This is a genomic window from Agromyces hippuratus (genome assembly GCF_013410355.1).
Lineage (GTDB): Bacteria > Actinomycetota > Actinomycetes > Actinomycetales > Microbacteriaceae > Agromyces > Agromyces hippuratus.
In genome coordinates this window covers 508526-565484 of sequence record NZ_JACCFI010000001.1, presented here as the reverse complement: position 1 = coordinate 565484, position 56959 = coordinate 508526, and the positions used below count along the sequence as shown (strand labels likewise).

54 protein-coding genes (2 of these 54 cut by a window edge) are annotated in these 56959 nt (G+C 70.2%); 17 read left to right on the top strand and 37 right to left on the bottom strand.

Translation table 11 applies throughout. The features are described 5' to 3' along the window. Positions 1-1209, top strand: partial view of an SWIM zinc finger family protein gene (locus BJY17_RS02680; protein WP_179550015.1) — the 3' portion only. The gene continues 132 nt to the left of window position 1, outside the view; 1209 of the gene's 1341 nt are visible here — the last part of the coding sequence; its start codon lies off the left edge, out of view; it ends in the stop codon at positions 1207-1209. Beyond that, complete coding sequence (locus BJY17_RS02675) at positions 1206-4481, top strand: DUF7824 domain-containing protein (RefSeq protein WP_179550014.1); 3276 nt, start codon at positions 1206-1208, stop codon at positions 4479-4481. Before BJY17_RS02680 ends, BJY17_RS02675 begins: the two co-directional genes overlap by 4 nt. Positions 4482-4499: 18 nt before the next feature. On the opposite strand, the gene BJY17_RS02670 is transcribed toward BJY17_RS02675, so the two are convergent. Both BJY17_RS02670 and recO read right to left on the bottom strand, forming a co-directional pair. Further along, complete coding sequence (locus tag BJY17_RS02670) at positions 4500-5309, bottom strand: isoprenyl transferase (protein ID WP_179550013.1); 810 nt, start codon at positions 5307-5309, stop codon at positions 4500-4502. Continuing rightward, positions 5306-6043 (bottom strand): DNA repair protein RecO, encoded by a 738-nt coding sequence (gene recO, locus BJY17_RS02665; protein WP_179550012.1) that lies wholly within the window; start codon positions 6041-6043, stop codon positions 5306-5308. The genes BJY17_RS02670 and recO overlap by 4 nt, the downstream gene beginning before the upstream one ends. Before the next feature lie 122 nt (positions 6044-6165). Here recO and BJY17_RS02660 point away from each other — a divergent pair, with 122 nt between their 5' ends. Together BJY17_RS02660 and BJY17_RS02655 are read left to right on the top strand one after the other, a co-directional pair. Then, positions 6166-6912, top strand: a complete 747-nt coding sequence (locus BJY17_RS02660; RefSeq protein ID WP_179550011.1) for an SDR family oxidoreductase — start codon at positions 6166-6168, stop codon at positions 6910-6912. After that, positions 6909-7568 (top strand): trimeric intracellular cation channel family protein, encoded by a 660-nt coding sequence (locus BJY17_RS02655; RefSeq protein ID WP_179550010.1) that lies wholly within the window; start codon positions 6909-6911, stop codon positions 7566-7568. The genes BJY17_RS02660 and BJY17_RS02655 overlap by 4 nt, the downstream gene beginning before the upstream one ends. A gap of 77 nt (positions 7569-7645) precedes the next feature. Here BJY17_RS02655 and leuA read toward each other — a convergent pair whose 3' ends face one another. The 13 genes from leuA to hrcA all read right to left on the bottom strand — a co-directional run bounded on the left by leuA (position 7646) and on the right by hrcA (position 20995). Continuing rightward, positions 7646-9421, bottom strand: coding sequence for a 2-isopropylmalate synthase (leuA, locus tag BJY17_RS02650; RefSeq protein ID WP_179550009.1), 1776 nt, complete (start codon positions 9419-9421; stop codon positions 7646-7648). A gap of 226 nt (positions 9422-9647) precedes the next feature. Next, positions 9648-11045, bottom strand: coding sequence for an ABC transporter permease (locus BJY17_RS02645; RefSeq protein ID WP_179550008.1), 1398 nt, complete (start codon positions 11043-11045; stop codon positions 9648-9650). Then, positions 11045-11806: an ABC transporter ATP-binding protein gene (locus BJY17_RS02640; protein WP_179550007.1), complete on the bottom strand. Its 762-nt coding sequence runs from the start codon at positions 11804-11806 to the stop codon at positions 11045-11047. Before BJY17_RS02640 ends, BJY17_RS02645 begins: the two co-directional genes overlap by 1 nt. Positions 11807-11911: 105 nt before the next feature. Beyond that, positions 11912-12583 (bottom strand): response regulator, encoded by a 672-nt coding sequence (locus BJY17_RS02635; RefSeq protein ID WP_179550006.1) that lies wholly within the window; start codon positions 12581-12583, stop codon positions 11912-11914. Further along, positions 12580-13767 carry a sensor histidine kinase gene (locus tag BJY17_RS02630; RefSeq protein ID WP_179550005.1) on the bottom strand — a complete coding sequence of 396 codons (1188 nt, stop codon included), beginning with the start codon at positions 13765-13767 and terminating at the stop codon, positions 12580-12582. The genes BJY17_RS02635 and BJY17_RS02630 overlap by 4 nt, the downstream gene beginning before the upstream one ends. A 130-nt stretch (positions 13768-13897) precedes the next feature. Beyond that, positions 13898-14791, bottom strand: coding sequence for a GTPase Era (gene era / locus BJY17_RS02625; RefSeq protein ID WP_179550004.1), 894 nt, complete (start codon positions 14789-14791; stop codon positions 13898-13900). After that, on the bottom strand, positions 14784-16100 hold the full coding sequence (locus BJY17_RS02620; protein WP_179550003.1) for a hemolysin family protein: 1317 nt from the start codon (positions 16098-16100) through the stop codon (positions 14784-14786). The genes era and BJY17_RS02620 overlap by 8 nt, the downstream gene beginning before the upstream one ends. Position 16101: 1 nt before the next feature. Next, a complete protein-coding gene (ybeY, locus tag BJY17_RS02615; protein WP_179550002.1) occupies positions 16102-16563 on the bottom strand; it encodes an rRNA maturation RNase YbeY in 462 nt (153 codons plus the stop codon). After that, positions 16560-17576 (bottom strand): PhoH family protein, encoded by a 1017-nt coding sequence (locus BJY17_RS02610; protein ID WP_179552677.1) that lies wholly within the window; start codon positions 17574-17576, stop codon positions 16560-16562. The genes ybeY and BJY17_RS02610 overlap by 4 nt, the downstream gene beginning before the upstream one ends. A gap of 91 nt (positions 17577-17667) precedes the next feature. Next, a complete protein-coding gene (locus tag BJY17_RS02605) occupies positions 17668-18045 on the bottom strand; it encodes an HIT domain-containing protein (protein WP_179550001.1) in 378 nt (125 codons plus the stop codon). 24 nt (positions 18046-18069) lie between these two features. Next, a complete protein-coding gene (locus BJY17_RS02600; RefSeq protein ID WP_179550000.1) occupies positions 18070-18804 on the bottom strand; it encodes a 16S rRNA (uracil(1498)-N(3))-methyltransferase in 735 nt (244 codons plus the stop codon). Positions 18805-18816: 12 nt separating this feature from the next. After that, the gene (gene dnaJ, locus BJY17_RS02595; protein ID WP_179549999.1) at positions 18817-19917 is read right to left on the bottom strand and encodes a molecular chaperone DnaJ; all 1101 of its coding nucleotides are present in this window, start codon (positions 19915-19917) and stop codon (positions 18817-18819) included. Between the two features lie 55 nt (positions 19918-19972). Beyond that, the gene (gene hrcA / locus BJY17_RS02590; protein WP_179549998.1) at positions 19973-20995 is read right to left on the bottom strand and encodes a heat-inducible transcriptional repressor HrcA; all 1023 of its coding nucleotides are present in this window, start codon (positions 20993-20995) and stop codon (positions 19973-19975) included. Positions 20996-21191: 196 nt separating this feature from the next. On the opposite strand from hrcA, the gene BJY17_RS02585 reads away from it, so the two are divergent. Together BJY17_RS02585 and BJY17_RS02580 are read left to right on the top strand one after the other, a co-directional pair. Further along, on the top strand, positions 21192-21635 hold the full coding sequence (locus BJY17_RS02585; protein ID WP_179549997.1) for a DUF4870 domain-containing protein: 444 nt from the start codon (positions 21192-21194) through the stop codon (positions 21633-21635). A 136-nt stretch (positions 21636-21771) separates the two neighbouring features. Continuing rightward, positions 21772-22158, top strand: coding sequence for a DUF4870 domain-containing protein (locus BJY17_RS02580; protein WP_179549996.1), 387 nt, complete (start codon positions 21772-21774; stop codon positions 22156-22158). Here the strand turns inward: BJY17_RS02580 and hemW are convergent. From hemW to BJY17_RS02565, 3 genes are all read right to left on the bottom strand, one after another. After that, positions 22142-23392 carry a radical SAM family heme chaperone HemW gene (hemW, locus tag BJY17_RS02575; RefSeq protein WP_179549995.1) on the bottom strand — a complete coding sequence of 417 codons (1251 nt, stop codon included), beginning with the start codon at positions 23390-23392 and terminating at the stop codon, positions 22142-22144. The two genes, BJY17_RS02580 and hemW, sit on opposite strands and share 17 nt — an antisense overlap. A 2-nt stretch (positions 23393-23394) precedes the next feature. Beyond that, the gene (locus BJY17_RS02570; RefSeq protein WP_179549994.1) at positions 23395-24033 is read right to left on the bottom strand and encodes a DUF1990 family protein; all 639 of its coding nucleotides are present in this window, start codon (positions 24031-24033) and stop codon (positions 23395-23397) included. A gap of 132 nt (positions 24034-24165) precedes the next feature. Then, a complete protein-coding gene (locus BJY17_RS02565) occupies positions 24166-25131 on the bottom strand; it encodes a S66 peptidase family protein (RefSeq protein WP_218889839.1) in 966 nt (321 codons plus the stop codon). Between the two features lie 141 nt (positions 25132-25272). On the opposite strand from BJY17_RS02565, the gene fosX reads away from it, so the two are divergent. Then, positions 25273-25725 carry a FosX/FosE/FosI family fosfomycin resistance hydrolase gene (fosX, locus tag BJY17_RS02560; protein ID WP_179549992.1) on the top strand — a complete coding sequence of 151 codons (453 nt, stop codon included), beginning with the start codon at positions 25273-25275 and terminating at the stop codon, positions 25723-25725. A gap of 10 nt (positions 25726-25735) precedes the next feature. Here the strand turns inward: fosX and BJY17_RS02555 are convergent, their stop codons facing one another. Together BJY17_RS02555 and lepA are read right to left on the bottom strand one after the other, a co-directional pair. Beyond that, positions 25736-26122: a DUF2750 domain-containing protein gene (locus tag BJY17_RS02555; RefSeq protein WP_179549991.1), complete on the bottom strand. Its 387-nt coding sequence runs from the start codon at positions 26120-26122 to the stop codon at positions 25736-25738. Between the two features lie 4 nt (positions 26123-26126). Next, positions 26127-27980 (bottom strand): translation elongation factor 4, encoded by a 1854-nt coding sequence (gene lepA / locus BJY17_RS02550; RefSeq protein ID WP_179549990.1) that lies wholly within the window; start codon positions 27978-27980, stop codon positions 26127-26129. 80 nt (positions 27981-28060) lie between these two features. Here lepA and BJY17_RS02545 point away from each other — a divergent pair, with 80 nt between their 5' ends. The 4 genes from BJY17_RS02545 to rpsT all read left to right on the top strand — a co-directional run bounded on the left by BJY17_RS02545 (position 28061) and on the right by rpsT (position 31147). Beyond that, positions 28061-29299 carry a sensor histidine kinase gene (locus BJY17_RS02545; RefSeq protein ID WP_179549989.1) on the top strand — a complete coding sequence of 413 codons (1239 nt, stop codon included), beginning with the start codon at positions 28061-28063 and terminating at the stop codon, positions 29297-29299. Then, the gene (locus BJY17_RS02540; protein WP_179549988.1) at positions 29296-29919 is read left to right on the top strand and encodes a response regulator; all 624 of its coding nucleotides are present in this window, start codon (positions 29296-29298) and stop codon (positions 29917-29919) included. Before BJY17_RS02545 ends, BJY17_RS02540 begins: the two co-directional genes overlap by 4 nt. A 3-nt stretch (positions 29920-29922) precedes the next feature. After that, positions 29923-30768 (top strand): alpha/beta fold hydrolase, encoded by an 846-nt coding sequence (locus tag BJY17_RS02535; protein WP_179549987.1) that lies wholly within the window; start codon positions 29923-29925, stop codon positions 30766-30768. A 118-nt stretch (positions 30769-30886) separates the two neighbouring features. Further along, a complete protein-coding gene (gene rpsT / locus BJY17_RS02530; protein WP_074259221.1) occupies positions 30887-31147 on the top strand; it encodes a 30S ribosomal protein S20 in 261 nt (86 codons plus the stop codon). Between the two features lie 153 nt (positions 31148-31300). Here the strand turns inward: rpsT and holA are convergent, their stop codons facing one another. The 4 genes from holA to BJY17_RS02510 all read right to left on the bottom strand — a co-directional run bounded on the left by holA (position 31301) and on the right by BJY17_RS02510 (position 36831). Continuing rightward, the gene (gene holA / locus BJY17_RS02525; protein WP_179549986.1) at positions 31301-32338 is read right to left on the bottom strand and encodes a DNA polymerase III subunit delta; all 1038 of its coding nucleotides are present in this window, start codon (positions 32336-32338) and stop codon (positions 31301-31303) included. A gap of 26 nt (positions 32339-32364) precedes the next feature. Beyond that, positions 32365-34737, bottom strand: coding sequence for a ComEC/Rec2 family competence protein (locus tag BJY17_RS02520; protein WP_179549985.1), 2373 nt, complete (start codon positions 34735-34737; stop codon positions 32365-32367). Continuing rightward, positions 34738-35403, bottom strand: a complete 666-nt coding sequence (locus BJY17_RS02515) for a ComEA family DNA-binding protein (RefSeq protein WP_179549984.1) — start codon at positions 35401-35403, stop codon at positions 34738-34740. Between the two features lie 135 nt (positions 35404-35538). Beyond that, positions 35539-36831 carry a Fic family protein gene (locus tag BJY17_RS02510; RefSeq protein WP_179549983.1) on the bottom strand — a complete coding sequence of 431 codons (1293 nt, stop codon included), beginning with the start codon at positions 36829-36831 and terminating at the stop codon, positions 35539-35541. Positions 36832-37034: 203 nt separating this feature from the next. On the opposite strand from BJY17_RS02510, the gene BJY17_RS02505 reads away from it, so the two are divergent. Both BJY17_RS02505 and BJY17_RS02500 read left to right on the top strand, forming a co-directional pair. Continuing rightward, positions 37035-37415 (top strand): VOC family protein, encoded by a 381-nt coding sequence (locus BJY17_RS02505; protein WP_179549982.1) that lies wholly within the window; start codon positions 37035-37037, stop codon positions 37413-37415. Between the two features lie 103 nt (positions 37416-37518). Next, on the top strand, positions 37519-38142 hold the full coding sequence (locus tag BJY17_RS02500; protein ID WP_179549981.1) for an HAD family hydrolase: 624 nt from the start codon (positions 37519-37521) through the stop codon (positions 38140-38142). A 79-nt stretch (positions 38143-38221) separates the two neighbouring features. On the opposite strand, the gene leuS is transcribed toward BJY17_RS02500, so the two are convergent. The 6 genes from leuS to BJY17_RS02470 all read right to left on the bottom strand — a co-directional run bounded on the left by leuS (position 38222) and on the right by BJY17_RS02470 (position 48161). After that, entirely contained in the window at positions 38222-40798 is a 2577-nt protein-coding gene (leuS, locus tag BJY17_RS02495; protein WP_179549980.1) for a leucine--tRNA ligase, read from the bottom strand. A 76-nt stretch (positions 40799-40874) separates the two neighbouring features. Continuing rightward, positions 40875-42350: an aminodeoxychorismate synthase component I gene (gene pabB / locus BJY17_RS02490; protein ID WP_179549979.1), complete on the bottom strand. Its 1476-nt coding sequence runs from the start codon at positions 42348-42350 to the stop codon at positions 40875-40877. A 9-nt stretch (positions 42351-42359) separates the two neighbouring features. Then, on the bottom strand, positions 42360-44081 hold the full coding sequence (gene cydC / locus BJY17_RS02485; protein ID WP_179549978.1) for a thiol reductant ABC exporter subunit CydC: 1722 nt from the start codon (positions 44079-44081) through the stop codon (positions 42360-42362). Further along, positions 44074-45732, bottom strand: a complete 1659-nt coding sequence (gene cydD, locus BJY17_RS02480) for a thiol reductant ABC exporter subunit CydD (protein ID WP_179549977.1) — start codon at positions 45730-45732, stop codon at positions 44074-44076. Before cydD ends, cydC begins: the two co-directional genes overlap by 8 nt. Next, on the bottom strand, positions 45733-46737 hold the full coding sequence (gene cydB, locus BJY17_RS02475) for a cytochrome d ubiquinol oxidase subunit II (protein WP_179549976.1): 1005 nt from the start codon (positions 46735-46737) through the stop codon (positions 45733-45735). Positions 46738-46748: 11 nt separating this feature from the next. After that, positions 46749-48161 (bottom strand): cytochrome ubiquinol oxidase subunit I, encoded by a 1413-nt coding sequence (locus BJY17_RS02470; RefSeq protein WP_179549975.1) that lies wholly within the window; start codon positions 48159-48161, stop codon positions 46749-46751. Positions 48162-48272: 111 nt separating this feature from the next. Between BJY17_RS02470 and BJY17_RS02465 the strand changes: the two genes are divergently transcribed. The 3 genes from BJY17_RS02465 (at position 48273) to BJY17_RS02455 (ending at position 50416) form a co-directional block, all read left to right on the top strand. Next, positions 48273-48647, top strand: a complete 375-nt coding sequence (locus tag BJY17_RS02465; RefSeq protein ID WP_179549974.1) for a BlaI/MecI/CopY family transcriptional regulator — start codon at positions 48273-48275, stop codon at positions 48645-48647. 2 nt (positions 48648-48649) lie between these two features. Then, positions 48650-49585, top strand: a complete 936-nt coding sequence (locus BJY17_RS02460; protein WP_179549973.1) for a M56 family metallopeptidase — start codon at positions 48650-48652, stop codon at positions 49583-49585. Between the two features lie 84 nt (positions 49586-49669). Next, the gene (locus BJY17_RS02455) at positions 49670-50416 is read left to right on the top strand and encodes a DedA family protein (RefSeq protein ID WP_179549972.1); all 747 of its coding nucleotides are present in this window, start codon (positions 49670-49672) and stop codon (positions 50414-50416) included. On the opposite strand, the gene BJY17_RS02450 is transcribed toward BJY17_RS02455, so the two are convergent. The 5 genes from BJY17_RS02450 to BJY17_RS02430 all read right to left on the bottom strand — a co-directional run bounded on the left by BJY17_RS02450 (position 50413) and on the right by BJY17_RS02430 (position 54343). Continuing rightward, entirely contained in the window at positions 50413-51339 is a 927-nt protein-coding gene (locus BJY17_RS02450; RefSeq protein ID WP_179549971.1) for an ABC transporter substrate-binding protein, read from the bottom strand. The genes BJY17_RS02455 and BJY17_RS02450 overlap by 4 nt on opposite strands. Beyond that, positions 51336-52079: an ABC transporter permease gene (locus tag BJY17_RS02445; RefSeq protein ID WP_179549970.1), complete on the bottom strand. Its 744-nt coding sequence runs from the start codon at positions 52077-52079 to the stop codon at positions 51336-51338. The genes BJY17_RS02450 and BJY17_RS02445 overlap by 4 nt, the downstream gene beginning before the upstream one ends. Beyond that, positions 52076-52762: an ABC transporter permease gene (locus BJY17_RS02440; protein ID WP_179549969.1), complete on the bottom strand. Its 687-nt coding sequence runs from the start codon at positions 52760-52762 to the stop codon at positions 52076-52078. The genes BJY17_RS02445 and BJY17_RS02440 overlap by 4 nt, the downstream gene beginning before the upstream one ends. Continuing rightward, the gene (locus BJY17_RS02435) at positions 52759-53571 is read right to left on the bottom strand and encodes an ABC transporter ATP-binding protein (RefSeq protein ID WP_179549968.1); all 813 of its coding nucleotides are present in this window, start codon (positions 53569-53571) and stop codon (positions 52759-52761) included. Before BJY17_RS02435 ends, BJY17_RS02440 begins: the two co-directional genes overlap by 4 nt. Positions 53572-53677: 106 nt before the next feature. After that, positions 53678-54343, bottom strand: a complete 666-nt coding sequence (locus BJY17_RS02430; RefSeq protein WP_179549967.1) for a TetR family transcriptional regulator — start codon at positions 54341-54343, stop codon at positions 53678-53680. A 105-nt stretch (positions 54344-54448) separates the two neighbouring features. On the opposite strand from BJY17_RS02430, the gene BJY17_RS02425 reads away from it, so the two are divergent. After that, the gene (locus tag BJY17_RS02425) at positions 54449-55507 is read left to right on the top strand and encodes an App1 family protein (RefSeq protein WP_179549966.1); all 1059 of its coding nucleotides are present in this window, start codon (positions 54449-54451) and stop codon (positions 55505-55507) included. A 15-nt stretch (positions 55508-55522) separates the two neighbouring features. Here the strand turns inward: BJY17_RS02425 and BJY17_RS02420 are convergent, their stop codons facing one another. Together BJY17_RS02420 and nrdR are read right to left on the bottom strand one after the other, a co-directional pair. Further along, the gene (locus tag BJY17_RS02420; RefSeq protein WP_179549965.1) at positions 55523-56575 is read right to left on the bottom strand and encodes a quinone-dependent dihydroorotate dehydrogenase; all 1053 of its coding nucleotides are present in this window, start codon (positions 56573-56575) and stop codon (positions 55523-55525) included. A 40-nt stretch (positions 56576-56615) separates the two neighbouring features. After that, positions 56616-56959, bottom strand: partial view of a transcriptional regulator NrdR gene (gene nrdR, locus BJY17_RS02415; protein ID WP_056008298.1) — the 3' portion only. It continues 130 nt past the right edge of the window; only the last 344 of its 474 coding nucleotides appear in the window; the start codon falls outside the window, past its right edge — the gene reads right to left on this strand; it ends in the stop codon at positions 56616-56618.

Genomic DNA, 56959 nt, shown 5'->3' with positions numbered 1-56959 from the left:
CAAGTGCTGGCGCGAGGACTGCTGTCGCTCGCCGACATCACCGCCACCAGGTACTTCAAGTACACCCCCACCACGCAGCGCGACCCGGTGCTGACCGCTCACGGCGATCGACTGCGCGCGGAGGTGTTCTCGGCCTGCAACAGCGTGTACGCGCGTCTCGACCTGCTCGGCTCCGGCCTGGACGGCGGTGAGGTGGCCCGCGGAACCACCAACGTCGACATCGGGATGGCCACGCGACGGGCACTCGCCTCGATCGGCCGGAACGAGCTGTTCCACCTCGACGTCGGCCGACATGGGTTGACCGTGGCCACACCATCCGCTGCGGCGACCGAGCGACCGGTCGAGATGCCGGATCGCTGGGTCCCTGCGCTCGGCAACGTCGCGGAGATGCACCGTCGACTCGAGCGGGCCTTCACGCTCGACCGGGCCGCCGCCCGCACGCTGCTGACCTCGATCCCCGCAGCGACCGCCGCGGGATCGGCCGGTTGGCTCGCCCCGACCGCCTCGGAGTTCCGCATCGCACCGCGGCGCATCCCTGGCGCTGTCCACGTGCACGGTCTGCATCGCCTGAGCGCCCTGAAGCGGCTGCTCCCCCACGTGACCGGACTCACCGTGTACGGCCCCGCCGACGGAGAGCCGGGGACCACGGCGTTCGAGGTGGAGCTCCGACACGCTCGCCTGCTGCTCGGCATCACCAAGGAGGCATGGCGCGGATTCTCCGGCGAGGGTTCGCTGGTGAGTGCACTGGCCGAACCCGACGCCACCGGACACGCGGCACTCGTCTCGGCGTTGCTGGCCTTCGAACCGGCGATCGACGTCGAACGGCTGCGCCTCGAGTCCGGACTCACGATGGCAGAAGTCGAGTCGGGCCTCGCTGTGCTCGCCGCCTCCGGCCGTGTCGGCTGGGACGTGCACGCTCGCGCCCACTTCCACCGCGAGCTTCCCGACGACCCTGAGCGCGTCACCCGCGGCAACCCTCGCGTGGACGCCGCGCGTCGGCTCGTCGCGCAGCACCTGGTCGTGCCCGGCGTGCAGCCCGGCGAATGGCTCGTGCACGCCGGCAACCGCGACGATCCCGCCGTCTACAGCGTCCGTGGCGCCGATGGCGCCGCACGCTGCACATGCACGTGGCAGCTCACCGGGGGCAGCGACCGAGGACCGTGCAAGCACGTGCTCGCCGTGCAGATCATGATGAAGGAGATCCGATGACCGACGCCCTCGCACGCTCGCTCGAGCTGTTCCGCGACCTCGGCTGGGCCGACGCCCGGCAAGCGGTCGCGCTCGAGCTCCCGGTCGGGACCGAGGCGCAACGGCGTGAGGCTCGCGCCGGCCTGCAGCGCGGCGACTGGGACATGTGGGTCACCGAGGGGAACACCATCACCCGCGAGTCGGTGGTCGGCGATGCCGACCACGGGATGCTCGCGCTGTTCGCGATCCGCGTGGGTGCGGATGCCCGACGTGCGGAGGCGGTCCTGGGCGGGCCGGGCTCCGTGCCCGATCAGCTCGCCACTGAGGTGCTCGCGACGCGCGGTCCGGACTTCGCGATCGCCTTCACGTCCCGCGCGTGCCGCTCCAACCGACGCCCCTGGGAGCATGCGACCTCGGTGCACGCCGGTCGTGCAGTGCGCCTGGTGCATCATCACGGGCTGCCCGTGCCCGAGAGCGTGGAGTATCTGAAGGACTGGGCCGTCTACGCGGCTGTCGCGCTCGGCCTGGAGGCGGAGCTGTATCCGGCCGGTCGCGGCCCGATCGACGCCGCTGTCATCCGATCGCGTTTCATCGATCATCTGCGCATCGGGGTCGCCGTGGGAGCGCCAGCAACCGGACCGTTCGGCGCAGTGGTCGCCGCCGGGTTCGAGCAGGGCTGGGTCGACCGCGACGAAGCGGTGCCGCTCGTGCTGTCCGCGCTCGACGCCGCCCAGCGCCCCGGCGATCGCAAGGTCTGGGCCGGCGTCCTCACCGAATCCCTGGCGCTGACCGACGCAGAGCTCGTCGCACATGCCGACGCGCTCCTTGGAGCCATCAGCCACGCGGATGCCCCGGTGATCACTGCCCTCGCGCCCACGATCATCGAGTTCGGCGACGAATACCAGGCCGCCGACGTGCTCTCGCTCTCGCTCGCGGCGAAGTCCAAGGCCGCACGGCGGATCGTGCTCGACGCAGCGCTGCGCCGCTCGATGCCACTCACCGGCGAAGCGGCGGAGACTGCCGTGATCGCCCTGTCGCCGATCGAGTCCGGACGAGACGGGACGCTCGCGAAAGCGGCGAGAGCGCTCCGGGAGCGATGGGGCGTCGCCACCGAGACCGTGCCGGAGACCGAGACCGCTTCGACCGCGTGGCAACCCGCACCCGAGGTGTGGACGGTACCGCGATTCCAGCTGCCGGAGGTCTCGTCTTCCGCACTCGCCGAGGCCGCAGGTGTGCTGTACTCGCGCCCGGACGGCGCCGAGGATCTCGAGGTCGACCGCTTCCTGGAGCTCGCGAACGCGGTCGCGCGTGCGGATGCGGAGGCAGCGCGCGCCGCGCTCCGCGGACTGAGGCCGAACTGGCGGGCGGGAGCGAGCGCCGCTGCGGACTGGGTCGCCCGTACCCGCATCCGATTGCTCGACCGGCTCGTGCAACCCGGCGGCGACGATTGGCGGAGCGATGTGGTCTTCGGTCCGATGCCGGCGCGCGAAGCCGCGGTCGTCCAACGGCTCGGCGAGGTTCCGACGCTGTTGTCCACGCCGTCGTGGGACGACCTTCGGATCGCGCCGGACGACCTCGTCGAGCGCCTGCAGGAATACCGCGATACGGGCGCCACCGCGAGTGAGGCGGATCTGTTCCTCGCGATGATCCGACTCGACCTCACGCTCGTCGAGCAGCGGCACCTCGACGCACTCGCCGTGCTGGAGGTGCCCATCGTGCTCCAGTCCGGCGAACGGATGACGGTCGCGGCCGGACCAGCGGCGCGCGCATTCGCCCTCGATCCATTGCTCGAGCCGTCGCTCGTGCAGGACGAGGACGGCGACTGGCGCCGTGACGTCATTGCGCTGCCGGCATCACTCGCCCAGTTCCCACGGCGCATCGACACGACGAGGTACGGCTGGGGCACTCCGCTCGAGTTGCCGACATGGGGCGATGGCACCTGCTCGCGCGATGGACTCGAGGCCGGCAGCGGGTTCGAGTGGCGACAGCTCGCGCGCCGCAGCGCGCCGCTCACGCCGCGCCTCGCCGCACGAATGCTCTGCGGCCTGTGCTCACCCCACCCGAAGGCCGCCACCGACATGTTCGAGGCGGTGCTGGAGGCGTGGGACCGCGGGCTGCTGCGGCCGGGAGTGGCCGATCCCTGCCTACTCGGCCGGAGTGGCCCGGGTGGCGCGCAGCTCGCGCGCGTTGCGCTGGAACTGAGCGAGGCCGGACTCGGCTCGGTCGCCTGGCCGCTCCTCGACGGCTTCTTGGGCGCGTCTCTGGGAGCGGTTCGAATGACGGCGGGCACCGCGGAGGCCACCGAGGCGATCGGTGCCCTGCTGCCCGGCGCCATCGATGCCGTCGCAACCGGCATCGCGGATCCGTCGACGCTCGACCTCCCGCACACCCGCACCCTCGCTGCCCGACCGGGCTCATCGCGCGCCGTGGCCTCTGCGAAGGCGATCGCCGCACAGCTCCCCGAATCGACCGCGACCCCCGCCTCCGGAGTCGCTTCGCTGGAGTCCGCCGTCGATCTCGATGCGTTCTGGCCCGCCGGCGACGGGACGGGAGCGGCCATCGACGATGGCGTGCACCTCGCCTCGTCATCGCACCTGCGCGGGTCGAAGCGCTTCGTGCCGATCGAGTTCAGCCTGCCTGAAGCACCCGAGGTGCGGTACCGGGCGCTCATGGCCTGGTCCTACGCACTCGACCGCGAGGGTCAGCTCGATGCCGATACCATCGCGGGTGACGAACGACGATGGTTGCAGTGGGACGACGCGCTCGGCCGGATCATCCCCTCGGAGTTCCGCGACCGGGGCGCCGCCGAGAACGGCCCGTCGAGCAGCGACTCGGTTCCTCCCTTGACGGTGCTCATGGTCGCGGTCGTACTGGCGTCCCTGTGCTCTGACGTCGAGTCGCGCTACAGCGTCGACGCGATGGTCGCAGGCCGTCGGTTCTCAGCCGATTCGGTGCGCCTGGCCATGTCGCGTCTGCTGCCGCTGCCCGACATTACGCCTGCGCGCATGATGGGCTCGATCGAACGCGAGACGCGCGCGCTGCCGGTGCTGTGGCCGATGCTCACCGAATCCGTCCGCTACGCAGCATCCCAGTCGAAGCCGCCGTCGTGGCTGAACCGCGTGCTCGACGCGGCGCTGCTTCGAGCGCCGTTGCTGCGCGCCGCTGCAGCGGCGGGCCGGATCCCGGCCGAGCACGCCGCATGGCCGGGGCTGGCGGAACTCGCAGCCCGGCCTGGCTCGAGCGCAGCGCTCGCCAAGGCGCGGTCGCTCGCGATCGAGCTCGGCCTCGGCTGATGCCGCCGGCCGCCGGTGTCAGCTGCCGGCGGTCGGCGCGTCGATCGCACCGCCGAAGCGGCGATTGCGTCCGGCGTAGAGCTCGATGGCCTGCCACAGGTCGACGCGCGAGAAGTCGGGCCACAGCGTGTCGAGGAACACCATCTCGGCGTACGCCGACTGCCACAGCATGAAGTTCGAGGTGCGCTGCTCCCCCGAGCTGCGCACGAAGAGGTCGACGTCGGGCAGATCGGGCACGTAGAGCCGCTTCGCGATGAGCTTCTCCGACACGGCCGACGGGCGAAGGCGACCGGATGCCACGTCGTCGGCGATCGATCGCACGGCGTCGGCGATCTCGGTGCGCCCGCCGTAGTTGACGCACATCGTGAGGGTCAGGGTGTCGTTGCCAGCCGTCAGCTGCTCGGCGACCTGCAGCTCCTTGATGACCGAGGCCCAGAGACGCGGGCGCCGCCCTGCCCAGCGGATGCGCACGCCCCACTCGTTGAGCTGGTCGCGGCGCCGGTGCAGCACGTCGCGGTTGTACCCCATGAGGAAGCGAACCTCTTCGGGCGAGCGCTTCCAGTTCTCGGTCGAGAACGCATAGACCGAGAGGTGCTTCACCCCGGCCTGAATCGCGCCGGCGACGACGTCGAGCAGCGCGATCTCGCCGGCCTTGTGGCCTTCGATTCGAGTGAGTCCGCGACGGTTCGCCCAACGCCCGTTGCCGTCCATGACGATGGCGACGTGCTCGGGCACGGCCCCCTTCGGCAGCTCGGGCGGATAGAGGCCCGTCCAGTCGAGCGGCCGGTAGGGCACGGCGTCGCGGTGGGTGTAGGGCTTCGGGCTCACTGGGCGGTCGTCTCTCTGGATACGTGCGGCAGCGAGCGGAGACCCCGCTCGAGGTGCCACTGGGTGTAGGCGGCGATGATGCCGCTGGCCTGACTGCGGTCGCGCTCGCTCGACGCCTTCGCGAACACCCAGTCGCCGGCGAGCAGCGCGCCGAGCAGGGCCACGGTCGAGCCGGCGATGCGCGGCGTGCCGGGCGGGGCGCATTCGTCGCAGACCACGCCGCCGAGCTGCACCACGACCGCCGTGTGTTCGCCGACCCGGCCGCACCGGGCGCAGTCCTGGAAGCTCGGCGCCCAGCCCGCGAGGGCGAGGGCGCGCAGCAGGTAGGAGTCGAGGGTGAGGCTCGCACCGTGCTCGTGTCGAGAGAGGGAGCGCAGGGCACCGACGAGCAGCAGGTACTGCTGCAGAGACCCCTCGGCCTCGGTGAGCTTGTCGGCGGCCTCGACCATGGCATTCGCGGCCGTGTAGGCCGAGTAATCCTGGGTGATGAGGGCACCGTAGGAGCCGAGCGACTCGGCCTGCGTCACGACGTCGAGGCTCCGGCCCTCGTAGAGCTGCAGGTCGGCGACCATGAACGGCTCGAGCCGTGACCCGAACTTCGAGCCCGTGCGCCGCACGCCCTTGGCGACGGCGCGGATCTTGCCGTGCTGCCGCGTCAGCAGGGTGACGATGCGATCGGCTTCGCCCAGCTTGTGGGTGCGGAGCACGACGGCTTCATCTCGGTACACGGGCACCCTTCATTCTCCCACCATGCAGGCGCGAACCGGCCGAAGCGGATGCCGCGGCGACCCGAGTCCCCGTGCTTGACTGGCCTCGGCCGCCCGCAACGGCCGACCCGGAGAGGGAGAGGCAGCGCATGGCAGAGATCCTCGTCACCGGAGCGACCGGAACCGTCGGGCGCCGGCTCGTCGAGCGCCTCCGCGCTCGGGGCGACACGGTGCGAGCGCTGAGCCGCCGCAGCGGACCGGGCGTCGTGACGGGCGACCTCGCCACCGGCGACGGCATCGAGCAGGCCGTCGACGGGGTCGACACGATCGTGCACCTGGCGACGACGAACCACGACGACTCTGGGATCGCCCGCACGCTCGTCGAAGCGATCGGCCCCGATCGGCGCCCGCACCTCGTGCTGCTCTCGATCGCGGGCATCGATCGCAACCCGCTCCCGTACTACCGCGGCAAGCTCGCGACCGAGGCGGTCGTGACCGGCGCGGGCATGCCGCACACGATCCTCCGGGCGACCCAGTTCCACACCTTCGTGACCTCGCTCCTCGACGCGCAGCGATACTCCCCCGTGCTCGTCGCACCGTCGATCAGCCTGCAGCCGATCGACGTGGGCGAACTCGTCGACCGGCTCGTCGAACTCCTCGACTCGGCGCCGGCGGGGCGCGTGCCCGACCTCGGCGGCCCCGAGGTGCGCACGGTCCGCTCGCTCGCGGAGGCCTACCGCACGGCGCGAGGCTCGCATCGCCCGGTGATGCCCCTGCGCCTGCCCGGCGCGACCTTCCGCGCCTTCCGCTCGGGCAGCGCGCTCGTGCCCGACGGGCAGACCGCGAACGTCACCTTCGAGCAGTTCCTCGCGGCGCGTGATTCACTGGTGCCGTGAGCTCCGCACTCTTCGTCATCCCGCTCTGGCTCGACCTCACCGCAGTGGCGATCGGAGCCATCCAGGGTGCGATGTTCGCCGCCCGCCTCACCGAGCGCCGCATCGACCTGCTCGGCGTCGCGCTGATCGGCGTGCTCGTGGGGCTCGGCGGCGGTCTCCTCCGCGACGTGCTGCTGAATCAGCCCCCGGCCGCGATCTTCGACAACTGGTACATCCCCGTCGCGACCGCGGCGGCGCTGCTCGGCATGCTGCTGCTCCGGGTGTTCACCCGGCTCAACGGGCTCATCATCGCCCTCGACGCGGTCACGATCGGTCTCTTCGGCGCGATCGGCACGACGAAGGCGCTCGCCTTCGGAGCACCCGTCGTGCCGGCCGTGTTCGTCGGCGTGCTCTCCGCCGTCGGCGGCTCGATCCTGCGCGATGTCGCGCTGAACCTGCCGATCGCGCTCATGCACGTCGGCTCGCTCTACGCGATCGCCGCGACCGTCGGTGCGTCGCTGCTCGTGGTGCTCGTCTCACTCGGCGTCAACGTCATCGTGGCCGGCAGCGCGTGCGTGGTCGTGACCACCCTGATCAGGCTCGGTTCCGTGCGCTTCGGCTGGAGCCTTCCCGAGCAACGGGCGCTCGGCTCCTGGAAGGTCTGGCGCCGCGCCTGACGCACACGCCCTGAAACGAGCGGATGCCGCGTGCACACCTCGTGCACGCGGCATCCGACGTCGATGAGTTTCGGAGGTCAGACCCCGACGACCTCGCGCTCGGCCTCGGCGGAGACGGTGGTGCGGAGCGCACGGTTGACCGCGGAGACGACCGCCTTCAGCGATGCCGTCGAGATGTCGGCGTCGATGCCGACGCCCCAGAGCACCCGGCCCTCGACCTCGAGCTCGACGTAGGCAGCGGCCAGCGAGTTGCCGCTCGCGGCGAGCGTGTGCTCGACGTAGTCGCGAAGCTGCACCGACACGCCCTCGGCGCCCATGACGGCGAGGAACGCCGAGATCGGGCCGTTGCCGGACGCGTCGGCCTCGACGCGCTCGTCGCCGTCGCGGAGGCCCACTCGCACGTTCACGACGCCGTCGAGCGCGCTCTCGGTGCGCAGCGACAGCAGTTCGAACCGGCCCCACTTCTCATCGGGGCGCTCCTGCGGCGCGGGCAGGTACTCGTCGTTGAAGACGCGCCAGATCTCGTCGCTCGAGACCTCGCCGCCCTCGGCGTCGGTCTTGGCCTGCACGACGCCCGAGAACTCGATCTGGAGGCGGCGCGGCAGGTCGAGCGCGTGATCGGTCTTCAGCAGGTAGGCGACGCCGCCCTTGCCCGACTGCGAGTTCACGCGGATGACGGCCTCGTAGCTGCGGCCGAGGTCGCGCGGGTCGACGGGCAGGTACGGCACGGCCCACTCGAGCTCGCCGAGGGTGACGCCGCGGCGCTCCGCCTCGGCGTCCATGGCCTCGAAGCCCTTCTTGATCGCGTCCTGATGCGATCCGGAGAACGCCGTGTAGACGAGGTCGCCGGCCCACGGGTGACGCTCGGGCACGGGCAGCTGGTTGCAGTACTCGACGGTGCGCTTGACCTCGTCGACGTCGGAGAAGTCGATCTGCGGGTCGATGCCCTGCGTGAACAGGTTGATGCCGAGGGCGACGAGGTCGACGTTGCCCGTGCGCTCGCCGTTGCCGAAGAGGCAGCCCTCGATGCGGTCGGCGCCGGCCAGGTAGCCGAGCTCGGCCGCCGCGACGGCGGTGCCACGATCGTTGTGGGGGTGCAGCGAGAGGATGACGTTCTCGCGGTGCGCGAGGTGTCGCGACATCCATTCGATCGAGTCGGCGTAGACGTTGGGCGTGGCCATCTCGACGGTCGCCGGCAGGTTGATGATGACCTTGCGCTCGGGCGTCGGTTCGAAGATCTCGATGACCTGGTTGCAGACGTCGACCGCGAACTCGAGCTCGGTGCCCGTGTAGCTCTCGGGCGAGTACTCGTAGTAGACCGTGGTGCCCGGAATCGTCGATTCCATCTCGCGGCACTTGCGCGCACCGTGCAGGGCGATGTCGATGATGCCCTGCTGGTCGGTGCGGAAGACGACCTCGCGCTGCAGGATGCTGGTCGAGTTGTAGAGGTGCACGATGGCCTGCTTCGCGCCGGCGATCGACTCGTAGGTGCGCTCGATGAGGTGATCGCGCGCCTGCGTCAGCACCTGGATGGTGACGTCGTCGGGAATCGCGTCGCCTTCGATGAGGCTGCGCACGAAGTCGAAGTCGGTCTGGCTCGCCGAGGGGAAGCCGACCTCGATCTCCTTGTAGCCCATCTTGACCAGGAGGTCGAACATGATGCGCTTGCGCTCGGGGCTCATCGGGTCGATGAGTGCCTGGTTGCCGTCGCGCAGGTCGACGGCGCACCAGCGCGGTGCGACCTCGATGCGCTTCGACGGCCACGTGCGATCGGGCAGGTCGACGCGGATCTGCTCGTGGAACGGTCGGTAGCGATGCACGGGCATCGACGACGGCTGCTGGGTGTTCTGCATGGGGTGCTCTTCTCGCTTACGGATGGGTTTCAGCCGACGACGAACTCCGCAGCGAGGGAGGCCTGAGACTAGGACTCGCTGCGGCAGCTAAGGAGAAGCAGGCCGTGAAGCACACGCCAAGGCTAACACCACCGCTGTTCGGGTGCGCAACATGACGGAACGAGCGGATGCCTCCCCGACGCATCCGCTCGTTCCGTTCCCCGCAGCACCCCGCGGCGGCCGCTCCCTAGTCGACCGCGAGGGCGACCACCGGCGAGACGCGCATCGCGCGCCGCGCCGGGGCGATGGAGGCGACGAGCGTCAGGACGCCCGCCGCCACGAGCAGGCCGCCGAACAGCGCCCACGGAATGCCCGGGAGCACGAACGTCGGCTCCCCCTGCGCACCGCCGAGCAGCGCCTGCGCACCCGCCCAGCCATAGCCGAACCCGAGCACGATGCCGGTCGCGGTGGCCGCGAGCGTGAGGGCGGCGCTCTCGACGACGATCATGTGGCGCAGCTGCCGGCGGTCGAACCCGAGCGCGCGCAGCAGGCCGAGTTCCCGGGTGCGCTGCATGACGCTGAGCGACAGCGTGTTCACCATGCCGATCGCCGCGATCAGGGCGCTGAACCCGATGAGCACCGTGAAGACCGCGACGGTGACGTTCAGCATCTCGTCGATGCCGGCGTACATCTCGGGTTGTGCTCGTTGCGCGGCGACGAGCATCGCCCGGTACGACTCCATCGTCACCGAGAACGTGGTCACGAGCGTGACGCCGATCACGAGGCCGATCGTCATGCGGGAACTGCGCTCAGGGTGGCGCACGGCGTTCTCGGCGGCGAGACGGGCCGCCGGCGAGGCGCCGAAGAGCCGGCCGACGATACGCAGCACCGGGGGCATCACGACGTGGGCGCCGAGCACGATGCCCGTGAACGAGACGAGACCGCCGACCATGCCGAGGAGCACGCCGTACGGCTCGGTCAGACCCCAGACCACGCCGGCGACCAGCAGGCCGATGCCCACCACGAACAGCACGAGGGCGGTGATGTTGCGACCGCGACGACGGCCGAGCTCCTCGCGGTCCTGCTCGTTGGCGTTGCCGATGGCCTGGATCGGCCGCACCCGCAGCACCCGGCGCGAGCCGACCCACGAGGCCAGCCACGTGGTGATCACGACGGCGATCGCCGGCAGCACGATCATCGCGTTCAGGTAGTCGTAGTCGGTGGCGGGCATGAGGTCGTTCGCAACGGTCACCTGCTCGATGCCGAAGGCGATCGCGGTGCCGGCGACGACGCCGATCACCGCTCCGATGAGGCCGATCAACAGTCCTTCACGCGCGATCTGCGCGCGCTGCGACCGGGCGCTCGAGCCGATCAGGCGCAGCAGGGCGATGAGCCGTGTGCGACCGGCCACGACGGTCGAGACGGTGTTGGCCGTCACGATCGCGCTCACGTAGACCGCGATCACGATGAACACGACGGCGACGATGCCGAGCATCAGGGCGACGGTGGCGCTCTCGCCGGTCACGTCATCGGCGGCGATCGCGGCGGCGAGCAGCCCCGTGATGTGCAGCAGCGCGACCCCGAAGGTGCCCGCGAGGGCGGCGACGAGGAGCGTCGGCCATTGGTCCTTCAGCCGCGTGTGCATCAGGCTGCGACCTCCATCGAGAGCATGAACGAGGAGATCTCCTCGGCGCTCGAACGGCCCGAGTCGCGCACGATGCGGCCGTCGGCGAGGTAGAGGATGCGATCGGCGTGGCTCGCGGCGACGGGGTCGTGCGTGACCATGGCGATCGACTGGCCGTAGCGTGCGCTCGCCGCGGCGAGGAGGCCGAGCACCTCGCGTCCGGTACGTGAATCGAGGTTGCCCGTCGGCTCGTCGGCGAAGACGAGGTCGGGCCGGGTCGCGAGGGCACGGGCGATGGCCACGCGCTGCTGCTGACCGCCCGAGAGCTCGTGCGGTCGGTGCCCGATGCGCGGGCGCAGGCCGAGGGTGTCGAACAGCTCGTCGATCCAGGCCTGCTCGTCGCGCGTCGGGCGGCGCCCGTCGAGGTCGAACGGCAGCATGACGTTGCCGCGCACGTCGAGTGTCGGCACGAGGTTGAACGACTGGAAGATGAAGCCGATGCGCCGACGACGGAGCACCGTGAGCGCGGAGTCGGACAGCTCGGTGATGTCGGTGTCGCCGAGCCACACCTGGCCGGCTGTGGGCGAGTCGAGCCCCGCCATGATGTGCATGAGCGTCGACTTGCCCGAACCCGACGGACCCATGATGGCGGTGAACTGGCCGCGGCGGAGGCCGAGCGAGATGTCGTCGAGTGCGGTGACGGCGCTCGCGCCGGTTCCGTAGCGCTTGCCGAGTTCGGTGACGCGGGCGATCAGGCCGAGGTCTGAGGGTTGGATCTGCATGTCTTCGACGCTACGGATGGCGCGAGGGCGAGGCATCCGGCGCTTGGATGGTTCGCCGTCATCCTGCAGGATGACCCGGCGTCACCCGCGAGGGTCGCCTCGGCGTCACGGCGCCGACGGCAGCTCGTGCTCGTAGGCGAACACCACGAGCTGCACACGGTCGCGGAGCCCGAGCTTGGCGAGGATGCGACTCACGTGCGTCTTGACCGTCGCCTCGGACAGGAACTCGGATGTCGCGATCTCGCCGTTGCTGAGACCGCGCGCGGCGAGGGCGAAGATCTCGCGTTCGCGGGGCGTCAGCTCCGACCAGGCTGCGGGCGCCGGGCGCCGGCCGCTCCCCCGGCCAACGTGCGCGAAGAGGGCACGCGTGGCTGCCGCCGCGATCACCTGGTTGCCCTGGTGCACCGTGCGGATCGCCGCGAGCAGGAACTCGGGGTCCGCGTCCTTCAGCACGAAGCCGCTCGCCCCCGCGCGAATGGCCCGCGCCGCGTTCTCATCGAGGTCGAAGGTCGTGAGCACGACGATGCGCGGCGGCGCCACCCCGTCGTGGTCGGCGGCGGCGAGGATCTGCTCGGTTGCGGCGATGCCGTCCTGCACCGGCATCCGCACGTCCATGAGCACGACGTCGGGGCGCTCACGGCGCGCGAGGTCGACAGCCGCCCCGCCATCGCTCGCCTCGCCCACGACCTCGAGGTCGGGCTGCGACTCGACGAGCATGCGCACGCCGGCGCGGAACAGCGCCTGGTCGTCGACGAGGGCGACACGGATGCCGCTCATGCTGGACGACCCGTCTGCGCCGGGATGCGCGCGGTCACGCGGAACATGGCGTCGGCGCCGGCCTCCACGAGCAGCGTGCCGCCGGCGAGCTGCGCCCGCTCACGCATGCCAGGGATGCCGTGCCGGAAGGTGTGCGACTCGGGCGCCGGGGCATCCGCTCGCCTGGCGTTCACGAGCGAGACCGTGACGCCGTCGGCGTCCCAGGCCAGCCCGAGGTGCACGGGTGCGGTGACGTCGCCGTGGCGGAGTGCATTCGTCAGGCCTTCCTGTGCGATGCGGTAGACCGCGATCTGGTGACCGGTGCCGAGCGGCAGCCGCTGCCCGGTCTCGGTGAAACGGAGGTCGAGCCCGGCCGCACGCACCTGGTCGAGCAGGCCATCGAGGTCGTCGAGCACGGGCTGCGGCGCCCCGGCCTCGTCGTGCCGGAGTTCGGCCAGCAGGAGGCGCACATCGCCGAGCGCGCCGCGAGCGACGCCGGCGATCGTGCCGAGCGCGTCGACGGCTGCTTCGGGCCGGGTGGCTGCGGCGAATCGGGCGCCGTCGGCCTGTGCGATGACGACGGCGAGCGAATGCGCCACGACGTCGTGCATGTCGCGTGCGATGCGATTGCGCTCCTGCTCGACGATGTAGCGGTACTCGACGAGTTCGCGCTCGCGGTTCGCGGCCTCCTCACGGCGACGCACCTCACGGGTGTCGCGCACGGAGCGCACGAGGAGTCCTGCCGTCCACGAGAGCACGAGCACCGCGATCGAGGCGACGAACAGCACGAGCGTCAGGATGACCATGCTGACGGTGTCCTGCGGACCGACGAACCCGGCGTTGTCGATGAGCGGCTTGGCGACGGCGAGGTAGCCGGTCGCGAACAGCGCACCGACGCCGGCCGAGACGAGGCCCAGCCACTTGACGACTCGGCCGCCGTGCGCCGCGGTCGAGTACAGCACCCCGATCACCGCGACGTCGTACAGCTGCAGGTCCCGCAGCCACAGCATCTGCACGAGCGCGCCGCCCCAGGCGAGACCGAGCGACCAGGCGGGCGATGCGCGGCGCACCGCGAGAGCGGCGGAGAACGCGAGCAGCGCGACGATGTCGGCCCACTCGCCGAGCACGGCGAACGGCATGCACACGAACCCGAACACGACGGCGAGCACGATGTCGGTCGTGAACTTCGCGCGGCTGATGGTCATGGGCACCGATCCACCGTACGCGCTCGAGTGGCCGCCGACCTCAGCGGGCGCGCGGAATCATCCTCGAGTCGTACACGACGACGACCGGCGCGTCGCACGCCGCACGACCGCTTCGAATGCCTCGAACGCCTCAGAACCCGAGGCGACCGAGCTGCTTCGGGTCGCGCTGCCATTCCTTCGCGACCTTCACGTGCAGCGCCAGGTGCACCTTGCGCCCGAGCAGGCCCTCGATCTGCGCGCGGGCCGTCGTGCCGACCTCGCGCAGTCGCGAACCGCCCTTGCCGATGATGATGCCCTTCTGGCTGTCGCGCTCGACGTAGAGGTTCGCGTAGATCTCGAGCAGGTCCTTGTCTTCGCGCTCGACCATGTCGTCGACCGTCACCGCGATCGAGTGCGGCAGCTCGTCGGAGACGCCCTCGAGGGCGGCTTCGCGGATGAACTCGGCGATGCGCTCGCTCGTGTTCTCATCGGTCAGCGTCTCGGCCGGGTAGAGCGGCTGGTCGGACTCGGGCAGCAGCGACAGCAGTTCGTCGACGAGCACGTCGAGCTGGTCGTGCTGCGGCGCGGAGACCGGGATGATCGCCGCCCATTCGCGGAGCTCCGACACGGCGAGCAGGTGCTCGGCGATCTTCGATTTCGACGCGGCGTCGGTCTTCGTGACGATCGCGACCTTCTTGGCGCGCGGGTACTGGTCGAGCTGCTCGTTGATGTAGCGGTCGCCCGGGCCGATCGGCTCGTTCGCCGGCACGCAGAACGCGATGACGTCGACGTCGCCGAGGGTCGACTGCACGAGCGCGTTGAGACGCTCGCCCAGCAACGTGCGCGGCCGGTGCAGACCCGGAGTGTCGACGAGGATGATCTGGCCGTGCTCGCGGTGCACGATGCCCCGGATGGCGCGGCGCGTCGTCTGCGGCTTCGAGCTCGTGATCGCGACCTTCTCGCCGACGAGGGCGTTGGTGAGCGTCGACTTGCCGACGTTCGGGCGCCCCACGAACGAGACGAATCCGGCATGATACTCAGCCACGGGAGTTCCTTCCTTCGGTGTCGCTCGACTCGAACGCGCGCTGCACGTCGATGAGCGCCTGGTCGCGTTCGACGAGGATCGTCGAGATGCGCTTGCGTCTGCCTTCGGTGCGCTCGGCCTCGAGCACGAGCCCCGAGACCGTGACCCGCTCGCCGGGCTGGGCGAGCCGCCCGAGCTCCTTCGCGAGCAGGCCGCCCGCCGAGTCGACGTCGTCGTCTTCGATGTCGAGTCCGAAGAGCTCGCCGAGCTCGTCGATCGGCAGGCGCGCGTTCACGCGGAACCGCCCGCCGCCGAGGTCTTCGACCTGCGCGGCCTCTCGGTCGTACTCGTCGGCGATGTCGCCCACGAGCTCCTCGATGACGTCTTCGAGGGTGACGAGGCCGGCGATGCCGCCGTATTCGTCGACCACCATCGCGAGGTGGTTCGACTCGAGCTGCATCTGCCGCAGCAGTGCGTCGGCCTTCATCGACTCGGGCACGAACAGCGCCGGGCGCACGAGTTCGCCGACCGTGAGCCCCTCGGCGTCAAGGGGCCGCTCGAAGCCGAGACGCGCGAGATCGCGCAGGTAGAGCACGCCGGTCACGTCGTCGGCGTCGCGCTCGACCACGGGGATGCGCGAGTAGCCCTCTTTCAGGAACACCGCCATCGCGTGCGGCAGGTGTGCCGCGGCCTCGATGGTGACCATGTCGGTGCGCGGCACCATGACCTCGCGCACGACGGTGTCGTTGAACTCGAAGATCGAGTGGATGAGCTCGCGGTCGCCCTCTTCGAGCACGTCGAGCTCGGTCGCCTCGTCGACCATGCTGAGCAGCTGCTCTTCGCTCGAGACTCCGGCGAAGCGGATGCGGCCGGGCGTCACGCGGTTGCCGAGCGAGACGAGCGCGCCGGCAAGCGGACCGAGCAGCACGCGCAGGAAGTGCACGAGCGGTGCGGTGAGCTTCAGCACGATCGCGGCGTTCACTCGCCCGACACTGCGAGGGCTCGCGCCCACGAGCACGAACGAGACGGCGGTCATGATGAGTGCCGAGTAGAGCAGCACGAGCCAGACGTTGTCGAGGAACGAGGCGAAGGCGAGAGTCACGAGCACCGCGGCGGTCGTCTCGGCGATGATGCGCACGAAGTTCACCGCGTTGACGTGCGCCCCGGTATCTTCGGCGATCGCGAGGAGCGACCGTCGGGAGCGCGACTGGAGCGCGAGCTCCGTCACGTCGGCGCGGGAGGTCGACGCGATCGCCGAGTCGACGGCGGCCATGAGGCCGCCGAACGCGACGAGCACGAAGGCCGCGCCGAGGAAGAGCCAGGGCTGCATGTCAGCGGCGCCGCTCCTGCATGGAGAATCCGACGAGGATGTCGCGCTGCACGCCGAACATCTCCTTCTCCTCGGCCGGCTCGGCGTGGTCGAATCCGAGCAGGTGCAGGATGCCGTGGGTCGTCAGCAGCAGCAGTTCGTCGATGAGCGGATGCCCCGCCGCACGCGCCTGCGCCTCGGCGACCTGCGGGCACAGCACGATGTCGCCGAGCAGCCCTGCCGGGGTCGGCGCGTCGTCGGTGCCGGGACGCAGCTCGTCCATCGGGAAGCTCAGCACGTCGGTCGGGCCGGGCTCGTCCATCCACTGCACGTGCAGCTGCTCCATGGCGCCCTCGTCGACGAGCACGATGGCGATCTCGGCGTCGGGGTGCACGTGCATCGCGTCGAGGGCGTAGACGGCGAGCCGCTGGATGGCGGCCTCGTCGACCTCGATCGCGGACTCGTTGTTGATCTCGATGCTCATGCCTTGCCCTTCCTCGGCAGGTGGTCGCGGGGGCCGGCACCGCGCCGTTCGGCGCGATTGGCGAATTCGCGCGCCTGGTCCCGTTCGAATCGCTGGGCCTGCTGGCGCTGGTCGTACTCGGTGTAGGCGTCGACGATGCGGCCGACGAGCGTGTGCCGCACGACGTCGTCGCTCGTGAGGCGCACGAACTCGATGTCGTCGACGTGGTCGAGGATGCGCGTGACGAGCCGCAGACCGCTGGAACCCGTCGGCAGGTCGACCTGGGTGATGTCTCCGGTGACGACCATGCGCGAGCCGAACCCGAGGCGGGTGAGGAACATCTTCATCTGCTCGGGCGTCGTGTTCTGCGCCTCGTCGAGCACGACGAAGGAGTCGTTGAGCGTGCGCCCGCGCATGTAGGCGAGCGGCGCGACCTCGACCGTGCCCGAGGCGAGCAGCTTCGGCACGAGCTCGGGGTCCATCATCTCGTTGAGCGCGTCGTAGAGCGGCCGCAGGTAGGGGTCGATCTTGTCGGTGAGCGTGCCGGGCAGGAAGCCCAGTCGCTCGCCCGCCTCCACCGCGGGGCGGGTCAGGATGATGCGGCTGACCTCTTTGCGCTGCAGCGCCTGCACGGCCTTGGCCATCGCGAGATAGGTCTTGCCGGTACCGGCGGGGCCGATGCCGAACACGATGGTGTGCTCGTCGATCGCATCGACGTAGCGGCGCTGGCCCTCGGTCTTCGGCCGGATGGTCTTGCCACGGCTCGAGACGATGACCTGCCCGAGCAGTTCGGACGGCTTGGCATTGGAATCGGCGTCGAGCATTCGGGCCGAGCTCCTCACTTCGGTGGGTGTGGGGTCCTGCCCGGCGCGAACGAGCTCGAGCAGTTCTTCGATGAGTCGGCGCACGTGCATGCGCCCTTCGGCGTCGCCGCGGATCGCGATCTCGTTGCCGCGGACATGCACCTGCACGCCGGGGTACTCGCGCTGCACCTGCGCGAGCAGGCGATCCTGCGGGCCGAGGAGTCGCACCATGGCGATTCCGTCGATGGTGAGCCGCTCCTCGTCGACTGCCGTCGCTGCCTCCGCTGCTGGGCGGTCGGCAGCGGCGCGGTCGCCGATCGGATCAGTCTCCGGCAAGCGTGGCCTCCTCGAGACCGCCGGCCCGGCCGTCGTCGGCGAGTACGTGCGCGTGCACGTGGAAGATCGTCTGGCCCGCGGCGGCCCCGGTGTTGAACACGAGCCGGAACTGGCCGTCGGCGAGCTCGTCGGCCACGCCGTGCGCGACCTCGACGAGTTCGGCGAGCAGGCCGGGGTCGCCGGCCGCGAGTTCGACGACGTCGCGGTACTCGCCCGACTTGGGCGTCACGACGACGTGCACGGGCGCCTTCGGCGCGATGTCGTGGAACGCGATGACGCGGTCGGTCTCTGCGACGACGCGCGCGGGGATCTCACGGGCGGCGATGCGCTCGAAGAGGGTCGGTTCTGCGCGGGACTCGGTCATGACTCCATCGTAGCGACGGATGCCTCACCACCGCCCGAGCGCGGCATTGAGCACGGCGATCGCCGCCGGCCCCGCAGTCGAGGTGCGCAGTACGGATGCCCCGAGCCGCACGGGTTCGGCTCCGGCGGCGACGAGGCGCTCGATCTCGGCCGGCGCGATGCCGCCCTCGGGGCCGACGACGAGTGCGAGATCGCGCCCGTCGGGTCGGATGTCGGTGAGCAGCGCCGTCGCGGTCGGCTCGAGCAGCAGCATCCGCTGGCCTTCGAGTCGCTCGGCGAGCTGCCCGGTCGTCGTGACCGGTGCGACGGCCGGCAGCCAGGCACGGATCGACTGCTTGACCGCTTCGCGCACGATGGTCGCCCAGCGCTGACGGCCCTTCTCGGCCTTCGGCCCCTCCCAGCGGGAGACCGAGCGGCTCGCCGCCCACGGCACGATCGCGTCGACGCCGAGCTCGGTCGCGGCCTGCACGGCGAGTTCGTCTCGGTCGCCCTTCGCGAGCGCCTGCACCAGGGTGATGCGCGGTGATGCGGCCTCTTCGACGAGCACCTCGTCGACCTCGAGCTCGAGCTCGCGGGGGCCGGTGGACGCCACGGCGCCGTGCACGAGCGTGCCGCGTCCGTCGCCGATCGCGATGCGCTCACCCGCGCGCACCCTCGAGACGGTGACCGCGTGGCGTGCTTCGTCGCCCGTGAGCGCGACGGTCGCGCCGGGCGCGACGGCCGTGAGATCGAGCGACTCGTCGAGGTAGAGGTGGCTCACCGCAGCATCCGCCTAACCGAGGAACCGGTCGCGCAGTCGGGCGAAGATGCCCTGCTGGAAGTGACTGAGCTCGGGTGCGGGTGCCTTCTTCGATGCGGCGAACTGCTGCATGAGGTCGCGCTCCTTCGACGAGAGCTTCGTCGGCGTGACCACCTGGATGCCGACCTTGAGGTCGCCGCGGCCGGCACCGCGCAGGCGCGAGACTCCCCGGTCTTTCACGGTGAGGATCTCGCCGCTCTGCAGGCCCGCCTTCAGCTCGAGCTCGACGTCGCCGTCGAGCGCGGGGATCGTCGAGTGCGTGCCGAGGATCGCGTCGGTCATCGAGACCTCGAGGGTGCACAGGAGGTCGTCGCCGTTGCGGCTGAAGACGTCGTGGTTCTTGACCTTGATCTCGAGGTAGAGGTCGCCGTTCGGGCCGCCGGCCGGGCCGGCCTCGCCGGAACCCGGCATCTGCAGGCGCACGCCCGTGTCGACGCCGGCGGGGATGTCGACCGGCACGGTGCGTCGGGCGCGCACGCGGCCCTGACCCTGGCAGGTCACGCAGGGCGTCGCGATGACGGTGCCGTAGCCGCGGCAGGTGCCGCAGGGGCTCGACGTCATGACGTTGCCGAGGAGCGACCGCACCGAACGCTGGATCGAACCGGTGCCGTGGCAGATGTCGCACGTGACGGGCGCGGTGCCCGGCTGGCAGCACGAACCGTGACACGTCTCGCAGGTCACCGCGGTGTCGACCTCGATGTCGCGGTGCGTGCCGAAGATGACCTCGTCGAGGCCGACCTCGACGCGAAGCAGCGCATCTTGGCCGCGTTCACGACGCGACCGCGGGCCTCGGCTCTGCTGGCCGGCCCCGAAGAAGGTCTCGAAGATGTCGCCGAAGCCGCCGAAGTTCTGGCCGCCGCCGAAGCCGCCCTGGTCGCCGAGGTCGTACTGCTGGCGCTGCTTCGGGTCGGAGAGCACGTCATAGGCGTGCGTGACCGACTTGAAGCGCTCGGATGCCTCGGCGCCCGGGTTGACGTCGGGGTGGAGTTCGCGCGCGAGACGGCGGTAGGCCTTCTTGATCTCGTCGGGGGTTGCGTCGTGGGAGACGCCGAGGACCTCGTAGTGGTCGGCCACGGAGGGCTTGTCCTTTCGATTGCCGGATGCCGGTCGCGTGCGACGGGCGGCGGGTTCAGTTCTCGCCGAGCGTTCGGGAGAGGTAACGGGCGACGGCGCGAACGGCCGCCATGCTGTGGGAGTAGTCCATGCGGGTGGGGCCGACGATGCCGAGGCGCGAGATGTCGCGGCCCGGGATCGCGAAGGCGCTCGAGACGACCGAGGTCTCGCCGAGGCCGAACGAGGCGTTCTCGCGGCCGATGCGCACCGTCACCGCATGCTCGTCGGTCGCCATCTCGCCGAAGAGCTTCAGCAGCACGACCTGCTCCTCGATCGCCTCGATCACGCCGAGGATCGAGCCGGCGAAGTCCTGCTCGGTGCGCACGAGGTTCGCCGCTCCGGCGACCACGAGGCGATCCTGCCGTTGGGCGCGCGCCTGCTCGGCGAGCGTCGCGGCGAGGGTGTGCAGCACGGCCGCGTGGCGCGGGTCGACGCTGTCGATCTCGCCCGACAGGGCATCTGCGGCATCCGCCATCGCTCGGCCGCCGGCGATGTCGTTCAGTCGCACGCGGAGGTCGCCGAGCGTCTGCTCGTCGACGGGCTCCTCGAGTTCGGCGAGGCGCTGCTCGACCTGCCCGGAGTCGGTGATGAGGATGCAGAGCACCCGCTCAGGAGAGAGGGCGATCAGCTCGACGTGCCGCACGCGGGCGCTGCCGAAGCTCGGGTACTGCACGACCGCGAGCTGGTTGGTGAGCTGGGCGATGAGGCGCACCGTGCGGGCGAGCAGTTCGTCGAGATCGCTCGACTCGCCGAGGAACGTCTCGATCGCCTGCCGCTGTGCACCGCTGAGCGGGCGCACATCGGTGAGCTGATCGACGAAGACGCGGTAGCCCTTGTCGGTCGGGATGCGGCCCGACGACGTGTGGGGGGCGGCGATCAGCTCTTCTTCCTCGAGCAGTGCCATGTCGTTGCGGATCGTCGCCGCAGAGACGCCGAAGGCGTGCCGTTCGACGATCGACTTCGAGCCGACGGGTTCGCGCGATGCGACGTAGTCCTGCACGATCGCGCGCAGAACGGCGAGGCTGCGTTCGGAGACCATGACCCTCGCTTCCCTCCATCGCTTAGCACTCGTTCTGAGTGAGTGCTAATCATATCGCGCCATCCCGTGACATCGCCGTTGCCAGCCGCGAGGCGCGGCGCTAGCTTATGGGTATCCCCCGCGAGTCACCCCCTTTGCAGCGATCCCCGTCGCGCGAGATGCGGTTCATCTGAGAGCCCTCCGAAAGGCACGAGCCATGACCGATCCCAATACCCCGACCCCCGATCCCAACGCCCAGCCTGCCCAGCCGACTCCGCCGCCGCCCGCCGCTCCCCAGGGCGCGCCCGAAGGCGCACCGCAGGCGGCCGCGGCTGCACCCCTCTCGCAGGAGCAGGACGTGCAGTGGGGCGCCTTCGCCCACCTCGGCGGCGTGGTCGGGTTCCTCCCGTCCCTCATCATCTGGCTCGTCTTCAAGGACCGCGGCTCGTTCACGAACACCGAGGCGAAGGAGGCGCTGAACTTCCAGATCACGATCCTCATCGCCTACATCGTGGGCTCGATCCTCACGGTCATCCTCATCGGCATCTTCGTCGTGTGGGCCGCCTGGATCGTGAGCGTCGTCTTCTCGATCATCGCCTTCCTGAAGGCGAAGGACGGCCAGCACTACCGCTACCCGTTCGCCATCCGCCTCATCAAGTAGTCCGCACGGCCGAGAGCGCGCCGGGCGAAGTATTCACCCGGCGCGCCCTACTGTGCCAGCATTGAGTGTTTCGAACCTCGCCCGTCGGGCGACGAGACCGAACCTCGCCTCCGGGCGAGCCGACCAAGGAGACATCATGTCCGGTGCAACCCCGCCTCCCCCGCCTCCCGGCAACCCCTACGAGCAGCCGAGCCAGCAACTGAGCCCGGCCGATGAGAAGCTCTGGGCGACGCTCGTGCACATCGGCGGCATCTTCTTCAGCTTCATCCCCGCACTCATCGGCTACCTGGTTCTCAAGGACAAGGGCCCGTTCGTGCGTGCGCACACCGCGACCGCGCTGAACTTCCAGATCACGATGGCCATCGCGCTCGTCGTCGGCTCCGTGCTGACGCTCGTGATCATCGGCATCTTCATCATCTTCGCCGTGTACATCGTGGTGATCGTCTTCAGCATCATCGCCGCGGTGAAGGCGAACCAGGGCCAGCCCTACACCTACCCGCTCTCGATCAAGTTCGTGAGCTGAGCTCCGACGATTCGTCGAGCAGGCGCCGCACCACGGCGTCGGCGAGCAGCCGCCCTCTCCTGGTGAGTGTCACCACTCCCGAGAGGGCGGCTTTCGCGTCCACCAGGCCGTCTGCCATGAGGCCGGCGACCGCATGACGGCCCCCCGCGTGCAGTGAGGCGACCGGGATGCCCTCGCGGATGCGGGTGAGCAGCAGCACGCGCTCGACCTCGCGGGTCGGGCCGTCGAGCGTCTCACGGCCCACCGCGGGTGAGACGCCCGCGGTCACCCGGTCGGCGTACGCCGAGGGGTGCTTCGCGTTCCACCAGCGCACGCCGCCGACGTGGCTGTGCGCGCCGGGGCCCACGCCCCACCAGTCGTCGCCGCGCCAGTAGCCGAGGTTGTGCCGTGATCGGTGCGAGGCATCCGTCGCCCAGTTGCTGACCTCGTACCACTCGTAGCCCGCCGCGGCGAGCAGGTCGTCGGCCAACTCGTACATGTCGGCCTCGAGGTCGTCGTCGGGCTGCGCGAGTTCGCCGCGCCGGATCTGCCTGGCCAGCTTCGTGCCGTCTTCGACGATGAGGGCGTAGGCGCTCACGTGGTCGGGTCGCTCGGCGACGACGGCCTCGACACTGCGGCGCCAGTCGTCGATCGACTCCCCCGGCGTACCGTAGATCAGGTCGAGGCTGACGTCGAGCCCGGCCTCGCGCGCCCATCGCACGACGAGCGGCACGCGCGCCGGGTCGTGCGTGCGGTCGAGTGCGGCGAGCACGTGCGGCACGGCCGACTGCATGCCGAACGAGACGCGGGTGAAGCCGCCTTCGGCAAGACGCACGAGATCGTCGGGGCCGACCGAGTCGGGGTTCGCCTCGGTCGTGACCTCGGCGCCCGGTTCGAACCCGAACTCGTCGCGCACTGCGCCGAGCATGCGCACGAGATCGTCGGCCGGCAGCAGCGTCGGCGTGCCGCCGCCGAAGAAGACGGTGGCCGCGGGGCGGGCAGGCAGAGCGGATGCCTCGAGCATCTGCCGCGACATCCGGATCTCGGCGATCGCGTGGTCGGCGTAGTCGACCTGGCGCGCGCCTCGGAGCTCGTCGGAGGTGTAGGTGTTGAAGTCGCAGTACCCGCAGCGCACCCGGCAGAACGGCACGTGCACGTACACGCCGAAGGCGCGGTCGCCGGCGCCGACCGAGGCAGACGCCGGCAAGAGCCCGTCAGCGGGCGCCGGGTCGCCGAGCGGCAGAGCGGATGCCACGACTAGACGCCGCCGGCGGGGTGCAGGGCCCGCAGCTCGAGGCGGGTCAGCTCGCGACGACGCTTGCGCTGCATCGGCGCGGTGACGCCGGTCGTCGCGAAGATCGACCGGATCGTGAGCCACACGGTGTCGTCGTCGCGGTGCTCGACGATGAAGGACTCCTCGCCGCTCTCGGGGCCCTCAGCCGTGGTGCCGTAGGCGAAGCCGATGCGTTCGGGCTCGTCGATGACGTAGACGATGAGCACGGGGATCTGTTCCGTGCCGATCCGCTTCTTGCGCTCGAGCGTCGCGGTCATCCCGGCGGCGATGTAGGGCATGCCGTCGGCACCGAACCGCTCCTCGATGCGCGGGGCCGGCTGCTCGGCGAGCGGGGCGCCTTCGACGTCGTAGACGATGCCCGGGTACTGGGCGCCCGTGCCGGTCGAGATGTCGGCGATCTCGAAGCCCGAGCCGCGCTGGATGCCCCACGTCATGAGCGACTCGGCGGCACGCTCGAAGCGCTCGATGCCCGAGCCGAGGCGAACTGCGTCTTCGGACGGGCGGTAGCCTGCCGGCGGGTAGCGCAGCAGATCGGGGGCGAGGGTCGCCCCGATGGCGCCGTACGTGACCGACTGGTCGGTGAAGGTGCTTCGGCGGGTCATGCGTGGGCCTTTCCTGTGGTGCGGCGCCTGCCGGGCGCGCGCGTCTCATGCGATGCAGGCTCGACAGGCATCAGTCGATTCTACGGAGGTCGCCTGTGTCCGCACTGGTGATGACGACGCATCGCCGAGTGCTCAGCGTTCGACGACGGCCGATTCGAGCAGTGAGAGGGTCGCGGCATCCGCATCGAGCTGGGCGCGCACGCCGAGTGGCAACGGCAGGTTCGGCGGAGTGTGGCCGATCTCGAGATTCGCGAGGACCGGGATATCGCGGTCGCCGAGCACGTCGAGCACGATCTCACGCAGCCCGGGACCGCCTTCGGTGACCTCGATGTCGGCGATGGGCCCGATCAGCATGCCTGCGATGCGATCGAGGATGCCGGCGTGGCGGAGCACGTGCAGGTCGTTCCAGACCGCCGACGAGGCGGTGCCGACCTCCTCCCAGAAGAGGATGGCGCCGTCGAAGTGTTCGGGCGGCAGCGCGAACGGCGTCGCCTGCAGGCGCACGAGACGATTCAGGAGGCCGCCGATCAACGGGCCCACCGCACGCCCGCCGTGCCAGCGCTCCCACTCGCTGCCCGGAGGAAGCATGCCGACGGGCGCCGTGCTCGTGAGCAGACGGGTCGACACGTCGGCGAGTTCCTGCCGGCGATCAGCGCCGGCCTCCTGCCATTCGCCGTACCCGAAGGTCACGAGATCGCCGTGCACGCCCACGAGACCCGTGCGGGAGCGCAGCGCGAGCAGCACGGCATCGATGTCGCTGAACCCGATGACCGGCTTCGGGTCGGCCTCGACGGCCGCGTAGTCGATCAGGTCGAGGTAGCCGAGCGTCATGCGACCGCCCGAGAGCGCGAAGATCGCGCGCACCTCGGGGTCGTGGAGCAGCCGGTTGAATTCCCCCGCGAGCTCGACGGGCTGAGCCGCGCCCCACCACCAGTGACGCCCGATCTCGACGAGCGGCGAGACCTGCACGACGAAGCCGAGTCCCTCGAGTTCGGCGATGCCGCGTCTGAAGAGCGTCTCCTCATCGGCGTCGAGGCCGCCTGAGAGCGCCGCCACGGCGACGGTGTCGCCTGGCCGCAACGCGCTCGGACGCAGCATCCGGACCATGCTCAGCCCCCTTCTGGGTGGACGCGGCCGCGCCCGATGCGGTTCGTGCGTTCCACCCGCTGACGGCGACCACGCTAGCGCTCGGCGCCGTCGGCGTCGATGCCTCCGGCCGAGGTCTTCGAGAATGGAGGCATGGCAGACACCACTCCTCGCATCGGCAGCTCAGGCCTCAGCCACGTGACCTTCATCGTCACCGACCTCGACCGCATGGAGACGATCCTCACGCGCGTGCTGGGAGCGGTGCGCGTGTACGACAGCGGCGCCGAGACGTTCTCGCTCTCGGAGGAGCGGTTCTTCCTCATCGGCGATGAGCCGACCGCGACCTGGGTCGCGATCATGCAGGGCGACGGTGAGCTGCCGCGCTCGTACAACCACGTCGCATTCCAGGTCGGCGCGAGTGCGCTCGACGAGCTGCGTCGCATCATCGATTCGCTCGGCCTCGAGCAACGCCCGCCGCGCGCACGGGTGCGGGGCGAAGGCGAGTCGATCTACTTCTACGACGACGACGCGCATCTCTTCGAGCTGCACACCGGCTCGCTTCGCGAGCGGCTCTCGGTGTACGCGTCGGAAACGACTCGGAGCTAGAGGCCGAGCCCTATCGCTCGAGCTCGCCCGATGCGTCGCCCCGGTGCGTGCTGCGCCACGCGGCCAGCCGTTCGAGCACCTGCCCCGGCGTGAAGTCGTGGCCCGTGGCGCCGCTTCCGTGCCAGTTGAGACCGACGAGAAGCCCGTCCCTGCCCAATCCCGGAAGCCAGCGACCCTCCCACTCCCCGAGTGGAATCGAACGAGACCGGAACCCCGCGTAGGCCGGAACATTCTCGATGGTCTTCTGAGCGCGCGACTCCCTCGACCAGAAGGGCATCACGCGATGCCCGGACGCACCCTCGGGGGCGGGGATGCCTCCACCGTCCGCGATGGTCCACACCACGGAAGCATCCAACTCGTCGAAGAATGCCTGGGCGTGCGCCGCGCTCAGACTCACGCGCCTACTTCTTGTCCTTCTTCTCGACGTCGCCCGAGAGCGCGGCGATGAACGCCTCTTGGGGGACCTCGACGCGACCGACCATCTTCATGCGCTTCTTGCCCTCCTTCTGCTTCTCGAGCAGCTTGCGCTTGCGACTGATGTCGCCGCCGTAGCACTTGGCCAGCACGTCTTTTCGCATCGCGCGGATCGACTCGCGCGCGATGATGCGGGCGCCGATGGCGGCCTGGATGGGCACTTCGAACTGCTGACGCGGGATCAGCTCGCGCAGGCGCCCCGTCATGAGCACGCCGTAGGCGTACGCCTTGTCGCGGTGCACGATCGCGCTGAACGCGTCGACCTGCTCGCCCTGCAGCAGGATGTCGACCTTCACGAGGTCGGCGGCCTGGTCGCCCGTGGGCTCGTAGTCGAGCGAGGCGTAGCCGGCGGTCTTGGACTTCAGCTGGTCGAAGAAGTCGAAGACGATCTCGCCGAGCGGCATGTTGTAGCGGATCTCGACCCGATCTTCACCGAGGTACTCCATGCCGATGAGCGAGCCGCGACGCGACTGGCAGAGCTCCATGATCGTGCCCACATAGTCTTTCGGTGCGAGGATCGCGGCGCGCACCATGGGCTCGCGCACCTCGACGATCTTCGCACCGGTCGGGAACTCGCTCGGGTTCGTGACCGTGACGGTCTTCTTGTCTTCGGTCGTCACCTCGTAGATCACCGACGGCGCGGTGGCGATGAGGTCGAGCCCGAACTCGCGCTCGAGGCGCTCGGTCACGATCTCGAGGTGCAGCAGGCCCAAGAAGCCGCAGCGGAACCCGAAGCCGAGTGCGACGGAGGTCTCGGGCTCGTAGACGAGCGCGGCATCCGACAGCTTCAGCTTGTCGAGCGCCTCGCGGAGCTCGGGGTAGTCGCTGCCGTCGATCGGGTAGAGACCCGAGAAGACCATGGGCAGCGGCTCGGTGTAGCCGGGCAGCGCCTCGGTCGCCGGCTTCGCGGCGGTCGTGACCGTGTCGCCGACCTTCGACTGGCGCACGTCTTTCACACCGGTGATGAGATAGCCGACCTCGCCGATGCCGAGACCCTTCGAGGGAGTCGGTTCGGGCGAGCTGACGCCGATCTCGAGGATCTCGTGGGTCGCCCTCGTCGACATCATCTGGATGCGCTCGCGCGGCTTCAGATGACCGTCGATCATGCGCACGTACGTGACGACGCCGCGGTAGCTGTCGTAGACGGAGTCGAAGATCATTGCGCGCGCCGGGGCATCCGCATCGCCGACCGGAGCCGGAATGCGCTCGACGACACGGTCGAGCAGCGCTTCGACGCCGACGCCGGTCTTGCCCGAGACCTTGAGCACGTCGTCGGGCGAACCGCCGATCAGGTCGGCGAGCTCCTTCGCGTACTTCTCGGGCTCGGCGGCCGGCAGGTCGATCTTGTTGAGCACCGGGATGATCTCGAGGTCGTTCTCGAGGGCCAGGTAGAGGTTCGCGAGCGTCTGGGCCTCGATGCCCTGCGCCGCGTCGACGAGGAGGATCGCACCCTCGCAGGCCGCGAGCGAGCGCGAGACCTCGTAGCTGAAGTCGACGTGACCGGGCGTGTCGATCATGTTCAGCGCGTACGAGGCGCCCTCGACCTGCCACGGCATGCGCACGGCCTGGCTCTTGATCGTGATGCCGCGCTCGCGCTCGATGTCCATGCGATCGAGGTACTGAGCGCGCATGTCTCGATCGCTCACGACGCCGGTGATACCGAGCATGCGGTCGGCGAGCGTCGACTTGCCGTGGTCGATGTGCGCGATGATGCAGAAGTTGCGGATCAGCGCGGGGTCGGTGGCAGCAGGCACCGGCGGGTTCGTGGCTCTCGGGGACATCCTGTCGATTCTCCCATGACTTCGCTTCAGACTTTCGACGGATGCCTCGTGGCGCGCCCCCGGGCTACGCTCAGAGCATCATGGCGGTCATCGAGATCCCGAGCGAACGCGTCGCTCCATCGGCCCTGCGGCCGGTCTTCACAGCGCTGCGACTCGGCCTGCACGTGCTCGTCATCGGCCTCACGCTCTTCGTGGTCGTGCGCGCGCTGCTCGACGACGCGCCCCATGAGATCGGGCTCACGGTGCTCGCCGTCGCATTCCTCGCCTGCTACGGCGCTGGGATCGCGGCTGCGCACCGCAACCTGCCCACCTGGGCGCGGGTGATCTGGCTCGTCAGCCTCCTCGTGCTGTGGGTCGGCATGTCGGCCATGACCCCCGACGCGGCGTTCCTCGCATTCCCGCTCTTCTTCCTCGAGTTGCATGTGCTCGCGGCACCGATCGCGGTGCCGCTCGTCGTCGTGACCTTCGGCCTGTCGGTGTGGGGCACGGCGTCGCACCTCGGATTCGAGGTCGGCTCGATCCTCGGCCCGCTGATCAGCGCGGGCGTCGCGATCGTGATCGGCCTCGGCTATCGCGCCATGGCGCAGGAGACGCAGGAGCGCCAGGCGCTGATCCTCGACCTCATGGCGACGCGCGAAGAGCTCGCGGCCGCGAGCCGGGAGGCGGGAACCCTCGCCGAGCGCGAGCGCCTCGCGAAGGAGATCCACGACACCGTCGCCCAGGGACTCTCGAGCATCCAGATGCTGCTGCACGCCGCCGAGCGCGATGTCGCCGACGAGCCGACGCAGCAGAAACTGCAGCTCGCACGCGAGACCGCCGCTCAGAACCTCGGCGAGACGCGCAGGTTCATCCGCGAACTCGCGCCGCCCTCACTCGACGCCCAGACCCTGCCGTCGGCGCTTCGGCGCCTGACCGAGTCGACGACCGAGCAGTCGATGCAGTCCGGCACGCCGCTCAGAGTCGAGTTCTCCACGAGCGGCGACCCCGTGATGCTCTCGATGGCGGCCGACGCGGCGCTGCTCCGCATCGCGCAAGGGTCCCTCGCGAACGTGCTGCAGCACGCGAGCGCGGCGCACGCCTCGGTCACGCTCAGCTACCTCGGCGACGAGATCGCACTCGACGTCGTCGACGACGGGGTCGGATTCCGCACTGCCGAGGCGGACCGCGTCGACGACGGGCCCGGCGACACCGCGGCCGGCGGATTCGGCCTCCGCGCCATCCGCCAGCGCGCCGCGGCCCTCGGCGGCAGCGTCGATATCGAGTCCGCCCCCGGCGACGGCACGGCGATCTCCGTTCGCATCCCGGTGGTGAAGCCATGATCCGCATCCTCCTCAGCGACGACCATCCCGTCGTGCGCGCCGGCATCCGCGCGATGCTCGAGAGCGAACCCGATCTCGAGGTCGTGGGCGAGGCGACGACGGCTGAAGACGCAGTGCTGCTGGCCGAGGCATCCGCTGTCGACCTCGTGCTCATGGACCTGCAGTACCCCGGCGCGATGCAGGGCGCCGAGGCGACCCGCCGCATCCGCTCGCAGCAGGGCTCGCCGCGCGTGCTCGTGCTGACGAACTACGACACCGACGCCGACATCCTGGGCGCGATCGAGGCCGGGGCGAGCGGCTACCTGCTGAAGGATGCCCCGCCGGCCGAGCTCATCGCGGCCGTGCACGCCGCGGCGGTCGGCGACGCCGCGCTCGCACCCGGGGTCTCGTCGCGACTCGACGCCTCGCTCGCGAGCGGTGAACGCCTGACGGTTCGCGAGGCCGAGGTGCTCTCGCTCGTCGCCGAGGGCCGCACCAATCGCGAGATCGGCCGCGCCCTCTTCCTCAGCGAAGCGACCGTGAAGTCGCACCTCGTGCACATCTTCACGAAGCTCGGGGTCGGTTCGCGCACCGCCGCGGTCGCCAGGGCACGCGAACTGGGTGCGATCAGGGCGGGCTGACGGATGCCTCGCGCCCGCGTCGTGCTCGTGCACGGACTCCGCACCTCATCGTCGATGTGGCGCAGGCAGTTGGAGCTCCTCGGAGCGCACGATCTCGACGTCGTCGCCATCGACCTGCCCGGACACGGCAGCCGCATCGGCGAGCCGTTCTCAGTCGAGGCGGCGCTGCAGACGATCGACGCCGCCCTGAACCCTGCTGCCGGTGCAGACGAGGCCGCCGATCATTCGACACCGCGACTGCTCGTCGGACTGAGCCTCGGCGGCTACCTCGGGATCGAGTTCGCTGCGCGAAACCCCGATCGGCTCGACGGGCTCGTGGCGGCGTCGTGCAGCACGCGGCCGCGGGGCGCGCCGCTCGGCGGGTACCGACGGCTCTCGGCACTCATCGGGCGGATGCCCGACCGCGGGCGGGGTCTCAACGACGCCATGGCCCGGCTCTTCCTCTCCCCCGAGGCCGTCGACGACGTGCTCGCGGGCGGCGTCGCCCTCGACGTCATGGCGCCCGCCCTCGAGGCCGTCGGCGAGCTCGACCCCGTCGGATCCCTCGCGGCGATCGACCTGCCCGTCTGGCTCGTGAACGGGCGTTTCGACCACTTCCGCTTCGAGGAGCGCCGGATGCTGCGCGCCACCCGCGACGGGCACCTCGCCATCATTCCCGGCGCAACGCACCTCGTGAGCCTGATCCGACCCGACGACTTCGCTGCGATCGTGCTCGGTGCCGTCGCGGAACTCGATCGCCGCGCCGCCGCCGAGCGTCGACGTCGGAGCTCAGCCGGCACGCCGCAAGAAGGGCCTGCGAGTTTCCCCGGGCAACTCGCAGGCGCGAACGTTGGTGACGCACCCGCATAGCTGGTATCGTTGCCTGTTGGCTTGCGTGTGGGTCCCACCCCGCACGATTCGCCGGTGAGGCCCCTCTACCTTTCCCGGCACATCCGGTACCCGCACAAGAACGAAAGACGAACTCCACGTGGCAAACATCAAGTCGCAGATCAAGCGCAACCGCACGAACCTCAAGGCGCAGGAGCGCAACAAGGCCGTCAAGAGCGAGCTGAAGACCGTCATCCGCACTGCGAAGGACGCGATCTCCACGGGCGACAAGGAGAAGGCGACGACCGCCCTCCGTGCCGCGACGCGCAAGCTCGACAAGGCTTCGAGCAAGGGCGTCATCCACAAGAACCAGGCCGCGAACCGCAAGTCGGCTCTCGCGAAGCAGGTCGCAGCGCTCTGACGCGAACACGCACTCGATGAAGGCCCCGGCACGGATGTGTCGGGGCCTTCATCATGCCCGGGGTCATCCATCGACGCGTGCACGACGCCACGAACTCGCGCACCGAGGTAGGAGCCGTGCGCAGGAGGAGCGGTCGCTCGAACGGCGCGTTCGTCAGGCGCGGCCGCGGGAGGCGATGACGCCGACGAGCCGTTCGAGCGCGAACACCGGATCGCGTTCGGCGCCCTTGACCGCGGCATCCGTCGCTGCGAGCGCTTCGATCGCCCGGCCGAGACCTTCATCGGTCCAGCCGGCGAGATCGCGCCGCGCGCGATCGACCTGCCACGGTGCCAGGCCGAGCGAGCCGGCGAGTTGCGGGCCGCCACCTCGGGTGCCCGACACCTTGGCCATCGTGCGCACCTTCATCGCGAACGCCGCGACCATGGGCACGGGGTCGGCACCGCTGTCGAGCGCGTGCCGGAGTGCGATGAGGGCCTCACCGTGCCGGCCGGCGATCGCGGCGTCGGCCACCGCGAATGCGTTGGTCTCGACGCGGCCGCCGTAATAGCGCGCGACGACGGCTTCGGTGATGTCGGATGGCGCATCGGCGAGCAGTTGCCGGCACGCGGCCGAGAGCTCACGGAGATCGTCGCTGAATGCGCCGACGAGAGCGCGCAATGCGCCGGGGCTGATCTTGCGGCCCGCCGCGCGGAACTCGGCGGCCGCGAAGTCCTGCTTCTCTGCGTCTTTCTTGAGTTCGGCGCAGACGATCTCGATGCCGCTCCCGCCGCCGGCGCGAATCGCGTCGAGCAGCTTCTTGCCGCGCACGCCGTTGCGGTGGCGGAGCACGAGGGTCGTGGACTCGGCCGTCTGCCCGAGATAGTCGAGCGCGTCGAGCAGGAAGTCGTCGCTCGCGCGCTCGACGCCGCTGACCCGGATGAGCCGCGGCTCGCCGAACAACGACGGACTCGCCAGCGTCATGAGCTCGCCGCGCCGATAGCCGTCGGCTTCGAGATCGCTCACCTCGAGCGCGGGGTCTTCGGCGCGGAGGAAGTCGCGCAGCATCGTGATCGATCGCTCGGCGAGCACATCTTCGGCACCCGTCACGAGCACCACCGGTGCCGGCCGTATCGCGTGCCATGCGAGTTGCGGGATCGCCGCCTTCGTCTTGGGCGATGCCCCTGAGCGCGATGCGCCTGTGCGCGATGCCACCGCACCTCCCGTTCGTCACAACGAGTCTACGGGCCGCCGGAGACACCGGCGGAGTCACGCTCGGTCCAGAGACCGAAGCCGTCGCCGTCGGCCGTCAGCAGCGCGGTGCCCGACCGGTCGGTGCGCACCGCTGCCGTGCCGTTCGCACGCAGCAGGTCGAGGAGGCGGTCGGTCGGGTGGCCGTAGCCGTTGTCGGTGCCCACTCCGATGACGCCGACGGTCGCGCCGAGCTCGTCGTAGAGGCGCTCGCTCTGGTCGGCCGAGCCGTGGTGCGCGACCTTCACGAGATCGACCGGGCCGAGCGTCACGGACCGCAGCATCCGGGCCTGCGCCTCCTCACCGAGGTCGCCGAGGAAGAGGCCACGGTACTCGGGTGTCGAGACGTCGAGCACCACGCTGGCGTCGTTGCCGGGCGGTGCGTCGGGCCGAGGCCAGACCACGCGCCAGCGCGCATCTGCGAGGGTGCCACCGAAGCCGGCGACGACCTCGACGGGCTCAGCGCCCGCCGCGACGAGCGGATCCAGCGCACGCGTCGATCGGTCGCCATCGAGCGGCCCGTGCAGCACCGTGTCGACGAGGCCGGCGACCGCCGGCACTCCCCCGACATGGTCGGCGTCCCAGTGCGTCAGCACGAGCAGGTCGATACGCCTGATGCCGAGCAACGCCAGGCAGCGCGAGAGGGCGGCAGGATCCGGCCCGGTGTCGATCAGCGCCGTCGCCTCGGCCGAGCGGAGGAGGACCGCATCGCCCTGCCCGATGTCGCACGCGGCGACATCCCAGTCCGCGGGCCGCGTCGCCGCACCGATGAGCGGCCGTCCCGCGAAGAGTCCGACCGGCACGGCGATCGCCACGATGAGCACGGCGGCCGCGACACCACGCACTCGCCGCCGGCGCCGCGACCCCAGGAGCAGCCAGAGCGCGATCGCCGTGCACGCCGCGAGGAGCAGCGCGCCCGGGGCATCCGGCAGCCATTCGAGGCGGGCAGCGGGCATGGCCGATGAGGCCCGAGCGAGCAACGCGATCCACGAGGCGGGCAACCACGCGAGCTGCAGGCACGCGAACCCGACCGAGGGCAGCACCGGCAGGAGCAGGCAGCCGATGAGGCCGACCACTGTGCCGACGGGCGCCGCCGGCGCCGCGAGCAGGTTCGCCGGCACGCCGTAGAGGGCGAGCGCCGGGTCGAGCATCACGAGCACCGGTTGGCAGGCCAGCTGAGCGGCGAGCGGCACGCCGATGACGGCCGCGACGGGCAGCGGCATCCAGCGTGCGAGTGCAACGGTGAGCGGCCGGGCGAGCAACAGGAGCCCTGCCGTCGCGAACACCGACAGTGCGAACCCGTAGTCGCGGGCGTACCACGGGTCGGCGACCAGCAGCACGACGACCGCGAGCGAGAGCGCGGCAGTGCCGCCACCCGGGCGTCCGGCCGCGACGGCCACGAGAACGACCACAGCCATCGTCGCTGCTCGAACGACGCTCGCCTCGGGGGTGACCAGCACCACGAACCCGGCGAGGGCCGCGAGAGCGACGATGACACGCAACAGCCGAGGCAGGCCGAGCAGCGCGGCGAGGGCGAATGCCGCCGCGGTCACGATGGCGCAGTTCGCCCCCGAGACCGCCGTCAGATGGCTCAGCGACGACGCCTTCATGGCCGAGTCGAGGCCCTCGTCGACGGCGCTCGTGTCGCCGATCGCGAGCCCGGGTACGAGTGCTCCGCCGTCGCCGTCGAGCGCGCCCGCGGCCTCGGCGAAGCCGGTGCGCAGGCCGACGGTCCAGGCGAGCCACGGCGGCGGCGGGAACACCGAGCGGATGTCCCCCACGGGCGCCAATCGGAACGCCGCCCCCTCCTCGGCCGGCAATGCCGTCACGCGTGCCGAGAACGTGACCCGGGCGCCGAGCTGCAGTTCACCCGCGGGCAGCGACAGCGCCGTCGTCACCGGTACCGCGTGCGCCGCGGCGTCGTCGATGACGACGAGCCTGCCCTCGACCCGGAGCAGCGGAGCCTCGCCCTCGGCGAACCAGTTCGAGCGCATCGCCCGCGGGGCGCCGGTGAGCTCGATCGTGACCTCGGGTGATCGATGGTCCTGGGCCGCGACGGCGAGCGGAGAGGCCTCGCGCGCGCCGAGCCCGAGCGCCACGGAGCTCGCCACGAGGCCTCCGGCCGACAGCACGACGAGGGCCGTCGCCGTCGCACGAACGAACGGTGCGCCATCGCCCCCCGCCGCGGGCCGACGGCGTTCACGCAGCACTCCAACGACAGCGAGACCGGCAGCGAGGCAAGCCGTCGCCCACAGCGCCCACGCGACGAGCGCCGCCGCCGAGGCGCCTCCGGGGATGCCGATGGCCCACCATCCGGCCAGCCACGCGAACATCGCGGGCAGGAGCAGGCGGAGGTCGCGCACTCAGAGCGCCACGAGCGGCTCGAGGCCCGCGAACACGGCGTGGCCGATGCCCGCGACGTCGAGCAGTTGGTCGGTGGACGTGAACGGGCCGTTGGCGTCGCGCCAGTCGATGATGCGTTGCGCGAGCGCCGGACCGATCCGCGGGAGCGTGTCGAGCTCGGTGAGGCCCGCGGTGTTCAGGTGCACGAGGCCATCCGCGGGGCCGGTGCCGGGCACCGACGCACCCTCGGCGGCAGGCGGCGGCACCTGGCCGACCACCGGCACCGCGAGCTGCTCGCCGTCGACGAGCGGACGCGCGAGATTCACCCCCGCCGGATCGGCATCGGGTGCCAGACCACCTGCCGCCGCGATGGCGTCGACGACCCGAGCACCCGCGTCGAGCTCGACGAGCCCCGGCCGCACGACGGCACCGAGCACGTGCACGAGCACCGACGGCGCACCCAAGGTCGATGACGGGTCGGCCGAGGCATCCGCTCGGTCACCAGATGCCTCGATGCGCGCCTGCTCGCCGCCCCCACCCGCGCCGAACGACATGAGCGCCGCGATCGCGACTGCGAGCACGAACAGCACCACGGCGGCCCCGACGCCGACCCGGACGCGTGGGCTCGCGCGGCGGGCGGTGCGATCGAGCACCGCCAACGGATCGACGGCGTCGCGAGCGGGCATGCCTGCACGCTAGGACGACCGGCAGCACTCGAAGTGCGGCCAGCAGTGCTCGGTGCAAGCGGGGCGGCATTCCTCCGCTGTCGAGGAGGAGTGGTGCACAGAAGCCCGCTCTCGCCGTAGACCTCGCCGCAGCACCTATGCCCGGAGCGCGCCGACCCGCCCGACGGCCGGTGCCGGCGGGCCGAGGCGCGGGCCGCCGTGCTCGGTGTCGCCTGCTCCGACCCGGTTGCTGCGCTCGGTCAGGCTGACGAGCGCCAGATGCTGGTCTGCCGTCCAGCAGATCAGCTTGCCCTTGTGATCCTTTGTGCGACCGAGGATGCCCGCCTCGGCGAGCTGCACCAGCGCGCGATGCGCGGCAGCCGTGGACACCCCGTGCTGCTCGGCCGTCTTCTCGATGGTCAGGACCGGATCCGTGGCCAACGCGTCAAGGATCTTGAGCACCACGGCATCACGACGCGGCGCCGCGGGTGTGATCGCCTGAACCTCGCGGGAGCGGATCAGGTCCGCTCGCACCTTCTCGTCGAGGTCGGCGATGTCTGCAGCGAGCCTGACGGCATTGCCCGCCGCCAGCTCGGCCGCTTCTGCGAAGCCGATGATCCAGTCGTCGAGGTGCGACGGGATCTGCCGGAAGGCGGTGAGCCCTGCGATGTAGCGATCCTTGGCGCCGGCGAAGACCGTGCTGATGGGGATGAGCGTGTTCCGCAGCGCGTCTGCGCGATGGAGCACAGTGTGGATCAGCGCCCGGCCGGTGCGGCCATTGCCGTCGATGAACGGGTGGATCGTCTCGAACTGGGCATGGGCGATCGCCGCGCGCACGACGGGGTTCCCCTCGGTCGCGGTCACGAAGCGCGCGAGGTCGTCGACCAGGCGCTGCACCTCGCTTTCGGGCGGCGGTACGAATTCTGCGCGGAGCGGGCTCCATCCGGGCCCTCCGACCCAGTTCTGCACGGTACGCAAGCCGGGCTCGAGCCTGGGCTCGATGACGTGCTGCAGGCGCTCGATGTCGGCTGTCGTGACCGCGCGGTCGAAGTCGCCGAGCTCCGTGATCGCCGCCTCGGTCGCTCGCACGTTCGCAACGACCTCCACGGCGACTCGCGTGCTGTGTCCGGTGGGGCTGTGCTGGAGCAGCTCCGCGATGGCGAGCTTCTTCGGGGTGACGCTGTTCCCCTCGATCCACGACGACGAGATGCTCTCCGAGCGGATCAGCAGGTGGTTGAGGAAGCGCCCTCGTTCGCCGATGCGCTCGTCGGCACGTGCGAGCACCGCCAGCGCATCCTCGGCGGCGCGCTGCGCCGCCGGGCTGATCGCGGGCAGCTCATCACCGAGCTCATCGGGAACGTACGCCCGGTACCGGCCGGGCGCACGGTCCTTGCGGCCGAGGTGCGAGGCATCTTCGGGGTTCCAGAGCAGGTCGACGTAATAGGCCATGGGTCACTTCCTCACGTCGACGGGCAATGGGCTATATCTACTTTACCGCAACGAAAGTAGATATAGCCCCTCGCCGAGCTCCGGTGTTCGAATCGAAGAACCCGGACCTCCGCGCCTTGGTGCAACTCAAAGGTTGCACTCTCGATGGTGCAACTCTAAGGTTGCATCAACCTGTCAGACCAACTCGAATCGAGGAGCACACCATGACCGAGCAGCATCCCGCGTTCTCAGGCGGTCGCAACATCGCAATGAAGGTGCCGCCGCACCGCTACGAGGCGACGGTCAGGTTCTATCGCGACGTACTGCAGCTCCCAGCGGTCTCCGGACCGAACGGCGATGCCACGGGATTCGAATTCGGCCCCTGCAACCTCTGGATCGACCACTGTCCCGGGCTCTCGCAGGCCGAAGTATGGCTCGAGCTGGTGGCTTCCGACACCGGTTCGGCAGCGGAGGTGCTGGAGAACGCCGGGATCGCGCGACGCGACGAGATCGAAGACCTCGGCACCGGGTTCGACGGATTCTGGATCTCCTCGCCGTCAGACGTGATCCACCTGGTCGACTCGCAGAAGCAGTCCTGGGCCTGACCTCGCCGGCACCCCATCCCTCCGATCGGCGCCCTTCGCGCAGGGCGGGAGAATGAGCGACATGCGTCCCGAAGCGCGACCACCTCACCGTCACCCGCGCGCTGTGCTCCTCGATTTCCACGGCACCCTGGCCGTCGCTCGATCGGTCGACGAGTGGATCGCCGATGCGCGCACGCGGGTAACCCACGACGTCGACCCGTCCGCGGGGCTCTCCGATCGGATTCGGAATGTGTGGGCCGACGCGGGGCAGCGGTTCCCGAGCCTGGACTGGGACCTCGACCCCACCTCGCATCGGCACGCATTCGTGTCGACGATCTCCCGCGACGATCGCGTGTCGACCGAGCTCGCAGAAGCCCTGTACGAGACGATGCCCCGGCAATGGGTGCTGAACGCCGGTGCCGCTGCATTCATCGCTCGCGCCTCAGACATCGGGATGCCCCTGGCCGTCGTATCGAACATCGCGCTGGATGTCCGACCCGCCTTGGCGCGTTGGGGGCTCGCGTCGGCGTTCGACGCGGTGATCCTGTCGTATGAGGTCGGGTTCGCGAAGCCCGACCCGCGGATCTTCCGACTCGCGTCGGACTCGCTCGGCGTCGACCCGAGGCACTGCGTCATGATCGGCGACTCGTCGCGTGACGACGGCGGTGCGGCAGCTCTCGGAATGCAGTGCATGATCGCTCGACCGGAGCAGATGCACCGCGCCTTCGAACTCGCCCTGCCGTCATGACCTGGAAATCGTCAGCTCGGGTGGTCGCCGGAGAGCACCGGAATTCGAACCCTCCCCGTTTCGGGGAGGGTTCGCACGATCAGCCCCGGGTCGCGATGTTCACGAGACGCGGCGCGCGCACGATCACGTTGACGATCTCGCGCTCGCCGATGGAGCGGACGACCGCAGCCGAGGCGCGCGCCATCGCCTCGAGCTCTTCGCCCGAGATCTTCGGCGACACCTCGAGCCGGTCGCGCACCTTGCCGTCGACCTGCACGACCGCGGTCACCGATTCCTCGACGAGGAGTGCCGGGTCGGCCTTGCGCCACGGCACGAGTGCCACGGTCGGCTCGTAGCCGAGGCGCTGCCACATGTCTTCGGCCGTGAACGGCGCGAAGAGGTCGAGGATCATCGCGGTGACCTCCGCCGCCTCGCGCACCGCGGCGTCACCGGCGCCGGCACCGGAGTCGATCGCCTTGCGGGTCGCGTTCACGAGCTCCATGAGTCGGGCGACGACGACGTTGAACTTGAACGCCTCGACGAGGCCCGGGGCGTCGGAGAGCAGACGGTGCGTGACCCGGCGAAGTGCCGCATCGCCCGTCTTCCACTCGATATCGGGGCTCGAGGTGACCTCGCCCGAGATGCGCCAGGCGCGGGCCAGGAACTTCGACGCGCCGACCGGCGAGACATCCGCCCAGTCGATGTCGTCTTCGGGCGGGCCGGCGAATGCCAGCGTGACGCGCAGCGCGTCGGCACCGTGCGCCTGCAGCTCGCTCGCGAACTCCACCAGGTTGCCCTTGGACTTCGACATCTTGGTGCCGTCCATGATGACCATGCCCTGGTTGAGCAGCGAGGTGAACGGCTCGGTGAAGCTCAGGTAGCCGAGGTCGAACAGCACCTTCGTGATGAAGCGCGAGTACAGGAGGTGCAGGATGGCGTGCTCGACACCGCCGACGTACTGGTCGACGGGCGCCCACTTCTCGGCCTCGGCCGGGTCGAAGGCACGTACGTCGCTATTGGGGTCGAGGTAGCGCAGGTAGTACCACGACGAGTCGACGAAGGTGTCCATCGTGTCGGAGTCGCGGCGCGCCGCTCCCCCGCACTTCGGGCACGCGACGTTGACCCAGTCCTCTGCGGCGCCGAGCGGGCTCGCACCCTTCGGCTTCAGGTCGAGCCCCGCGGCATCCGGCAGTCGCACCGGCAGCTCGGCCTCGGGAACCGGCACCTCGCCGCAATCGGGGCAGTGGATGATCGGGATCGGCGTGCCCCAGTAGCGCTGGCGCGAGATGAGCCAGTCGCGCAGGCGGTAGTTCTTCGACGAGCGACCGAGGCCGCGCTCGTCGAGGATCTCGATCACGCGGCGGATCGCGTTGGACTTCGAGAGCCCGTCGAGCGGACCCGAGTTGATGAGCCGGCCCTCGCCCGCGAGTGCGACGCCGGTCGACGCCGGGTCTTCGAGCGTGACCAGGTCGTCGGGCAGGTACGGGTCGCCGTTCTCGTCGAGCGGGATGACGGGGATCACGCCGGTGACGGGCGCGTTCGTGTCGACGACGACCCGCACGGGCAGGTCGAACGCGCGCGCGAAGTCGAGGTCGCGCTGGTCGTGCGCCGGCACGGCCATGATCGCGCCATGGCCGTAGTCGGCGAGCACGTAGTCAGCGGCCCAGATCGGCAGGCGCTCGCCGTTGACCGGGTTGATCGCGTAACGCTCGAGGAAGACGCCCGTCTTGGGCCGGTCGGTCGCGAGCCGGTCGATGTCGCTCTCGGCGCGCACCGAGTCGACGTAGTCCTGGAAGCGCATGCGCACCTCGGCGGACGCGCCGCTCGCGAGCTCCGCCGCGAGGTCGGAATCGGGCGCGACGACCATGAAGGTCGCGCCGAAGAGCGTGTCGGGGCGCGTCGTGAAGACCGGGATGCGCTCTTCGCGCCCCTCGATCTCGAACTCGACGTCGGCGCCCGAGGAGCGGCCGATCCAGTTGCGCTGCATCGACAGCACCTTCGAGGGCCACGCGCCCTCGAGCTGGTTCAGGTCGTCGAGCAGCCGGTCGGCGTAGTCGGTGACGCGGAAGTACCACTGCGTGAGGGCCTTCTTGGTCACGACCGCGCCGCAGCGCTCGCAGTGCCCGTCGATGACCTGCTCGTTGGCGAGCACCGTCTGGTCGTTGGGGCACCAGTTGACCTGGCCAGCCTTGCGGTAGGCGATGCCCTGCTCGTAGAGCTTCAGGAACAGCCACTGGTTCCACTTGTAGTACTCGGGGTCGCTGGTGTGGAGCTCGCGCGACCAGTCGAACGACGGGGCGTACTGGCGGAACGAGCGCTTCTGCTGCTCGATGTTCTCGTAGGTCCACCCGCGCGGGTCGATGCCGCGCTTGATGGCGGCGTTCTCGGCGGGCAGCCCGAAGGAGTCCCAACCGACGGGGTGGAGCACGTCGAAGCCCTGGTGGCGCCAGTAGCGCGCCACGGTGTCGCCGTAGCCGAACGCCTCGGCGTGACCCATGTGCAGGTCGCCCGAGGGGTAGGGGAACATGTCGAGGATGTACTTGCGCGGCCTCGTGTCGCCGGGGAGCCCGGCACGGAACGGCTCGGACTCATCCCAGACGGGAAGCCACTTCGCCTGGATGGCGGCGAAGTCGTACGCGCCGGCGTCGGCGTGCGCTGGGTCCTGGTCGTGTGCCACGTGACTCTCAATCGTGTATCGCTCGGGAAGGCTGGCGGGCGCGCCGGATCACGGCGCACTCGGATATCAAGCCTACTCACTCCGAGGTGGGCATCTCCGCGCCGAGCACCGCGAGCAGCGCGCGCGCCTTGATGCGGGTCTCCTCGACCTCCTCCGCAGCGATCGAGAGCGCGGTGATGCCGCCGCCGGTGCCGATGGAAGCGCCGTTCGGCGTGAGCACGATCGAGCGGATCACCATCGCGAGGTCGGCGCTGCCGTCGACGCCGAGGTAGCCGAAGGCTCCGGAGTAGATCCCCCTCGGCCCTTGCTCGAGCTCGTGCAGGATCGTCATGGCGCTGTGCTTCGGCGCCCCCGTCATCGAGCCCGCAGGGAACGCCGACTGCACGGCGTCGAGCGCGGTGAGCGGATGCCGCAGCCGCGCGGTCACCGTCGAGACCAACTGGTGCACGTGGGCGTACTCCTCGACGTCGAGCAGGCTGGGCACCTCGACGGTGCCGAGCTCGGCGATGCGGCCGAGGTCGTTGCGCATGAGGTCGACGATCATGAGGTTCTCGGCGCGCTCCTTCTCACTGGCGAGCAGTTCCCGGCGAAGGGCGGCGTCGGTCTCGGGGTCGGCGCTTCGCGGCCGAGTGCCCTTCATCGGCTTCGTCGAGACGATGCCTCCGGGTTCGACGTGGAGGAACTGCTCGGGCGAGGCGCTGAGCAGTGCGGTGTCGCCGAAGCGCAGGTACCCGCCGTGGTGGCTCGGACTCGATGCGCGGAGCGCCAGGTAGGCGCTGGCCGGATCGGGGTGCACGTCGACGTCGACCCGGTTCGTGAGGCAGAGCTGGTAGGCGTCGCCGCGGATGATCGCGGCCTGGCATTCGGCGATGAGCTGCTCGTAGCGCTCGGGGCCGTGCCGCCAGCGGGTCGGCGCGCGGTCGGGGCCGGCGCCGGCCGGCGACGCTATCGGCGAGATCACGGGCGCGGATGCCGCGGCGAGCCGTTCGATGCCGGCCGCGAGTTCGGCCGCCCACGCCTCCGCCGGGCCCGGCGCGGCGGACCCGTCGTCGTCGAGCCAGACGAGCCGCACCGACCGCGCGGCGTGATCGAAGACGATCGCGCGGTCGACGAAGAGGAACGCGGCGTCGGCCGTCTCGGCTTCGGCCGTCGGAACCGCGTTCAACTGCGCGCCGAGTTCGTATCCGAACCAGCCGAACCAGCCGATCGGGCCCCCGTCATCGGTGGACCCGATGGCGTCGTCGCCCGGTGCTGGTCGATGCCCAGAGAGCATCTCGCCGAGCACGTCGAAGATCGAGCCGGCCGTCGTGGTCGGCACCTGCGCCGAAGCATCCGACGCAGCCGGCCGCGACCTCGAGACCGTGCCACGACGCGCATCGGCCGTGACGAACTCGGTGCCGGGGTGCGCGGCGGCGAGCACGCTCGATCCCGACGCGGCATCCGCTCCCCCGTCGAGCCAGGCGACGTACGGCGACTCGGCGAAGAATGCGCGGAACACCGCTTCGGGGTCGCGCCACACCGGCAGGGTGAGCTGGCGGATGCGACGCGGCATCCCCTCAGCCTAGATCGCCGGGAGGCGGCCGTCCTCGATCGTCACGACGCGATCGACGAGTGCGGGGTCGACCGGGGCGTGCGAGATGAGCACGACACTGCTGCCCGAGCGGCTCGCCGCGTCGGTCAGGTCGCGAAGGAGCGCGTCGGCGCGCGCGGGGTCGACGCTCGCCGTCGGCTCGTCGAGCACGAGCACGGGGAACCGGGCGAGCATCGCCCGAGCGAGGGCGAGTCGCTGCGCCTGCCCGCCCGAGACGAGCGCGCCGCGCTCGCCGACCTTCGCGTCGAGGCCGCCGCGCTCCTCGACCCACTCGCGCAGGCCCACGCGCTCGAGCACGTCGAGCAGCTCGTCGTCGCTCGCGGTGTCGCGGGCGAAGATCAGGTTCTGCCGAACGTCTTCATCGAAGAGCCACGGCCGCTGCTCGACGAGTCCGACGATGCCGCGCACGTCGGCTGGGTCGAGGGTCGACGCTTCGACGCCGCCGAGGCGGTACGAACCGGCGTACTCGAGGAAGCGCACGAGCACGTGCGCGAGCGTGGTCTTGCCCGCTCCCGAACCTCCGCGCACGAGGAGCCGCTCACCCGGCGCGATCGCGAGGTCGACCCGGGTGAGGGCCGTTCCCCTGCCGTCGTCGGACGCGGCCGGGCCGGCGCCGCCCTCGGGGTTCGCGAGCACCGGCCAGCTCGCCTGCACGCCGCGCAGCTCGATCATCGGCGGCGCATCGCCCGCCGGCGGTGCCGCCGGCGATTCCGGCACGGCGGGGATGCCCGCCGGCGCGGTGTCGGGCACGGCTCCGGCGACCCGGGATGCGCTCGCACGCGCGAGCCGGAGCGCCGACGCCGCGAGCGGCACGGCCGTCGCGATCTCTGCGATCGCGAGCGGCACGAGGCAGAGCACTGCGAAGGTGGGCCCGTCGATGCGGCCGTCCTGCAGGAGCGGCACCGCCGCGGCGAGGCTCGCGGCCACGGCGAATCCGCCGATCGCGCTCATCGCCGCCGCTGCGACGCCGGTCGCCGCCGCACGGGTCCGGGTCGCCTTGGCGTACTCGGAGCCGAGCTCGTCGATGCGGCGGCGCCCGGCGCCGGCAGCGTCGAAGGCGACGAGCACGTCGAGCGCCTGCACGTGTTCGACGATCGCCGCCTGGAGCTCGCCGCGCAGCGGTGCCGTGGTGCGCTCGGCCCGGGCGACCGCCCGCTGTTGCACGAGGAGCGCAACGCCGATGCCCGCGACGAGGCAGATCAGCACGGCGACGGCCGACTGCGGCGCCAGGAACCCGATGCCGACGACGGCGGCCACGAGCACGATCGCCGCGCTCACGAGCGGCTGGACCGCCCGCAGCGGCACGTTCTGCAGTTCGTCGACATCGCTCACGAAGCGATCGAGCAGATCGCCGCGTCGCGTCGCCGCGATGCCGTCGGGCGCGATCGGCAGCATGCGCGCGAACACGTCGGCGCGGATCGTGGCGAGCTGACGGAACGAGGCGTCGTGGCCCGTGAGCCGCTCGAGGTACCGGAACACCGACCGGCCGAGCGCGAACGCGCGTACACCGACGATCGCCATCGAGAGGTACAGCACGGGCGGCTGCTCGTCGGCACGGGCGATCAGCCAGGCCGAGCACGCGAGCAGCACGATCGTCGACCCGGCGGAGCCGATGCCGAACAGCACGGCGGGCAGGAGCCGGCGCGGGCTCGGGATGGAGCGGCGCAGCATGGCGCGCGCGGGGTCAGACATGCGCAGGCTCCAGTTCGATGATGCGGTCGGCCCGGGATGCGAGTGCCGTGCGGTGGGTCGAGACCACGACGATGCGGCCGGCCGCCGCGAGTTCGCGGAGCCCATCGCCGAGGGCGACCTCGCGATCGGCGTCCTGCGCCGAGCTGGGTTCGTCGAGCAGCAGCAGCGGAGCGTCGCGGGCGAGCAGCCGATGGATCGCCCGGGCGGTCGCGACGCGCTGCGCCTGGCCGCCCGAGAGGCCGGAGCCGCCCGGCCCGAGCCGCAGTTCGGGGTCGAGCTCGACGCCGGCGAGCCGGCACGCGCGCATGCAGAGCGCGGGGTCGGCGTCTTCGTCGCCGAGGCGCACGTTCGAGGCGATCGTTCCGGCGAGCAGCGCCGGAGTCTGCCCCGACCACGCGAGGTTCGACCGGGGTCCGGAGGCGGCGCCGGCGCCGAGCCGCGACCCGTCGAGCTCGGCAACGCCCTCGATCGGCACGAAGCCGAGCAGTGCCGCGAACAGGCTCGACTTGCCCGAGCCGCTCTCCCCCGTCACCGCGACGAGTTCACCGCGGCGGGCCTCGAGGTCGAGGCCGTCGAGCACGACCCGGTCGCCGCGCCTGACCCGGATGCCCCGGAGCAGCAGGCCGCCACCGGCATCCGCGCCCTCGTTCGCCGCGTCGGCGATGGCGGCCGTGTCGCGCGCCGATGCCCGACGCGCCCGCTCGGCCGCGTCGAGCAGGTCGAAGGCGTCGACCGACGCGGCGACGCCCTCGGTCGACGCGTGGAAGGCGGCGCCGACGTTGCGGAGCGGCAGGAAGACCTCGGGTGCGAGCACCAGCACGAAGAGGCCGGCGATCAGCATCATGTCGCCCGCGACGAGGCGGAGCCCGATCGAGACGGCGACGAGCGCGACCGAGAGGCTGGCGGCGAACTCGAGCGTGAAGCCCGAGAGGAAGGTGATGCGCAGCACCTTCATGGTGTGCGAGCGGTACTCGTCGGTGACCGCCCTGATGCGGGCGGTCTGGCGCTCGGCACGGCGGAAGAGCAGCAGCGTCGACAGTCCGCCGACGACCTCGAGGAAGCCGCGCGACAGTGACGCGAGGCTCTCCCACTGTCGTCGCTGCACGACCTGGGTGGCCATGCCGATGAGCGCCATGAAGACCGGGATGAGCGGCAGCACGATCACGAGCACGAGCCCCGACAGCGGGTCGGCGACCCATGCCATCGCGATGAGGATCGGGGTGACCACGATCGTCGACACGAGCTGCGGCAGGTACTGGCCGAAGTACGCGTCGAGGGCGTCGAGCCCCGGGCCGAGCAGGGTCGCGATGCGCGCCGTCGGGAAGTCGGGAAGCCCCTCGGGCTCGGCCTCGAGCGCCGTGAGCAGCTCGCTGCGGAGCTCGGCCTTCACCCGGGTGGCACCGGCGGAGCCCACCACGTCCCAGACCCAGGCGGCGACGGCGCGAACGGATGCCGCGGCGACGAGCAGCACGAGGAGGGGCACGCCGTCGGCCATCGACATGCCGTCGATGAAGCCGGTCACGAGGGACGCGAGCGCCCAGGCGAACGCCACGATGGCGGCGCTCTGGACGAGGGCGAGGGCGCCGCCCGCGGCGAGGAAGCCGCGGGCGGCACGGGAGCGGCGGAGGAGCCGCGGATCGAGCGGTCTCACCTAGTGCGCTGCCGCCTCGATCGAAGCGCGCGAGACGCGCTTGCGGAACACCCAGTACGTCCAGCCCTGGTACAGCAGCACCAGCGGCAGGCAGAACACGGCGACCCAGCTCATGACGGTGAGCGTGTACGTCGTGCTCGAGGCGTTCTCGATCGTGAGGCTGTTCGCCGGATCGTTCGAGGCCGGCATCACGTCGGGGAACAGGGCCGCGAAGAGCGCGAGCACCGCAGTGGCGACCGTGACGGCGAGCAGGGTGAAGGCGATGCCCTCCGCGCCGCGCAGGTTCGCGATCCATCCGCCGATCAGGGCCACCGCGGCGACCGCCGCGAGGATCCAGAACCAGAGCGTGCCGAAGGCGAGCCCGGTCCAGAGGAGGAAGGAGGCGGCGACGACGATCGTGATGAGACCCGACTTCGCAGCGAGCCGTCTCGCCCGCTCGCGCAGATCTCCCTCGGTCTTCAGCGAGGCGAACACCACGCCGTGGGTGAAGAAGAGCAGCAGGGTCGTGACGCCGCCGAGCAGCGCGTACGGGTTCAGCAGGTCGAAGAGCGTTCCCGTGTAGTTGTGATCCGCGTCGAGCGGCACGCCCTGCACGATGTTGGCGAACGCGACGCCCCAGAGGAGCGCCGGCACTGCCGACCCGACGACGATCATGCCGTCGAACCACTTCTTCCAGCGCGACTCGGGTCGCTGGTGGCGGTACTCGAAGGAGACGCCGCGAGCGATGAGCGCGAGCAGGATGAGCAGGAGCGCGAGGTAGAACCCGGAGAAGAGCGTGGCGTACCACTCGGGGAACGCCGCGAAGAGCGCGGCTCCCGCGACGATCACCCACGTCTCGTTCAGGTCCCACACGGGGCCGATCGTGTTGATGAGCACCCGGCGGTCGGTGTCGTCCTTCCCGAGGAACGGGAGGGACATGCCGACGCCGAAGTCGAAGCCGTCGAGCACGAAGTAGCCGACGAACATGAAGGCGACGATCCAGAACCAGAGCACTGTGAGATCCATGGTGTGTCCTCCTAGTAGACCGTCGAGGCGGGTTCGACGCGGCCGGTTTCGGGATCGGGTTCGCCGAGCTCCGGTGGGCCCTTCCTGATGGCCCGGATGATGAGACGAACCTCGACCACCGCGAGGATGCCGTAGATCAGGGTGAACGCCACGAGCGAGATGAGCACGTCGAGCCCGGTCACGTTCGGTGATACCGCCGATTCGGTGGGCAGCAGGCTGAACACGATCCAGGGTTGCCTGCCCATCTCGGTGAAGATCCAGCCGACGATCATCGCGGCGAGCGAGAGCGGGAAGCTCCAGACGGCGACCTTCCAGACCCATGCCTGCTTCGGCATGCGGCCCTTGCGGGTGAGCCAGAGGCCGACCACGGCGACGAGCACGTGGAGCAGGCCGAGGCCGATCATCCAGCGGAACGACCAGTAGGTGACCCAGATGATGGGCGTGTAGTCGCCGGGGCCGTAGAGCTCCTGGTACTGCATCTGCAGGTCGTTGATGCCCTCCACGCAACCGTCGAAGGTGTGGGTCGACAGGAATGAGAGGAGGTACGGCACGCGGATGGAGAAGAGTTCGCTCGACCCGTCGGGCGTGCCGAGGGTGAACAGCGAGAACGAGGCATCCGCCCCGCATGCGGTGTCGTACATCGCCTCGGCTGCGGCCATCTTCATGGGCTGGGTCGCCACCATGGCGAGGCTGAGCTGGTCGCCGAAGAGCGTCGTGAGGATGCCGGAACCGACCATGACCCAGAGGCCGAACTTCAGTGCGGGGCGCATCGAGTCGAGGTGCTGGTTGCGGGCGAGGTGCCAGGCCGCGGCGCTGATGATGAGGCCGGCCGCCACCATGAAGCTCGCCGCGATCGTATGCGGGAAGGCCGCGAGCGCCACGGGGTTCGCCAGAAGCGCGCCGATGTCGACGAGCTCCGCCCGCCCGCGTTCGGCGTTCATCTCGTAGCCGACCGGGTTCTGCATGAACGCGTTCGCCGCGATGATGAAGTAGGCCGATGCGATCGAGCCGATGGCCGTGCACCAGATCGTCGCGAGGTGGATGCCGCGGGGCAGCTTGTCCCAGCCGAAGATCCAGAGCCCGATGAACGTCGCCTCGAAGAAGAAGGCGAGCAGGCCCTCCATCGCGAGCGGGGCGCCGAACACGTCGCCGACGAAGCGCGAGTACTCCGACCAGTTCATGCCGAACTGGAACTCCTGCACGATGCCCGTCACGACGCCCATGGCGAAGTTGATGAGGAAGATCGTGCCGAAGAACTTCGTGATCTTCAGGTACTCGAGCTTGCCGGTGCGGTACCACGCGGTCTGGAAGACCGCCGTGGAGGTCGCGAGGCCGATGGTGATCGGGACGAACAGGAAGTGGTACACGGTGGTGAGCCCGAACTGCCATCGGGCGAGCAGCAGTGGATCCAGCAGCTCGTTCACGAATGCCCCTTTCACACGCGGATCGCAAGTGATGTCGCTACGTTCTACACGCAGTAGAACCTTCTTCTACGAAGCGTAGAACAAATCGCCCGACGACGGTAGTCTGGAGGCATGGCGAGTCTCGGCGAACTGGAACGCTCCGTGATGGAGGTGTTGTGGTCGCGCGACGCCGCGCTCACCGCGAACGAACTGCGCGACGCCCTCGCCATCAGCGAAGGCGAGCCCGGCCGCGCCGTCGCGACGACGACCGTGTTGACCGTGCTGTCCCGGCTCGAGCGCAAGGGCTTCGTGTCACGTGCGCGCGAAACACGCCCGCACCGCTACCGGGCGCTCCTCACTCGCGAAGAGCACACCGCAGAGCTCATGCACGAAGTGCTCGACCGCGCAAGCGACCGCGATGCCGCGCTCGCCAGATTCGTCGGCACCGTCAGCGCCGGTGAGGCCGCAACGCTGCGGCGCCTGCTCGACGACCTCTCGCGATCCTGACGATGCTCACCGTCGCCGTGCTGCTCGGCGGATTCGCACTCCTGCTCGCGTGGCCGATCCCCCTCGTGCTGTCGCGAGCGGCCTGGCCCACGCGCTCCCCTGCGATCGCTCTGGCACTCTGGCAGGCGATCGCACTCGGCGGCGGCCTCTCGATGATCGGCTGCCTGCTCGTCTTCGGCGCGTCTCCGGCCGGGTCGCTGCTGGGCGCGGCCCGGGCCCTCCTCCCCCACCTCTTCACCGGCCCGATCCCGCCCGTGTTCGGCGTCGTGCACCTCGCCGCCCTCACGCTCGCCGCCGGACTCGCCCTGCATCTCGCGCTCAACCTCGCACTCACGGCAGTGCGCGCCGAGCGCGAACGCCGCCGCCAGCATCAGCTCATCGACCTGCTCAGCGACCCGATGCCCGGTCAGCCGAGAACTCGCGTGCTCGCCCATCCGGTGCCCCTCGCCTACTGCGTGCCGGGCATCCGCACCGCGACGGTACTCACCGACGGCCTCATCGACGCGCTCGACGACGCCGAACTGCGGGCCGTCATCGCGCACGAGCGCGCGCACCTCGATCAGTTGCACCATCTCGTGCTCCTCGCGTTCCGCGCCTGGCACAGCGCGCTGCCCTGGTTCCCGATCGCCAATCGCGCCGAACGGTCGGTGGCACTCCTCGCCGAGATGCTCGCCGACGATCATGCACGTCGCGAGTCCGACGACGAGGCGCTCCGCCGCGCGATGCTGCAGGTCGGCAGCGGCGGCGAACCCGGCGCCTACGCCGACTCCGGCGGGGTCGTTCCCGACGTCACGATGCTCGAGGCGCGACTCGCCCGCCTCGATGAACCCCGGCAGCTCTCCGGCCCGCTGACCGGTTCCGCCGTCGTGTGGACCGCCGCGATCATCGTCGCCGTACCGATCGTCGCACTGCTCGCCACCCTCGGCGCGGTCGCCTGACCCCGACCACGGTACGAGGCGCCCGCCGGCGAATCAGACCCGAGTCTGATGCCGGCGCCCAGTGCGCCTCGCTACGCTCGAACGATGAACGAGATCCTCGACTGGATCCTCGACACCGTCCAGGCTGTCGACCCGATCGCCCGCACCCTCCTCGCCGGGCTCGGAATGCTGCTCGAGACGTCGGTGCTCATCGGTCTCGTCGTTCCGGGCGACACGATCGTGATCGTCGCGTCGACGGCCGTCGACGGAGTGGGCGAGTACTTCGCGCTCACGATCACCGTCATCGTCGGCGCACTGATCGGCGAGAGCATCGGATTCGCGCTGGGCCGTTGGTTCGGACCCCACATCCACCGATCGTGGGTCGGGCGCAAGATCGGCGACGAGAACTGGGCTCGCGCCGAGCGCTACCTCGACCGCCGCGGCGGGCCGGCGGTCTTCATCTCCCGGTTCCTGCCCGTGCTGCACTCGCTCATCCCGCTCACCGTCGGCATGAGCTCGATGCGGTACCGCAAGTTCATGGCGTGGACGGTGCCCGCGTGCGTCATCTGGGCGTTCTCCTACGTGACCGTCGGCTGGCTCGCCGCCGGGAGCTACCGCGAGCTGAGCCGCGAGCTGCACTGGGCGGGCTACCTGTTCGTCGGCGTCATCGCCCTCTTCCTCGCCGCCGTCTGGGGCGTGAAGAAACTCCTCGTTCATTCCGAGGCCAAGCACATGACCGTCACGGATGCCCCGGCGCGCGAGTCGTCGGATGCTGCGGCCGGCGCGGCCGACGACGACGAAGGGTCGGATGCCGCGGCATCCGACCCCTCGAATCTCGACGCGAACCGCTAGAACAGCGACTTCTCGGCGAGCCAGTCCTTCGCGATCTGGTCGGCCGACTGCTGCTCATCGACGCTCAACGCATTGAGCGCGACGAGGTCTTCGGCGGTGAGCGCATCGCTCACGGTGTTGATGACCTCGGCGATCTCGTCGGTGACCTTCTCGCTCACGACCGGTACGACATGCGATGCCAGGAAGAGCCCCTCGGGATCTTCGAGCGTCACGAGGTCGTTGGCCTTGATGTTCGGGTCGGCGCTGTAGATGTTGACGAGCTGCACCTGGTCGTCCACGAGCGCCTTGAGGGTGAGCGGGCCGCCGCTGTCCTCGATCGGCGTGAAGGCCACATCGACCCCGTAGACCGACTTGAGCCCTTCGGGACCGTACGGGCGCGTCTCGAGTTCGGAGTTGCCGCCGAGGGTCAGCGGCGTCGTGACCTTCGCGAGGTCGGCGAGGCTCGTCACTCCGTTGGCGTCCGAGAACTCCTTCGTGACGTTGTACGAGTCCTGGTCGGTCGCCTGCGACTGGTCGAGCACGCGCAGGCCCTCGGGCAGCGAGGTCTCGAGTTCGGCGTAGACGTCGTCGCTCGTCGTCGCCGTCGTCTCGGGCACGTAGTACTGGAGCAGATTGCCCGTGTACTCGGGGAAGACGTCGATCTCGCCCGCTTCGATCTCGGGGATGTAGACCTCCCGCTGGCCGATGCGGAACTGCCGATCGACCGTGAAGCCGTTCTCCTCGAGCGCCTGCGCGTAGATCTCGGCGATGATCTCGTTGGAGTAGTAGTCCTGCGAACCGACGACGATCGTCTCCGACGACGCGCCGTCGGAACTCGATCCGCTGTCCAGCGGATCGCCCGACGCGCACCCTGCCAGGGCCACTGTCGCCCCGACCGCGACTGCTGCGAGTGCAACGAGCCGGCCTTTTCCTGCGGTGTTCATTCTGGATTCCCTTCGGTGATGGGTCGCCCCACGGCCGCTCGTGGCCGGGGCGGCCGCGAGCGGAGCTCTCTGGTTCTGGTCGCCCGCACGCCGGCGGGCACGACGAGGCGCTGGATGATCGCGAAGAGCCCGTCGATGGCGAGGGCGAGCAGGATCACGAGGATCGAGCCGCCGAGCATCTCGGCGTAGTCGCGGGTCTTCAGTCCGGCGAAGATGAAGCGGCCGAGCCCGTCGTCGGCGATGTACGCGGCGAGTGTCGCGGTCGCGATGATCTGGAGCGTGGCCGAGCGGATGCCGCCGACGATGATCGGCATGCCGAGCGGCACCTCGACCTTGCCGATGATCTGCCCCTCGCGCATGCCCATCGCCCTCGCAGCGTCGACCGTGCGTCGGTCGACGGACTCGAGCCCCGAGTAGGCGCCGGCGAGCAGCGGCGGCAATGCGAGCACGACCAGTGCGATGATCGGCGCCTGCAGGCCGATGCCGAGCCACAGGGCCAGGAGCGTCAGCAAGCCGAGCGTCGGCAGCGCGCGCAACCCTCCGGAGACCGTCACGACGAGCTCCTTGCCCCGGCCAGTGTGCCCGACGAGCATGCCGATCGGCAGGGCGATGACCGCTGAGATCACGAGCACGGTCGCCGAGATCGCGAGATGCTGGGCGATGCGCTCGGGGATCGACCCCGCCCCGGCCCAGTTGGCGGGGTCGAGGATCCAGGCGATGCCCTCGAGCAGGAGGTTCATGCGGCGTCCACCCGCTCCACTCGGTCGAGGGTGCGGCGACGCTCCGCGACGCTCGGCCGCCACCACGGCATCAGCAGGCGGCCGATCGCCACGGCCGCCCAGTCGAGCCCGATGGCGAGGACCATCGTCGCGACGATGCCCGTGACGATCTCGGCCTGGATGCCGCGTTGCAGGCCATCGGTGAACAGGCTGCCGAGGCTCTGCACGCCGATCACGGCGCCGATGGTGGCGAGACTCACCGTGCTCACGATCACGACCCGGAGGCCGGACAGCAGCACCGGCCCCGCGAGCGGCAGCTCGACGCCCCAGAACCGACCCGCCGTCGAATACCCGATGGCCGTCGCCGACTGACGCACATCGGTCTCCACCGCGTCGAAGGCGTCGGCGGCGGTGCGCACGATCACCGCGATGCCGTACAGCGTCAGTGCGACCACGAGGTTGATCGGGGAGGTCGTCCGCTGCCCGGTGACGACCGGCAGGGCGATGAGCAGCGCAAGCGACGGGATCGCGTAGAGCAGGCCGCAGAGCGAGAGCAGCACCCCTCGCGACCACCGGTACCGGTGCGCGACCCATCCGATCGGAACCGAGATCACGAAGCTCAGTATGATCGCCGGCACCGACAGTGCCAGATGCGTCAGCATCAGTTCGCCGACCAGGTCGAGATTCGACCAGAGCCAGTTCACGAGGCGAGCACTCCCGCAGGGCGGCCGTCGTCGTCGACGACGATCCGCCGCCCGTCGACCTCGGTCAGGTGCAACGCCCGCTTGCCCCGATTCGCCCCGACGAAGTCGGCGACGAAGTCGTCGGAGGGATTCGCGAGGATCTCAGCAGGAGACGCCGCCTGGGAGATCTGCCCGCCGCGCTGCATGATCACGACCTGGTCGCCGAGGAGGAACGCCTCGTCGATGTCGTGCGTGACGAAGACGACCGTCTTGCCGAGTTCGCCCTGCAGGCGCAGCAGCTCCTGCTGCAGCTCCGCCCGCACGATCGGGTCGACGGCGCCGAACGGCTCGTCCATCAGCAGGATATTGGGGTCGACGGCGAGCCCCCGGGCGACGCCCACGCGCTGCTGCTGACCTCCTGAGAGCTGACTCGGATACTTGTCGGCGAGGGAGCGGTCGAGCCCCACCGTGTCGAGCAGTTCGAGAGCGCGAGCGTGGGCGACCGCCTTCTTCTCACCGCGGAGCAGCGGCACCGTCGCGACGTTGTCGATCACCTTGCGGTGCGGCAGCAGCCCCGAGTTCTGCATCACGTACCCGATGCCGCGTCGCAGCCCCACCGGGTCGAGCGTCGCGACATCCGTGCCGTCGATCAGCACCTGACCCGCGGTCGGATCGACCATGCGATTGATCATGCGCAGGAGTGTGGTCTTGCCGGAACCCGAGGAGCCGACGAAGACGGTCGTCTTGCGCGGCGGGACGACGATGTCGACACCGGCCACCGCGACGGTGCCGTCGGGGAACTGCTTGGTGACGCCTCGGAACTCGATCATGCTGCCTCATTCCACGCCCGGCGCTCGCCGGACCGGCTTCCAGCCAAACACCAATCACGTGCCGAGGCAACGAACGCGACGCGGCGCGTCGGCCTCAGAAGGCGGGTCAGGCCGCGTTGCTGGCGCTGCGCACCTCGCCGAGGTGCTCGGCGAGATAGTCGTGCACGAGGCGCTTCGCCTCGGCCAGGTACCGGTCGTCGCCGGCCTCGTCGCGCTCGAAGGCGCGGCTGATGAGCGCGTCGCCGAGTTCGATCGAGACGCCGAGGCGGAACCGGAGCTCGACGAGGTCGAGGTCATCGCCGCCGAACTCCGCCTCGATGAGGCGTGCGAGCCGATGCGCGAGCTCGGGCTCGATGTCGTCTTCGGGAGTCTCGCGACGTGCGGCGTGCACGACGCTGAAGCCGGGCTCGTCGCGGTACATCGCAGCGCACGCGTCGATCGCCACGTCCATGAGGTGCCACCAGTTGGCGAGATCGATGTCGACGAGGTCGTCGGCGATGCGCTCGCGGAACCGCCGCACCGAGCGCTCGCGAAGTGCGTACAGCACGGCGACGCGATCGGGGAAGTAGCGGTACACGGTGCCGATCGAGGCGCCGGCGCGCTCGGCGACCATCTGCGTGGTCAGCCGCTCGAATCCGGACTCGTCGACGATCTCCGCCGCGGCATCGAGCAGCGCGTCGAGCCGCTGCGTACTGCGTCGCTGGGTCGGCTCGGTGCGGATCGAGCGTCTCCGGCTCGGATCGGCCCCCAGGATCAGGTCGACATTCGGCACGGAACCTCCTCAGTTGCCCGTCCACTCTACCCGGAGCGGCGCGGGTCGTCCGACCATGCCGGGCACGTTTCGCGACGCGGCCTCGACGCATGACAGACTGAGTGGATGCCGGCGAGCTCCCCCCTTCCGGCCGGACAACGAGAGCGCCAGGTCCGGCATCGTGCCGCGCGCCTCGAAGACTGGGTGCACGACATCCGCGAACGCTGGGCGCGCCGCCGAGGGCACCGGCCCACCATCGTGCCCTACACCGGCTACGGCTCCACCGAATGGGTACGAGTGCTCTGCCGGGTGCTGCTCAGCAAGCCGGTCGACCCCGACGAGACGTCGAAGCGCCGCCGTCGCCGTGGAGAGCAGGGCATCCGCGGATGGCGCAGCTTCACGAGCGTGCCCGTGGGCGGCGTGCCCGTGGTGATCGAGGTCGGCGGCACGAGCATCGAGGTGCTGGCCGATCGCGGCGGGGTGGTCGACACGAAGGTGCCGGTCTCGCTCGAGCCCGGCTGGCACCGTGTCACGCTGCACACCGATGGTGCGGAGCCGGTCGAGGCGCCGATCTGGATCGTCGGACCTGAGGTGCGGTTCGGCATCATCTCCGACGTCGACGACACCGTGATGGTCACGGCGCTCCCCCGGCCGCTCGTCGCATTCTGGAACACGTTCGTGCTCGACGAGCATGCGCGAATCCCGACCCCGGGCATGGCCGTGCTGTTCGAGCGCCTCGTGCGCTCGCACCCGGCCTCCCCGGTCATCTACCTGTCGACGGGCGCCTGGAACGTCGCACCGACGCTCACGAGATTCCTCTCGCGCAATCTCTATCCCGCCGGGCCGCTGCTCCTCACCGACTGGGGGCCGACGCACGACCGCTGGTTCCGGAGCGGCCGTGAGCACAAGCAGGAGAACCTCCGGCGGCTCGCCGAGGAGTTCCCCGAGGTGCGCTGGCTGCTCATCGGCGACGACGGTCAGCACGACGAGGAGCACTACGAGCGTTTCGCGCTCGAGCACCCCGGCAAGGTCGCCGCCGTCGCCATTCGCCGCCTGTCGAAGGGCGAGGCCGTGCTCGCCGGAGGTCGCACCAAGACGGAGCAGCACGCCTCGGGTGTGCCGTGGGTCTCGGCGAACGACGGATCGACGATCGCCGACCGGCTCGCCGATCTCGGCGTGCTCTGACGTTCGAGCTGCTCGCTACGCCGCGACGGCCGAACGGCGGCTGCGTGCGAACTTCGCCAGGCCGCGGTTGACCTGTCTGGCCCAGAACGGGCCCCGGTAGATGAACGCCGAGTATCCCTGCACGAGCGTGGCGCCTGCATCGAGCCGGTTCTGCACGTCGGCGGCGGTCTCGACGCCGCCGACCGAGACGACGCAGAGCTCGGCGGGCACCTGAGCGCGGATGAGTCGCAGGACGTCGAGCGAGCGTGCAGCGAGCGGTGCGCCCGAGAGGCCGCCTGCCCCGATGGCTTCCACGACGGATGCCTCGGCCGTGAGCCCCTCGCGGGAGATCGTCGTGTTCGTCGCGATGATGCCGTCGAGGCCGAGTCGCTCGACGAGCTCGCAGATGCGCACGATCTCGGCGTCGTCGAGGTCGGGGGCGATCTTCACGAGGAGCGGGGTGACGCCGGCGGCAGCGCGCACCGACTCGAGGAGCGGGGCGAGCGAATCGATCTCCTGCAGGCCGCGCAGCCCCGGGGTGTTCGGCGAGCTCACGTTGACCACGAGGTAGTCGGCGAAGGGTGCCAGCACGCGGGCGCTCCGTTCGTAGTCGGCCACCGCGTCTTCGACGGCGGTGACCCGGCTCTTGCCGATGTTGACGCCGAGCACCGGACGATCGCGACGGCGTGCCAGACGCGAGAGACGGCCGGCTGCGGCATCCGCACCGCCGTTGTTGAATCCCATGCGGTTCACGAGCGCGCGGTCGCCCACGAGGCGGAAGAGCCGCGGCCGCGGGTTGCCGGGTTGGGCGACCGCGGTGATCGTGCCGACCTCGACGTGCCCGAACCCGAGGTTGCCGAGGCCGCGCACTGCGAAGCCGTCCTTGTCGAATCCTGCTGCGACGCCGAAGGGCGACGGGAAGCGAAGGCCGAGCGTCTCGACCGCGAGCGACTGGTCGGGCGCGGTGAACCGCTCGACGAGCTTGCCGAACCCGAGCGTCGGCAGCGCACGGATGACGCGGAACGCGAGGTGGTGCGCGTCTTCCGGGTCCATGTGGGAGAGGAAGGCGGTGAAGAGAAGTCGATACATCGCGCCTCAGGCTACCGGAGTGGGAGCGGCGGGGCCGACGTCACTCCACCGGTCGCGCCGGCAGACGCCCGTGCTCTTCACGCAGTTGATCGATCGCGGACTCGAAATCGTCGAGCGAATCGAACGCCTGGTACACGCTTGCGAAACGGAGGTACGCGACCTCGTCGAGCTCGCGGAGCGGCGGCAGGATCGCGAGGCCGATGTCGTTCGCCTCGATCTGCGACGCACCCGTCGAACGGATCGTCTCCTCGACCTTCTGCGCGAGCACCGCGAGGTCTGAGTCGGTCACCGGGCGGCCCTGGCACGCCTTCCGGACGCCGAGCACGACCTTCTCGCGGCTGAACGGCTCGACCACGCCCGAACGCTTGATGACGACCAGACTCG

What these genes read in the sequence shown, in the direction of transcription:
- BJY17_RS02545 (WP_179549989.1), top strand. Translation starts at nt 28,061, where the DNA reads ATGGCGGTCATCGAGATCCCGAGCGAACGCGTCGCTCCATCGGCCCTG.
- BJY17_RS02510 (WP_179549983.1), bottom strand. Translation starts at nt 36,831, where the DNA reads ATGGCCTATTACGTCGACCTGCTCTGGAACCCCGAAGATGCCTCGCAC.
- BJY17_RS02610 (WP_179552677.1), bottom strand. Translation starts at nt 17,576, where the DNA reads ATGGTGCGACTCCTCGGCCCGCAGGATCGCCTGCTCGCGCAGGTGCAG.
- BJY17_RS02630 (WP_179550005.1), bottom strand. Translation starts at nt 13,767, where the DNA reads ATGACCATCAGCCGCGCGAAGTTCACGACCGACATCGTGCTCGCCGTC.
- BJY17_RS02535 (WP_179549987.1), top strand. Translation starts at nt 29,923, where the DNA reads ATGCCTCGCGCCCGCGTCGTGCTCGTGCACGGACTCCGCACCTCATCG.
- BJY17_RS02445 (WP_179549970.1), bottom strand. Translation starts at nt 52,079, where the DNA reads ATGAACCTCCTGCTCGAGGGCATCGCCTGGATCCTCGACCCCGCCAAC.
- BJY17_RS02640 (WP_179550007.1), bottom strand. Translation starts at nt 11,806, where the DNA reads ATGCAGATCCAACCCTCAGACCTCGGCCTGATCGCCCGCGTCACCGAA.
- BJY17_RS02420 (WP_179549965.1), bottom strand. Translation starts at nt 56,575, where the DNA reads ATGTATCGACTTCTCTTCACCGCCTTCCTCTCCCACATGGACCCGGAA.
- BJY17_RS02605 (WP_179550001.1), bottom strand. Translation starts at nt 18,045, where the DNA reads ATGACCGAGTCCCGCGCAGAACCGACCCTCTTCGAGCGCATCGCCGCC.
- BJY17_RS02515 (WP_179549984.1), bottom strand. Translation starts at nt 35,403, where the DNA reads ATGCCCGCTCGCGACGCCGTCGATCCGTTGGCGGTGCTCGATCGCACC.
- BJY17_RS02660 (WP_179550011.1), top strand. Translation starts at nt 6,166, where the DNA reads ATGGCAGAGATCCTCGTCACCGGAGCGACCGGAACCGTCGGGCGCCGG.
- ybeY (WP_179550002.1), bottom strand. Translation starts at nt 16,563, where the DNA reads ATGAGCATCGAGATCAACAACGAGTCCGCGATCGAGGTCGACGAGGCC.
- BJY17_RS02675 (WP_179550014.1), top strand. Translation starts at nt 1,206, where the DNA reads ATGACCGACGCCCTCGCACGCTCGCTCGAGCTGTTCCGCGACCTCGGC.
- BJY17_RS02570 (WP_179549994.1), bottom strand. Translation starts at nt 24,033, where the DNA reads ATGACCCGCCGAAGCACCTTCACCGACCAGTCGGTCACGTACGGCGCC.
- BJY17_RS02565 (WP_218889839.1), bottom strand. Translation starts at nt 25,131, where the DNA reads ATGCTGCGTCCGAGCGCGTTGCGGCCAGGCGACACCGTCGCCGTGGCG.
- leuA (WP_179550009.1), bottom strand. Translation starts at nt 9,421, where the DNA reads ATGCAGAACACCCAGCAGCCGTCGTCGATGCCCGTGCATCGCTACCGA.
- BJY17_RS02580 (WP_179549996.1), top strand. Translation starts at nt 21,772, where the DNA reads ATGTCCGGTGCAACCCCGCCTCCCCCGCCTCCCGGCAACCCCTACGAG.
- pabB (WP_179549979.1), bottom strand. Translation starts at nt 42,350, where the DNA reads ATGCCGCGTCGCATCCGCCAGCTCACCCTGCCGGTGTGGCGCGACCCC.
- BJY17_RS02465 (WP_179549974.1), top strand. Translation starts at nt 48,273, where the DNA reads ATGGCGAGTCTCGGCGAACTGGAACGCTCCGTGATGGAGGTGTTGTGG.
- BJY17_RS02585 (WP_179549997.1), top strand. Translation starts at nt 21,192, where the DNA reads ATGACCGATCCCAATACCCCGACCCCCGATCCCAACGCCCAGCCTGCC.
- BJY17_RS02425 (WP_179549966.1), top strand. Translation starts at nt 54,449, where the DNA reads ATGCCGGCGAGCTCCCCCCTTCCGGCCGGACAACGAGAGCGCCAGGTC.
- BJY17_RS02635 (WP_179550006.1), bottom strand. Translation starts at nt 12,583, where the DNA reads ATGAGCGGCATCCGTGTCGCCCTCGTCGACGACCAGGCGCTGTTCCGC.
- cydC (WP_179549978.1), bottom strand. Translation starts at nt 44,081, where the DNA reads ATGTCTGACCCCGCGCGCGCCATGCTGCGCCGCTCCATCCCGAGCCCG.
- BJY17_RS02460 (WP_179549973.1), top strand. Translation starts at nt 48,650, where the DNA reads ATGCTCACCGTCGCCGTGCTGCTCGGCGGATTCGCACTCCTGCTCGCG.
- BJY17_RS02450 (WP_179549971.1), bottom strand. Translation starts at nt 51,339, where the DNA reads ATGAACACCGCAGGAAAAGGCCGGCTCGTTGCACTCGCAGCAGTCGCG.
- lepA (WP_179549990.1), bottom strand. Translation starts at nt 27,980, where the DNA reads ATGTCCCCGAGAGCCACGAACCCGCCGGTGCCTGCTGCCACCGACCCC.
- BJY17_RS02645 (WP_179550008.1), bottom strand. Translation starts at nt 11,045, where the DNA reads ATGCACACGCGGCTGAAGGACCAATGGCCGACGCTCCTCGTCGCCGCC.
- hrcA (WP_179549998.1), bottom strand. Translation starts at nt 20,995, where the DNA reads ATGGTCTCCGAACGCAGCCTCGCCGTTCTGCGCGCGATCGTGCAGGAC.
- fosX (WP_179549992.1), top strand. Translation starts at nt 25,273, where the DNA reads ATGGCAGACACCACTCCTCGCATCGGCAGCTCAGGCCTCAGCCACGTG.
- cydB (WP_179549976.1), bottom strand. Translation starts at nt 46,737, where the DNA reads ATGGATCTCACAGTGCTCTGGTTCTGGATCGTCGCCTTCATGTTCGTC.
- BJY17_RS02540 (WP_179549988.1), top strand. Translation starts at nt 29,296, where the DNA reads ATGATCCGCATCCTCCTCAGCGACGACCATCCCGTCGTGCGCGCCGGC.
- BJY17_RS02435 (WP_179549968.1), bottom strand. Translation starts at nt 53,571, where the DNA reads ATGATCGAGTTCCGAGGCGTCACCAAGCAGTTCCCCGACGGCACCGTC.
- BJY17_RS02505 (WP_179549982.1), top strand. Translation starts at nt 37,035, where the DNA reads ATGACCGAGCAGCATCCCGCGTTCTCAGGCGGTCGCAACATCGCAATG.
- BJY17_RS02455 (WP_179549972.1), top strand. Translation starts at nt 49,670, where the DNA reads ATGAACGAGATCCTCGACTGGATCCTCGACACCGTCCAGGCTGTCGAC.
- BJY17_RS02620 (WP_179550003.1), bottom strand. Translation starts at nt 16,100, where the DNA reads ATGCAGCCCTGGCTCTTCCTCGGCGCGGCCTTCGTGCTCGTCGCGTTC.